The following is a 56657-nucleotide window of genomic DNA, read 5'->3' as shown; positions in this document are numbered from 1 at the left end:
ATATGAAACCCGCCGCGTCACCAACAGCGGCGCGGCCGTGGTGGAAGCCGCACCGGCCGCCGAAAACGGCCAGTCCGAGCAGTGCCTGGCCGCCCGCAAGAACATGGAACTGCTGGCCGGCAGCGCCCCGGTGATGCAGGACACCGATGGTGACGGCAAGCCGGATGCGACCCTGGACGATGCCCAGCGCGCCGCGCAGAAACAGCTGGCCGAATCGGCCGCCGCGGTCTATTGCAAGCCCGCCGCCAAGACCTGAGCCGGTTGGGCGGCACGCCCGGGAGCCACGGGCGCCCCCACCGGGGCGGAGAGACTGGCAAAATAGGCGATTCCGCCGTTTTGCGAAGCCTCTCCCATGCGTCTTTCCCGGTTCCACCTGCACACCACCAAGGAAACTCCCGCCGACGCCGAACTGGTCAGCCACCGGCTGATGCTGCGCGCGGGCATGATCCGCAAGCTGGCCTCGGGCCTGTACACCTGGTCGCCGCTGGGCCTGCGCGTGCTGCGCAAGGTCGAGGCGGTGGTGCGCGAGGAGATGGACCGCGCCGGCGCGGTGGAACTGCAGCTGCCGACGATCCAGCCCAAGGAGCTGTGGGAGGAGACCGGGCGCTGGGAGAAGTTCGGCGGCCAGCTGCTGAAAATCAAGGACCGCAAGGAGCAGGAGTACTGCTACAGCCCGACCGCCGAGGAAGCCATCACCGACTTCGCGCGCCAGGAGCTGTCCAGCTACAAGCAGCTGCCGGTCAACTTCTACCAGATCCAGACCAAGTTCCGTGACGAGATCCGCCCGCGCTTCGGCGTGATGCGCGCGCGCGAGTTCCTGATGAAGGATGCCTATTCCTTCCATCTGGACGACGCCAGCCTGGTGGCCGAATACGAAAACATGAAGGCTGCCTACACCCGCATCTTCACCCGCCTGGGCCTGGAGTTCCGCGCGGTGCAGGCCGATTCGGGCGCGATCGGTGGTGATGCCTCGCAGGAATTCCACGTGATCGCCGACTCCGGCGAGGACGCGCTGGTGTTCTCCACCGGTTCGGACTATGCGGCCAATGTGGAGGCGGCGATCGCCGCCGATCCAGCCCCGCGTGCGGCCGCCAGCGAGCAGCTGCGCAAGATCGACACCCCGACCCACAGGACCTGCGAGGAGGTGGCCGCACTGATGGACATCGCCCTGCAGCGCACGGTCAAGTCGGTGGCGCTCATGACCGGCGACGGCCAGTTCGTGCTGGCGCTGGTGCGTGGCGACCACGAGGTCAACGAGATCAAACTGGCCAAGGTCGAAGGCCTGGCCGATTACCGCATGGCCAGCGAAGCGGAGATTGCCGAGTATCTGGGCAGCGAGCCGGGCTTCCTCGGCCCGCTGAATCCGCGCAAATCCCTGCGCGTGATTGCCGACCGTGAAGTGGCGGCGATGGCCGATTTTGTCGTCGGTGCCAATGAAACCGGCTTCCATATCGCCGGCGTCAACTGGGGCCGTGACCTGGCCGAACCGGAAGTGGCCGATATCCGCAACGTGGTGGCCGGTGACCGCGCCCGTGACGGCGGCGAGCTGAAAATCGCCCGCGGCATCGAAGTCGGCCACGTGTTCCAGCTCGGCCGCAAATATGCCCAGGCGCTCAAAGCCACCGTACTCGACGTCAATGGCAAGGCCACGGTGATGGCGATGGGTTGTTACGGTATCGGCGTCTCGCGCATCGTCGCTGCGGCGATCGAGCAGAACCATGACGAGGCGGGCATTATCTGGCCGGCGGCGATGGCGCCGTGGCAGGCGGTGGTATGCATGATCAATCCGAAGCAGGATCCGGCCGTGGTCGCCGCCGCCGAAGCGCTGCTGGCCGAGCTGCAGGCCGCCGGCGTCGACGCCGCGCTGGATGACCGTGGCCTGCGCCCGGGTGCGATGTTCGCCGATATGGAACTGATCGGTATCCCGCACCGCATCGTGGTTTCCGAGCGCGGCCTGGCCGCCGGCACCTATGAGTACCGGGCCCGCTCGGCCAGTGAAGCGGAGAATCTGGACAAGACCGCACTGCTGGCGAAAATCGCCTTCTGATTGAAAAGGGCCGGAACAGATTCCGGCCCTTTTCATTTGGACTTAACCTCCGGGCATATATTTGATTTGTCATCACCACAGCCGCCCCGTTATGCTTTGGCACGCTGCCACGGAATGGCTCCGCCTTATCACCCATTATCCGGAGTAGTTATTCGATGAGTATCGATCTGTCCCACCTGTCGGCCAAAGAGCTGGCCGTCCTGATCCGCGACGCACAAAAGCGCAAGACCCTGGTCGCCAAGCGCCAGCCGATCGCCAAGGCCCGCGCCGCGGTTATCGCCGCCGCCAAGAAGGCCGGCTACACCATCGAGGAACTGTTCGGTACCGGCGCCCCGGCTGTGAAAGCCACGCGTGCCACCAAGACCACCAAGAGCGCTGCCAAAACCGGCCGCAAACTGCCCAAGGTGGCACCGAAGTACCGTAATCCGGCCAATGCCGAGCAGACCTGGACCGGTCGCGGCAAGCAGCCGCGCTGGCTGGCCGAATACACCGCACAGGGCCGCAAGGTCGAGGATTTCCTGATCCAGCAGTAAGCCGGAGCGGTTGTCCTGATAGACGAACGCCGGCATCTGCCGGCGTTTTTTTTCCGCCGTCGCTCCGCCGGTCAGAGATTATTGCGCGCCGGAATCAGCAGATTGCCGAACAGCAGCCCTGCCACCAGCGCCATCACCACATTGACCACGGTCAGCATCGCCGATTCACCGGCATTCACGTTCTGCTGCTGCACCAGACTCAATACCCCGCGCAGACTGGTACTGCCGGGAACCAGCATGATGATGCCCGGCAGGCGGACGATCGCGCCGGGGCGGTGGGCCAGACGCCCGAACAGATTGCCCGCAGCAGTCAAGGCCATCGCCGCCAGAAAAACCCCCGCCGGCGCGCCCCACACCTGGCCGCCATAACGCGATATCGCATAACCGGCCACCGAGGCGGCCATTACCCACGGATAATCACGGCCACTGGCGCGGAACAGCATCGCAAACGCGAACGAGGCCACCAGTACCGACCCCCATTCCACCCAGTCCGATTGCGGACGCGAGGCGCGGATTTCCGGCTCCAGTCCGATGAAATGGGCGATGGTCACCGCGATCATCGCGCCCACGGTGAGCTTCATGATCGTGGTCAGCGCCCCGGCAAACCGCGCCGTGCCCGAGACCCAGTGCTGGCTGGCCAGTTCATTGACCGCATTGGTCAGCGCCATACCCGGCAGCAATACCACCAGCGACGCGATGATCACCGTGTTCAGATTCAGCGGCCCGATAAAGGTGGCCACCAGTACCGCAACAAATCCAGCCAGCAACGCCGCCAGCGCATCAGCCGCTTCGCGCGAGGCGGTACGCCGATCGGTATAGAACAGCATCAGGCCGATCAGCAGGCCGGTCACCCCGGCGGTGGCGATATCCAGCCACGGCAACCGCCACAATCCGGCCACCCCCGCCGATCCGAGCGCGAACGACATCAGCATCTGGATCTTGCCGCGCAACCCCGGATCCTTGTCCAGTTGGCGCAGCGCGGTATGGCCCTGGGCGATACTCATCTGCCCGCCGGCCACCGCATCGGCGATCTGGTCGGCCATGGCCAGTTTATGCAGATCGTTGTCGCCGGGCCCCAGCCGGATCACCCGGGTGATATCGCTGGAACCGATTGCCCGGGTCGGATCACTGAAACTGAGGATCAGACCGGTCGGGTTGGACCACGGCTCGCAATCCAGATCCAGCCGCTGCGCCAGCGCGACCACCGCCGCCTCCAGCCGTTGCGCGGTGGTGCCGTAGCTGTGCAGACGTCCGGCGATCTCCGCAACGAAGGCCACACGCTGGGCATAGGTGGCCCGGTTGGAGACAGCGACGATAGGTTCGGCAGACATGGCCGCTAGTATCACCCGTAAGCGCCATTCATACTCATCCTTGTACACGCAGGGACAAGGTATGCTCGGCAGCGGATGCCACCCATGAAAGATCACCCACCACCCCACTACCTGCTCGATCCGGACATCGAGGGCCAGCTCCGCTTGTCGGGCAGCTGGACGCTCGCCACCGCGTTGCGGGCGACCGAGCTGCTGGGGCAAATCACCGCACCGGTGCGCAGCGTCGACGCACGCGCGGTCGACGGCCTGGATTCGGCCGGGGTATTGCTGCTGCTGCGCTACGCGCACCAGGCCGGTCTCCCCGACGAGGCGCTGCGGTTCCGGGATGAACACAAGGCGCTGGTGTGCACGATCGAGGAAGTGGCCGACGAGCGTCCCAAGCCGCCGCGCGACTACGGCATCATCGCCGCGCTGGAGCGGCTGGGCCGTTCGGTCCACGCCATCGGCCTCAACATCGTGGTGCTGGTCAACTTCCTCGGCGAGAACCTGGTCAAGCTCGGCCGTCTGCTGCGCCAGCCACGGCGTCTGCGCCTGACCGCCACCGTCAGCCACATGGAAGATGTCGGACTGGACGCGGTGCCGCTGGTGGCGCTGCTGTCCTACCTGGTGGGCGCGGTGATCGCCTTCCTCGGTTCGACCATCCTGCGCGACTTCGGCGCGGAGATTTTCGTGGTGGAACTGGTTTCCATCGCGTTCCTGCGCGAATTCGCGGTGCTGCTGACCGCGATCGTCCTGGCCGGGCGCACGGCCAGCGCCTTCACCGCGCAGATCGGCGCAATGAAGGCGCGCGAGGAGATCGACGCGATCCAGACCCTCGGGCTGGATCCGATCGATCTGCTGGTGCTGCCGCGGGTGATCGCCCTGCTGGTGATGCTCCCGCTGCTGACCTTCGTGGCGATGCTCGCCGGACTGGCCGGCGGCGTCACCGTGGGCGCGTTCGACCTGGATATCCCGCCACAGATGTACCTGGCACGCATGCATGACACGATCGAAGTGCGACACATGCTGGTGGGCCTGTCCAAAGCGCCGGTGTTTGCGCTGATCATCGCGCTGATCGGCTGCCTGGAAGGCCTGAAAGTGGAAGGCACCGCACAATCGGTCGGTGAGCGCACCACCTCCAGCGTGGTGCAGACCATTTCGCTGGTGATCATCCTCGACGCATTGGCCGCGCTGTGGTTCATGCACATGGACTGGTAATGATGGCCATCGCCTCGAAGAATGGTGCGCACACCCCCGACCTGGCCATCCGCGTATGCGGGCTGGTCAACCGTTTCGGCAGCCAGACCGTGCACGAGGGGCTGGATCTGGAAGTCCGCCGCGGCGAGATCCTGGGTATCGTCGGCGGCTCGGGCACCGGCAAATCGGTGCTGATGCGCTCCATCCTGGGGCTGCGCACACCCGATGCCGGACAGATCGAGGTGCTGGGGGTGAACGCCCGCTCGGGTGATCCCGCCGACCGGCTGCGGATCGAGCGCAATACCGGCGTGTTGTTCCAGGATGGCGCCCTGTTCTCCTCGCTCACCGTCGGCGAGAACGTCCAGGTGCCGCTCAAGGAGCATCACCCCGAACTGAGCGAACGCTGGCATTACGAGCTGGCGCTGCTGAAGGTGAAACTGGCCGGTCTGCCGGCCGATGCGATCAACAAGCTGCCCTCGCAGCTGTCCGGCGGCATGCGCAAGCGTGCCGGCCTGGCCCGCGCGTTGGCGCTGGACCCGCCCTTGCTGTTTCTGGATGAACCCACCGCCGGGCTCGACCCGATCGGCGCGGCCGCCTTCGACCGGCTGATCAAGACTCTGCAGGAAGCGCTGGGCCTGACCGTGTTCCTGATCACACACGATCTGGACACGCTTTACGCTATCTGTGACCGCGTGGCGGTGCTGGCCGACCAGAAGGTGATCGCCAACGCGCCGCTGCCCGAAATCGAACAGCTGGATCATCCGTGGATCCGCGAATACTTCCACGGCCCCCGCGCCCGCGCCGCGCGCGGACAACTGCCCGAGCACGCCTGATATGGAAACCAAAGCCAATTACGTCCTGATCGGCGCCTTCACCCTGATCATCTCGATCGCGCTGCTGTTCTTCGGTCTATGGGCGGCCAAGTACTCCTCCGACCGCACCTGGCAGCAATATCGGGTGGTGTTCGATGAGGCCGTCACCGGCCTGTCGGTCGGCAGCCCGGTGCAATACAACGGCATCGCCGTGGGCTCGATCACCGAGCTTTCACTCGCCCCCGAGGATCCGCGCAAGGTGATCGCGCGCCTGCGCCTGAACTCCACCACACCGGTGAAAACCGACACCCGCGCCAAGCTCGCCATCACCAGCCTGACCGGGCCGGCGATCATCCAGCTCAGTGGCGGCACGCCACAGGCAGCGGCGCTGACGGCCGCCAGCAACGAACCGATTCCGACCATCGCCACGGCGCCCTCGGCACTGCAGAACATCACCGATGTGGCCAATCGCGTGGTCGAGCGCATGGACCAGCTGCTCAGCGATGAGAACGTGGGCAAGATCACCACCACGCTGGCCCACCTGGAAACCATCAGCGGCGGTTTGGCCGACCGCGACGAAGGCACCCGGGCGCTGCTGCTGGAAGCACGCGATGCTGCGCGCAACCTCAATGTGACCCTGGGGACGGCCAATGGGGCGATCCAGCATCTGGACCAGAACGTGCTGCGGCAGCTGCCGGCCTCACTGGAAAAACTCGATACCAGCCTGTCCAAGCTCGACTCGGCCGCCGGCAACGCCGATGCGATCCTCGGCGAGAACCGCGCGGCCATCAACAGCTTCGCCAACGATGGACTGGCCCAGCTGGGCCCGACCCTGACCGAACTGCGCGGACTGATCCGCGACCTGCGCCGGGTCAGTGACCGGCTGGAGAACAACCCGGCGCGCTACCTGCTCGGTCGCGATGCCCCGAAGGAATTCGAACCGAAATGAAGCTCTCCTTTTCAATCCGACTGATCGCGCCGTGGTGCGCGCTGGCACTGGCCGGTTGCTCGGTGCTGGCCGGCGGCGACCGCCAATCCACCACCATCTATGCACCGCAGGTGCGCGTGCAGGCCGATCCGGCCTGGCCCAGCGTTGACTGGCAGCTGGCCATCGCCAAGCCCAGCGCCGCGCGCCTGGTCGACAGCCCGCGCATCAATGTGCGGCCGACGCCGGGCGAACTGGAGGTCTACAAGGGGGCGACCTGGTCGCAACCGGCCACCGACATTCTCGAAGACACCCTGTTGCGCGGTTTCGAGGATTCCGGACGGATCGACGCGGTGGCGCGCATTGCGGCCGGCATCCGCTCCGACTACAAGCTCACCACCGACCTGCGCCGCTTCGAAGCCGATTACCGCGGCGGCGACACCCCGGCGGCGACCATCGAGCTCAATGCCAAGCTGATCCACAGCATCGACCAGCGCGTGGTCGCCTCGCGCACGTTCCTGGTTGCCGAACCGGCCGCCTCCGCCGAGCTGCCCAGCGTGGCGCGCGCCTTTGAAACCGCGCTGGACAAGACGGCTGGCGATCTGATCGGCTGGACGCTGGTCAGCGGCCAGCAGGACGCCGCGGCGCTGCCCGCTCAAGGATCTGGCGGAAAGTAAGGTTGATGCGCTCGCCAGTCGGGCGCCGCGTCTTCGGCAGTGCATGCTGGTAGAAGCGCTGGGTATCGCCGGCCATCACCAGCAGATCCCCGTGGCCGAGCAGGAACTCCCGCTTGCAGGAATGGTCATCGCGCCGGCGCAGCAGAAAGCGCCGCGGCGCTCCCAGGCTCAGCGAGGCGATCAACGGCCGCTCGCCCAGCTCCGGCTCGTCGTCGCTGTGCCAGCCCATGCTGTCACCACCATTGCGGTATCGGTTGAGCAGCACGCTGTTGAATCGACTCTGGCAAGCCTGCTGCAACCTTTCACGCAGCGGCAGCAACGACTCCAACCACGGATGCGGCACGAAATCCGCGCCGGAATAACGATAGAACGCGCCTGCATCGCCCATCCAGCAGCTCAACCGCGGCGAATCCACCCAGCGCCCGAACATGCGCAGGCGATGGACTTCCCACGGTGCCGCTTCGCGCAGCGTTTGTAGCAAAAGATCAGCCTCGACGGGCGACAACCAGTCGTGCAGGTAGCGGACCTCGGCATCAGTGAATTCGCACGGGAGCAACATCACCGAACGCTAGCACAGCCAACAGGTTTGCCGGGGAAGCTACAACATCGCAAAATGCCAACCGCATATGTTTATTGGAGCCCGGATGACCTCTTCTCTTCATTACCTGCAGGTCACTGGCTCGTGAACAACAATCACCTACGACAGAAGCTCTATCCGTTGCTGCGGACGCTGTTTCGTGCGCTTCCCCTCACTGATGGGCAACGCGATCGCCTGCGAACACGCCTGATGAGCCGTCACGAGGCTTGGATACCGCCACCAGCACGGGGACGTGACGACGCCCCACCCGACGCAAGCCGCCCGGGAGCCCGCCTATACTGGCGAGCCGACGACGCGGCTATTGGTCATGTGCCCTATGAAAAGGTGCCCTTGTCCTCCCGCCTACCCGCAACGCTGGTGGCCTTCTATCTTCCCCAGTTCCATACCTTTCCGGAAAACGACGCTTGGTGGGGGAAAGGATTTACCGAGTGGCGCAATGTCACCCGGGCGCTGCCGCAGTTTGAAGGCCACATCCAGCCACGCCTGCCCGCCGACCTTGGCTTCTACGACCTCGGTCAGCCACAGATCATGCGTGATCAGGCGCGCCTGGCCGCCGAGTACGGTATCGGCGCCTTCTGCTTCTACTTTTACTGGTTCAGCGGCCGCACGCTGATGGAAGCGCCGCTACGCCAGTGGCTCGCCGATGACAGTATTGACCTGCCATTCTGTCTTTGTTGGGCAAACGAAAACTGGGCAAGACGCTGGGATGGGCGAGATGAGGACGTCCTGATCGGACAGCAACATAGTGCTGAGGACGATCTGGCCTTCATCGCCCATATCAGCCCCTACCTGCGTGATCGCCGGGCGTTAAAAGTTGATGGCAAACCCATACTGCTGGTGTACCGGCCTAACCTGCTGCCTGATGCCCATGCGACGGGGAAACGATGGCGGAAGTGGTGCCGGGAGAATCATATCGGCGAGATTCACTTGGCCTATGTTCAAGGCTTCGAACGCCCCAACCCCCGCGACATCGGCTTTGACGCAGCAGTCGAATTTCCGCCCAACATGAGCAATCCCCGCTCACTTTCCGCCGACCAGTGGTTGATCAACCCGGAGTTCAATGGGGATGTCCGTGACTGGCGCGAACTCGCCAAGGAAATCGCTACTAGACCGCTTCCAGATTACAAGCTTTACCCAGGCGTCAACCCGGGCTGGGACAACGAGGCCCGCCGCTCCGGGCGAGGGAGGGTCTATCTACATGCATCGCCGCGCGGCTATCGCGATTGGCTGAGCACTACGATTCATAGTCGGCTTGCTGCAGTCCCGCAAACGGACCGTCTGGTGTTCATCAACGCGTGGAACGAGTGGGCCGAGGGCGCTGTGCTTGAGCCAGACGCCCGCCTGGGGCATGCGTGGCTGGCTGCAACCCGTCAGGCGCTTAACCCTCAGCCTCAACTGATCCATAGACCATGCATCGTTATACATGCGTGGTATATGGACGTGCTTGACGAACTGCTGGACATCGTTGAATCCAGCACGCTGCAGGCACGCATCGTAATAACCACCACGCATCAACATGATGCCGACGTGCGCCAGCTTGTTGCCCAACATCAACTTGGCGACAAGGTCGAAGTATTAGCATTCGTCAATCGGGGGCGTGACGTTCTTCCATTCCTACATGTTGCCAATCGTCTGCTCGACGAAGGCGAGGAAGTAGTGCTGAAGCTGCACACGAAGCGTTCAGTCCACCGTTCCAACGGCGATCAATGGCGCAGGGAGATGGTGGATCTGCTAATTGGAGATCAAGCAAGTCAAACCATATTGGCCTATATGCAGGCACACCCTGATATCGGCATGATCGTACCTGCCGGGCACCTGCTTCCAGTCGCACAGTTCCTAGGCGGCAATGCCCCCCACCTTGAAACGCTACAGGTCCGCTTAGGGCTGGATGGTGATATCAAAGACGATTTCTTTGCCTCTGGCAGCATGTTCTGGGCACGACTACAGGCATTGCGCCCGTTACTGGACGCACACCTTTACGAAGCTGCATTCGAACCTGAAAAAGGGCAGATTGACGGCACGCTCGCACATGCCATCGAGCGGATAAGTGGTGCGGTAATTCATGCCGCCGGTTTCCAGATCATCGAGACATCCGCAATATCCGGCTGCTCACACCCCAATACAGCACTTGGCCAAGGCTATGCTTATGCGCGTCGCCAGTAAAACTCTGTTGATAAGACTGCGGACCGAAAATTCGGTCCGCAGAACCTACCTCAAACGCACTGGAACGGCACGCCGGTCTTTTCCTTCAGCTCGTCATCGCTGACACCCGGTGCGGCTTCCACCAGCACCAGGCCGTTGTCGGTAATGTCGAACACGGCCAGATCGGTGATGATGCGATCAACCACCCCCACGCCTGTCAGCGGCAGCGTGCAGTCGGCCAGGATCTTGTGTTCACCGTTCTTGGCGGTGTGCTCCATCAGCACCACCACGCGCTGCACGCCGGCCACCAGATCCATCGCGCCGCCCATGCCCTTGACCATCTTGCCGGGCACCATCCAGTTGGCCAGGTCGCCCTTGTCGGTGACCTGCATCGCGCCGAGGATGGCCAGGTTGATGTGACCGCCGCGGATCATCGCGAACGAATCATGGCTGCCGAAGTAGCTGGCACCGGCACGCGCGGTGACGGTCTGCTTGCCGGCATTGATCAGGTCGGCATCCACTTCGGCTTCGGTCGGGAACGGGCCGATGCCAAGCAGGCCGTTCTCGGACTGCAGCCATACGTCCATGCCTTCGGGGATATGGTTGGCAACCAGGGTCGGCAGGCCGATACCCAGGTTCACATAGGCGCCATCGGTCAGCTCGCGCGCGGCGCGCTGTGCCATTTCGTCACGGGTCCAGGCCATTTCAGTTCCCCTCCTGACGCACGGTGCGCTGCTCGATGCGCTTTTCCGGCGTTGCGTTCAATACGATACGATCGACGTAGATCCCCGGCAGGTGCACCTGGTCCGGATCGATGGCGCCGACCGGCACGATCTCCTCCACCTCGACCACGCAGACCTTGCCGGCCATCGCGCAGGCCGGATTGAAGTTGCGCGCGGTCTTGCGGAACAGCAGGTTGCCGGCTTCGTCGGCCTTCCACGCCTTGACCAGCGACACGTCGGCCTTGAGCGCGGTCTCCAGCACATAGTGTTTGCCGTCGATCTCGCGGGTTTCCTTGCCTTCGGCCACCACAGTGCCGTAGCCGGTGGCAGTGAAGAAGGCGGGGATGCCCGCCCCGCCGGCGCGCAGGCGCTCGGCCAGGGTGCCCTGCGGGTTGAACTCCAGCTCCAGTTCACCGGCCAGGTACTGGCGCTCGAACTCCTTGTTCTCGCCCACATAGGACGAAATCATCTTCCTGATCTGGCGGGTTTCCAGCAGCTGGCCCAAGCCGAAGCCATCGACGCCGGCATTGTTGGAAATCGCCGTCAGCCCCTTGACCCCACTGTCGCGCAGCGCGGCGATCAGGGCCTCGGGAATGCCGCACAGGCCGAAGCCGCCGACCGCCAGCGTCTGCCCGTCGGCCACGATGCCGGCCAGCGCCTCGGCAGCCGAGGCGTACAGCTTGCCGCGTTTGCCGGTCGGGGTAGAGAGATCGCTCATCGCATCACGCCCACAATAACCAAGGATGCACGCATTCTAGCGGCGTTCCCGGATCAGCCGCCTTGGACCTTCGTCCAGCCCGCAGACAGCCAGTTCCGCGGCGGGCGACTAAACTAGGCTCCTCTATTCCAGCAGGATGCATGCATGCCTCTCCCCGCCTTCAAGGCCTACGACATCCGCGGCCGCGTGCCGGAAGAACTCAATCAAGACATCGCCCGGAAAGTCGGCAAGGCGCTGGCGGCCCAGCTCGGGGAAGGCGCGGTGGTTCTCGGGCATGACGTGCGCCTGACCAGTCCGGCGTTGCAGGACGCACTGGCCGCCGGTCTGCGTGGCGAGGGCCGGGAGGTGGTCGATATCGGCCTGTGCGGTACCGAGGAGGTCTACTTCCAGACCGATCATCTCGGTGCGGCCGGTGGGGTGATGGTCACCGCCAGCCACAATCCGATGGACTACAACGGGATGAAGCTGGTGAAGGAGAGCGCGCGTCCGATCAGCTCCGATACCGGGCTTTTCGCGATCTCCGATGCCGTCGCCACCGATACGTCCGAGGCGCAAACGCCGCATGGCGGTCTGCGCACCGAACATGACAAGAGCGCCTACATCCAGCACCTGCTCGGCTATGTGGACGCCGCCGCACTCAAGCCGCTGAAGCTGGTGGTCAATGCCGGCAACGGCGGCGCCGGCGCCGTCATCGATCTGCTGGCACCGCACCTGCCGCTGGACTTCGTGCGCATCTGCCACGAGCCCGATGGCAGCTTCCCCAATGGCATCCCCAACCCGCTGCTGCCGGAGAACCGTGCGCTCACCGCACAGGCAGTGCGCGAACACGGTGCCGACTTCGGCATCGCCTGGGACGGCGACTTCGACCGCTGCTTCTTCTTCGACCACAACGGCCGCTTCATCGAGGGCTATTACCTGGTCGGCCTGCTGGCCCAGGCCATCCTCGCCCGCAACCCGGGCGGCAAGATCATCCACGATCCGCGCCTGACCTGGAACACGGTGGAAATGGTCGAAGCCGCCGGCGGCGTGCCGGTGCTGTGCAAGAGCGGCCACGCCTTCATCAAGGAGAAGATGCGTGCCGAGAACGCCGTCTACGGCGGCGAGATGAGCGCCCATCACTACTTCCGCGAATTCGCCTATGCCGACTCGGGCATGATCCCCTGGCTGCTGATCGCCGCGCTGGTTTCCAGCAGTGGCCAATCGCTGGCCGAACTGGTGGAAGACCGCATGGCGCGCTTCCCCTGCAGTGGCGAGATCAACTTCAAGGTCGCCGATGCGAAGGCGGCGGTGGCGCGGGTGATGGCGCATTTCGCCGCGCAGTTGCCGATGCTGGACCACACCGACGGTATCAGTGCCGATTTCGGTGACTGGCGCTTCAACCTGCGCAGTTCCAATACCGAACCGCTGCTGCGCCTGAACGTGGAAACCCGCGGTGACGCTACGCTGCTGGCACAGCGTACCCGCGAGATTTCCGACCTGATCTCCGCCTGAGGCCCCCCATGAATCCGATCCTGCCCATCATCCTCTCCGGTGGTTCCGGCACGCGTCTGTGGCCGCTGTCGCGTGAGGCCTACCCGAAGCAGTTCCTGCCGCTGACCGGCGAGCGCACCATGCTGCAGTCCACCTGGCTGCGCGTGGCCGACATCGCCGCGCAGGCGCCCATCGTGGTGGCCAACGAAGCGCACCGTTTTGTTGCCGCCGAGCAACTGCAGCAGGTTGGTACCGCGCCGTCGGCGATCCTGCTGGAACCGGCCGGCCGCAACACCGCCCCGGCCATCGCCGCCGCCGCGCTGGAGGCCCGCCGCAACGGTGAAGATCCCCTGCTGCTGGTGCTGCCCTCGGATCACCTGATCAATGACATTCCCCGCTTCCACCAGGCCATCGCCCAGGCCGCCAGCCTCGCCGGACAGGGCAAGCTGGTGACCTTCGGGATCCAGCCGACCGCGCCGGAGACCGGCTACGGCTACATCAAGGCAGTGGCCGGTGAGGGTCCGCGCGCGATCGAGCGCTTTGTCGAGAAGCCCGATCTGCAGACGGCGCAGGGTTACGTCGCCTCGGGCGAGTACTACTGGAACAGTGGCATGTTCCTATTCCGCGCGTCCCGTTATCTGGAGGAGCTCGAACGCCTGCAGCCGCAGATCCTGGCTGCATGCCGCACGTCGTGGGAGCGGGCCCGCCGCGACAGCGACTTCATCCGCCTGGATGCGGATGCCTTCCAGGCCAGCCCGTCGGACTCCATCGACTACGCGGTGATGGAAAAGACCGCCGATGCGGCGGTAGTGCCGCTGGATGCGGGCTGGAGCGATGTCGGCTCGTGGACCGCCCTGCGCGACGTGTCCGCGCAGGACGCCGACGGCAACGCCCATCGCGGCGATGTCATCGCCATCGATTGCCACAACACCTTCGCCTATGGCGACCGTCTGATCGCGATGGTCGGCCTGGAGGACGTGGTCGTGGTCGAAACCGATGACGCGGTGCTGGTCGGCAGATCCGACCGCATGCAGGAGGTCAAGGATGTGGTGGCCCGACTGAAGGCCGACGGTCGCAGCGAAGCCACCTGGCATCGCAAGGTCTACCGCCCCTGGGGGGCTTACGATTCCATCGACAACGGCGAGCGTTTCCAGGTCAAGCGCATCACCGTCAAGCCCGGCGGCACGCTGAGCCTGCAGATGCACCACCACCGTGCCGAGCACTGGATCGTGGTCAGCGGTACCGCCGAGGTCACCCGCGGCGAGGAAGTGTTGCTGCTGACCGAGAACCAGAGCACCTATATCCCGCTGGGCGTGACCCACCGTCTGCGCAACCCCGGCAGGTTGCCGCTGGAGCTGATCGAAGTGCAGTCGGGCAGCTACCTGGGCGAAGACGATATCGTGCGCTTCGAGGACACCTACGGCCGCACCTGAGCCGCACCGATCGCCGCATATGAAAAGCCCCGGGAACTCCGGGGCTTTTCATTCCATCGATCAGCGCTGTGCGCGCAATTGACCGATCACCCGCTGCAGGCCTTCCCGCCATGGCGGCAACACGATGCCAAAGTCCTGCTGCAGTTTGGCATTGTCCAGTACCGACCAGGCCGGACGCTGGGCGGGTGTGGGATATTCCGCGCTGCTGATCGCGTGAACGTGCGGCGCCCTGGTCAGCAGCCCGGCAGACACCGCCTCGGCAAAAATCGCCTCGGCAAAGCCGTGCCAGCTAGTCTGCCCGGAGGCGGTCAGATGCCAGGTGCCGGACAGCTGCTCCGGATGCTGCAGTGCTTTGGCCGTAACCTCGGCAATCAGCACCGCCGGCGTCGGCGTTCCGATCTGGTCGGCGACCACGCGCAATTCCTCACGCTCGGCCCCCACCCGCAGCATCGTGCGCAGGAAATTGGCTCCGTGCGCGGCATACACCCAGGCGGTGCGGAAGATCAGATGGCGACCACCGGCGGCCCGTACGGCGTCCTCGCCATCGCGCTTGCTGGTGCCATACACGCCCAGCGGCGCGGTCGGCTCATCCTCGCGGTACGGCGCCGTGCCTTGGCCGTCGAACACGTAGTCGGTGGAGTAATGCACCAGCGGCACGCCATGAGCCGCGCACCAGCGTGCGATCACGCCCGGTGCCTGCGCGTTGGTGGCGAAGGCCGCCTCAACGTCCTGCTCGGCGCGGTCCACGGCGGTGTAGGCCGCCGCGTTGACCACCACCGAGGGTTGCAGGCGATCCAGCAGCGCCGGCAGGCTGTCCGGCTGGCCGAAGTCCGCCGTCTCGCAGGCCACGCCATCGGGCAGCAGGCCGCTGCGCGTGGTCGCGATCACCTGCCCAAGCGGCGCCAGCGCGCGCAGCAGCTCCTGGCCGACCTGGCCGTTGCCACCGAATACCAGCACCGTCATGGGGTGTAGACCGGCAAACGGTCTTCAGCGATGTCCTTCAGGAACGGTGCGCTTTCGTCCTTGGCCGACAGGGTCGGCGCACTGATCGGCCAATCCACCGCAATATCGGCGTCATTCCAGCGCACGCCAGCATCGAAGTCCTTCAGGTAGACCTCGGTACACAGATAGCTGAACACCGCGCGCTCGGACAGCACCGCAAAGCCATGGGCGAAGCCTTCCGGAATCCAGAACTGGCGCTTGTTTTCGGCGCTGAGCATCACCGCCTCCCACTGGCCAAAGGTTGGCGAGCCGCGACGGATATCGACGGCCACGTCATAGACCTCGCCTTCCAGCACGCTGACCAGCTTGCCCTGCGGCCGCGGCCACTGGTAATGCAGGCCACGCAGCACACCCTTGGCGGAGGTGGACACGTTGCTCTGCACGAAGCGGGTCGGCAGGCCGTGCTGACCAAAGCGCTCGGCATTCCAGGTCTCGAAGAAAAAGCCACGCTCGTCACCGAACACCGCTGGCTCGATGACCACGCAACCTGGCAACTTCGTTTCAATCACTTTCACGGAACAACTCCACGCAAGGCGAGTTTGTGCAGGTACTGGCCGTAGCCATTCTTGATCAGGGGAGCCGCCAGAACTTCCAACTGCTCGGCGTTGATCCAGCCCTGGCCGAAGGCGATTTCCTCCGGACAGCAGACCTGCAGGCCTTGGCGGGTCTGGATGGTCTCGATGAAGTTGGACGCTTCCAACAGGGACTGGTGGGTGCCGGTATCGAGCCAGGCGTAACCGCGGCCCAGCGCTTCCAGGTGCAGGTTGCCCTCGGTCAGGTAGCGCTTGTTGAGATCGGTGATCTCCAGCTCGCCGCGCGGCGACGGCTTCAGCTCGGCGGCATAATCACTGGCGTTGCCGTCGTAGAAGTACAGGCCGGTCACGGCGTAGTTGGAGCGCGGGTTCTCCGGCTTCTCCACCAGGTCGATCACCTTGCCGCTGGTGTCAAACTCGGCCACGCCGTAGCGCTCCGGGTCGTTCACCCAGTAGCCGAACACGGTAGAGCCGTCCACGCGCTCGTCGGCACGCTTGAGCACCTCGCGCAGTCCATGGCCATGGAAGATGTTGTCCCCCAGCACCAGGCAGCTCGGCTTGCCGGCCACGAAGTCGCGGCCGATCAGGTAGGCCTGCGCCAGCCCGTCCGGACTGGGCTGCACGGCATACTGGATATCCATGCCCCACTGCGAACCGTCGCCCAGCAACTGCTGGAACAGCGCCTGCTCGTGCGGCGTGTTGATGATCAGCACTTCACGGATGCCCGCCAGCATCAGCACGCTGAGCGGGTAGTAGATCATCGGCTTGTCGTACACCGGCAGCAGCTGCTTGCTGACGCCCTTGGTGATCGGGTACAGCCGGGTGCCGGAGCCGCCGGCCAGGATGATGCCTTTACGTTGCGTCATTTCCAGAGTCCTTGCGTGAAGATATCGCGCCGCCCGTCAACTGCCCTCGAGGGCAGCGCAGCCACATCGCGACAACGGTCCGTCATCAGGCGGCGGTGCCGATGCGCTGCAGACGATAGCTGCCATCGAGCACGCCATTGACCCATTCCTGGTTGTCCAGATACCAGTCCACGGTGTAGGCGATGCCCTGCTCGAAGGTGTACTTGGGCTCCCAGCCCAACTCGTTCTTCAATTTGGAGGCATCAATCGCATAACGGCGGTCATGGCCCGGGCGGTCCGCGACGTAGGTGATCTGGCTGCTGCGCGGCTGGCCATCCGGACGCGGGCGGCGCTGGTCCAGCAGGGCACAGATGGCCTGCACGACTTCGATGTTCTGCTTTTCCGAGTTGCCGCCGACGTTGTAGGTCTCGCCCACGCAGCCTTTGGCCAGCACGGTGCGAATCGCTTCGCAATGGTCGGTCACGAACAGCCAGTCGCGCACCTGCTTGCCGTCGCCGTAGACCGGCAGCGGCTCACCGGCCAGCGCCTTGGCGATCACCAGCGGAATCAGCTTCTCTGGGAAGTGATACGGGCCGTAATTGTTGGAGCAGTTGGTGGTCAGCACCGGCAGCCCGTAGGTGTGGTGGAAAGCGCGCACCAGATGGTCCGAGGCCGCCTTGGACGCCGAGTACGGCGAGTTCGGCGCGTACGGCGTGGTTTCGGTGAACAGGCCCGTTTCGCCCAGCGTGCCGTACACCTCGTCGGTCGAGACATGCAGGAAGCGGAACGCCTGGCCCTTGTCGGCCGGCAGCGCCTTCCAGTAATCGCGCACGGCTTCAAGCAGCGCCAAGGTGCCAACCACATTGGTCTGAATGAACGCGCCTGGGCCATCGATGGAACGGTCCACGTGGCTTTCGGCAGCGAAGTTCAGCACTGCGTCGGGCTGGTGTTCGGCCAGCAGGCGTTCGACCAGAGCGCGATCACCGATGTCACCTTCCACGAAGACGTGGTTCGGGTTGCCGTCCAGACTGGAAAGGGTCTTCAGGTTGCCGGCGTAGGTCAGGGCATCGAGATTGACGACGCGCACGCCCTTGGCGACCGCCTCCAATACAAAGTTGCCGCCAATAAAACCGGCGCCACCGGTCACAAGCCAAGTAGGCACTAGCTGTTCTCCTTTCGTCATGTTTTATGTGGGGAGCGGCAGCTATGTGCTCCCTATCAGCAGCACAGCATATACAACACGAACCAAAGAGGAACGATTCAGCGCATAAACGGAGCGCAATTGCCGTTCATGCGGCAGCAAACGCTCACACCCGGGGAGTCATCATCCATACCTTGATGTCAGCCGGCAGCACTCTCAACAAAGGACTTGCGGCCGCCAAAATTCCGGCCATCACTGTCGCCTTGGTCCTCGAAACGCTGCGGTCATAGCGGATTCGGGCGTACAGCCCTTTTGTGCTCAGAGAGGGAAGTGTCTTCACTTGAACCAACTCCAGCGCCGATCGCTCACCAATTGCCCGAATGCTGTCATCGTCAAGATAATGTACGTGCGGTGATGGGAACCCTTTCTGCCACATGCGCTCGAAACTCGCCGGAAGGCCGATCTTGCTCAGAAGCTTGGATATTCGATACAGGAAGCCGGTGCGAGCAGGGGCATTGATGACTACCCGCCCACCTGGAGAGAGGTGGCGCGCACATGCGCTCATTGCACTGGAAATGTCAGGTATATGCTCCATCACATCATTGAAAATGATGACATCGAAACACTCACCTGCACCCAGCACATCGGGGAAAAAGCCTTTTCTGACAGGCAAACCGCGCGCCAGAGCAGCGTCAGCGACCCTAGCGTCCGGCTCAATCCCCAACACGGTGAAGTCTGAGGCGGTTGCTTCTAGAAACCAGCCATGCGCACACCCCACGTCCAGCAATCGCGGACGACCACCGCCGGCAGACCGAAAAAATGCCGACAGCTCCGAGGCCAGCACCTGAAAGTTGGATTGCCTCAGGTCACTCAGCCCCTCTTCTCTCAATACCTCATCAAGAACCTCTCGATGACCATCGACATCGATATCCACCAGAAGCGTGCTGCCTTCGTATGTACAGGCCTCACATATTTTGTGCCATGAGTGCAGCCCTTCTCGCAAAGCACACAGGCAAGCCGGGCATTCTTCTGGTGCTCTATTCATTCAGAATCTCCAAGGGCTTTCAAATAGTCATGATGGATAACTCACGGGTACTCTTTTCGACCCAGCGGTAGCGCTCGCGCTGCTACTTTCGATGCTTTTACCGCATTTGCTACCCACCTGCAGCAACTGGAACACAGGCAACCATACGCATTAGCATGGCTGCGCAGCTACCGCTAGAATCCGAGCCAACCCTACCAAACCGGCCCTCGCCGGCCAGGCCCATCAGCAATCGAAGGACCCTGCAGCACATGAAAATCCTCGTCGCGTACAAGCGCGTGGTGGACTACAACGTCCGCATTCAGGTCAAGCCGGACGGTTCCGGCGTGGTCACCGACGGCGTCAAGCTCTCGCCGAACCCGTTCGATGAGATCGCCCTGGAAGAAGCCCTGCGCCTGCGCGACAAGGGCATCGCCACGGAAGTGGTGGTCGCAACCATCGCCCCGGCCGACGCCCAGGCGCACCTGCGCAACGGCCTGGCCATGGGCGCCAACCGCGCCATCCACGTGGTCACCGACCAAGCCATCCAGCCGCTCACGGCTGCCCGCACCCTGCTCAAGCTGGTGGAGAAGGAACAGCCGGATCTGGTCATCCTCGGCAAGCAGGCCATCGACGACGACGCCAACCAGACCGGCCAGATGCTGGCAACGCTGTGGGGCCGCCCGCAGGCGACCTTCGCCAGCAAGCTGGACATTGCTGACGGCAAGGCCACGGTCACCCGTGAAGTCGACGCCGGCCTGGAAACGCTGGAAGTCGACCTGCCGGCCGTCATCACCACCGACCTGCGCCTGAACGAGCCGCGCTTCATCAAGCTGCCGGACATCATGAAAGCCAAGGCCAAGCCGCTGGAAACCCTGCAGCTGGCCGACCTCGATGTTGAAGCCGCCGACACGTTCAAGACCACCCACTACGCCGCACCTGCCAAGCGCAGCAAGGGCGTGATGGTGAAGGATGCCGCCGAACTGGTGGCCGCACTCAAGCAGAAGGGGTTGCTGTAATGGCCAAGATTCTCGTCATCGCCGAACACCTGGATGGCAAGCTCAACAGCGCCGTCGCCAAGACTGTCTCGGCTGCGACCGCCGTGGGCGGCGACATAGACGTGCTGGTGCTGGCCGCCGACCCGGCCGCCGTTGCCGCCGAAGCGGCGCAGATCGCCGGCGTCAGCAAGGTACTCACCTTGGCCAACCCGGCCAATGAGCATGCCGTGGCCCAGGTGCAGGCCCCACAGATCGCCAAGGCCGCGGCCGGCTACAGCCATGTATTCGGTCCGTCGACCACCACCGGCAAGGATGTGATGCCAGCAGTGGCCGCCCTGCTCGGCGTCAACCAAGTCTCGGACCTGATGAGCGTCGAAGGTCCGCACACCTTCAAGCGCCCGATCTACGCCGGCAACGCCATCATCACCGTCGAGGTGCCTGCTGACCAGGTGGTCGTGGCCACCGTGCGCGCCGCCTCCTGGCCGGAAGCGGCCAAGGGCAACAGCGCGCCGGTCGAGGCGATCAGCGTCGACGTCGCCCTGCCCTCGCAAAGCCGCTTCATTGGCCTGGCCGCCGGCAAGAGCGACCGCCCGGATCTGCAGAGCGCAAAGCGCGTGGTCTCCGGCGGCCGCGGCGTGGGCTCGGAAGAGAACTTCAAGGTGATCTACCAGCTGGCCGATAAGCTCGGCGCCGCCGTCGGCGCCTCGCGCGCCGCGGTGGACGCCGGCTACGTGCCCAGCGACATGCAGGTGGGCCAGACCGGCAAGATCATCGCCCCGGAGCTCTACATCGCCGTGGGCATTTCCGGCGCCATCCAGCACCTGACCGGTATCAAGGATGCTGGCACCATCGTCGCCATCAACAAGGACGGCGATGCGCCGATCTTCGAGGTGGCCGACATCGGCTTGGTAGGGGATCTGTTCACAATCCTGCCAGAGCTGGAAGCAGCACTCTGACTGAGTCAGTCGGCGACCGGCACCAGATTCTTATGGACACACCCTGCCGGTCGCCCTGCCTTCCTCGCATGAATAATCGTCTGATACGCTTCCTTCTCTCTGGTGGCTCCGCAGCAGCGGCTGAGTATGCTGTCTTCCTTGGCCTGCACTCTCTACTGGGTACACAGAGCCTGCTGCTGACGCAGTCCGCCAGCTTTGCCTTCGGGTTCGTGGTTAGCTTCCTCCTGAACCGGCACTGGGTATTCCGCAGCGGCGGGACTTGGCGCGGTGAACTGACCAGGTACGCGACGCTCGCGGCGATCAATTTGGCACTGGGCAACATTGCCATCAGTCTGATGATCGGCCCGATGGATTTCCCCCCGTTGCTGGCCAAACTGCTGGTAATGGTAATGATTGCAGCATGGAACTACGTCGTTTTCACCAAGCTGGTGTTCAAGCAGCATCCTGCCTCCTGAGCGCCCCTCCTGCCAAGCAGTGCGGAGCCTCAGCTTTCTGAACTCCGCTTTCGGGAGCACGCGACGGCTTGCCCTAGAATAGACGTCCTCGGAGTTTGGACACTAGGTTAATTCGAATGGCAAAGAATTTGCGCACGTTGGGCCTCGGCACCCGCGCCATCCATGCCGGACAGCAGCCTGACCCTAGCACCGGCGCGATCATGACGCCGATCTATGCAACGTCAACCTACGTCCAGGAAAGCCCCGGAAAGCACAAGGGCTATGAGTACTCCCGCACCCGGAATCCAACGCGTGGGGCCTACGAGGCCTGTGTGGCCGATCTGGAAGGGGGCAAGGCCGGCTTTGCGTTCGCATCCGGCTTAGCTGCAGCTGCAACAGTGTTAGACATGCTGAATAGTGGCGACCATGTCATCGCCATGGACGACCTGTACGGCGGAACCTATCGTCTGTTTGAGCGGGTACGTCAGCGTTCGGCCGGTTTGAAATTCAGCTATGCCGACCTGAATGACTTGGATGCCGTGCACGCATCGCTGCAACCGAACACGCGCATGATCTGGGCGGAGACCCCGACCAACCCATTGCTGAAGGTCGTGGACCTTCAGAAGCTTGGTGCCTTCGCCCACAAGCATGGTCTGCTGCTGGTGGTGGACAATACTTTTTGCTCACCACTGGTACAGAGACCACTGGAGTATGGTGCCGACCTAGTGCTGCATTCGGCCACCAAATACCTCAACGGCCATTCAGACATCATCGGCGGCATCGTGGTCGCCGGCAACGACGAGCTGTCCGAGCAGATGGCATTCCTGCAAAACTCCATCGGAGCCGTAGCAGGCCCTTTCGATTCTTTCCTCGCAATGCGCGGGCTGAAGACATTGCACCTGCGCATGCGTGCACACAACGAGAGTGCGCTGGAGCTGGCTCGCTGGTTGGAGCGTGACAGCCGCATCGAAGATGTGATCTATCCCGGTTTGAAGAGCCATCCACAACATACTTTGGCCAAGCGTCAGATGGACGGATTCGGCGGCATTATTTCCGTGCGCATCAAGGGCGGCAAAGCCAAGGCCCGCCGTATGCTGGAGAAGTGCGAGTTGTTTGCTCTGGCTGAATCGCTCGGCGGCGTGGAAAGTCTGATCGAGCTGCCCGCAGTGATGACGCACGCCTCGATTCCTCCGACACAGCGCAAGCGCCTCGGCATCACCGACAATCTGGTCCGCCTTTCCGTCGGCACCGAAGATCTAGAGGATCTGCGGCACGAGCTTGACCAGGCCCTGGGCCGTTGAAATTTAGTATCTACGTTTTCCGTAAAACACGCCGGGTCTTGTCCCGGCCTCAGGACCTAGCCTTCCGGCCGGTCCGGTAACAATGAGAGCCCCCTGATGAAACAAGCTATTTCCGACCTCAGGCAAAGCCTGGTGTCCTGGCGCCTCTGGACGCTGCTCGGCTGGCTGGAAATCCGCCAGCGATACGCCCGCTCACGAGTCGGGCCATTCTGGCTGACCATCAGCATGGGCGTGATCATCGGCACCATAGGCATTGTCTACGGCACGCTGTTTGGGCAGAAGATGAGCGACTATTTACCCTACCTAGCAGCCAGCCTGGTGCTTTGGGGCCTGTTCGCAAGCATCGTCACCGAAGGCAGTACCGCCTATATCGCCAACGGTGCCTACATCCGCCAAGTCGCCACGTCCAGACTGATCTACATTTTGCAAGTGGCTTGGCGAAACGCTGTCATCTTCGGGCACAACGCGGCAATCATCGTGTTGCTGCTTGCCGTCTTCGGGGTCAAACGATGGGATACCCTGATCCTTTTCCTGCCAGGCCTGCTGCTGCTGATCATCAATGCGACATGGATGGGCATGATCACAGCACTGATCTCCGCGCGTTTCCGTGATTTCCCACAGATCGTCGCGTCGCTGGTGCAGATGGCGTTCTACATCACACCGATCATGTACAAAGCCGAGTTGTTGACCAAGTACTCCTTTATCACCAAATACAACCCGCTTCTGTATGTGCTGGACGTGGCTCGCCTACCCCTACTCGGCCAAGTACCGTCGACCCACACCTACATCATCACCATAGTGCTCGCCGTCGTCGGCTGGGTATCAGCACTTTGGCTCACTGGTCGTTACATCAAGCGCATCTCATACTGGATCTGAGCATCAGCATGGCATTCATTCAACTCGACAACGTGTTCTTGGACCTTCCGATCTTTGAGGTCCATGGACGTTCGCTGAAACGCCAGGTTATGCGCCTAGGGCGCAAGAACGCCATAGCCGAGGGCAACGATGGCGTAATCATCGTGCGTGCACTGAATGATGTGAGTGTTCGCTTTGAAAGCGGTGACCGCATAGGCTTGATAGGGCACAACGGCGCAGGAAAATCGACACTGCTGCGCACTTTGGCTGGCATCTACGCACCAACTCAGGGCAACATCTCCCACGAAGGCAAGATCGTGCCACTGCTCGATATAAGCCTAGGCATGGACGACAATTCCACCGGTATCCAGAACATCCGACTGCGTGGACTACTCTTAGGCATGGAGGATGCCGAGATCCGTGAGAAGACCGCCGAGATCGCCGAGTTCTGTGAACTTGGGGACTACCTAGATCTACCAATACGCACCTATTCCAGCGGCATGCGAGTTCGCTTGGCATTTGCGGTATCCACCGCGGTGGAAGCCGAGATTCTGCTGTTGGACGAAGTGATGGGTGTCGGCGATGCATCGTTCATGCATAAGGCACAGAAACGCCTACAGGATCTGCACAGCCGTGCCGAGATCGTTGTATTGGCCATGCATTCCAATTCAGAAATCAGGCGCGTCTGCAACAAGACCCTCTGGATGGACAACGGCCAAGTGAAAATGTTCGGCCCTACAGAGGAAGTAGTAAGCGCCTACGAGCAACACGTCGGAGGCTGACTCACCCACAAATCGTAATAGAACTTAGGAAGGTAGCAGGTCAACATGAAGGAAGAAGTACTCTCTGCTGTGGAAATTGCGTTTGAGAATGGAACTCCCGGAACGATCCACCTACACGAGATTGACGCGGAAGCCATCAGTGAGTTGGCCGCAAGAATCGCGCGAACCCACATCCGGGTGGACTGCCGTGATGCTGATCCTGCAGAGGCCAAGATACAGCTTCGGCCGCTGCAGCCTGGCGGCCAAGGCTTACTGATTCATTTCCAGCAGGAAAGCCTGCGACAGACCATTCACAGCTTGCTGAGACATTTGCAAGGCAATCCAACGACCGAGCAGGTGATTTTACTGCAACCTCTTGGCAATGCGGAAACTGCACTCTGGGCCAGCACTCTTCCTACTGTGCAAGGCAGTACGCAGACCAGCGTCCACATGCTCCTCGGATTGAACGACTGCCTCAGTCTAGACACCCAGCAGCGGTTGCAGCTGCCGGAAGAGCTTCGTCCTGTGTTGGCCGAAGCCAGCACTGCCGCAGCATCCGGCAATCGCTTAGCAGCTCTACTGTGGCGAGAACTCATGGTTTCACGACTGCGATCGGCGATCGCTGAGCAGGAACAAGGACAGCTGCTCCGCCGTCAAGACCTCCTGACCCAATCGCTAAATCGCAGCAATCTCAGCACACAATCCTCTGTAGGCGCCCTGCATCAGGCCAATTCGCGCATCCAGGATCTTCTCGAATCGCGTTCTTGGCGGCTGACATACCCGCTGCGTGTGGGCGGCCTGCTCGCCCGCCGCGTCAGAAATATGCTGCATCGACTCCGCGGACATCTGTCTACAGCACGTCGACTACTTGCCGAGCGGGGCACAATAGGATTGCTGCGTGAGCTATCACACATCGCTCGGCAGCCGCAGCGCGTGCTCCGCCTCTTGCGCCATCGTGACGCTGCAACAGCTTATAGGCCGCAGTACAAGCTCCCACCCGGCAATCCCGCTTTAACCGAGCTCACACTGCGAGTACTCATCATCGCCGACATGAATCTTGCACAATGCACGAAATATCGCGTATTGCAAAAGCAACAGATGGTCCAGGAACTGGGATTTGACTGCAGCATCACGCGCTGGGAAGACTTGGATTCTGCGCGAGACCTACTCAATACGCACACCGTAGCAATTTTCTATAGGGTTCCTGGCTTCGAGGTGCAGCTTAAATCCATCGAGCGCGCCAAAGAACTAGGTATGCACACCATCTGGGAAGTGGACGACCTGATCTTCGATAAGGCTCTCTATGAAACCAACAGCAACCTGAAAGATCTCGACCGGCATACCCGCGAGTCCATCCTCAACGGCGTGCCACTCTATCGCTCCGCCATGCTGGCCTGCGACTCCTGCATAGCATCCACGCAGACACTTGCTGATGCAATGCGCTCCTGTGGAGTTGTTGATGTCCACGTGGTGAACAATGCACTTGATGATCAGACCCTTGTGGTGGCTGAAGAGATCAATGCCAGTCCGCGTCACCACGACGGACTGGTACGTATCGCCTACGGATCGGGCTCCGCATCGCATGACTCAGATTTCCTCCAATGTGCCGATGCCCTACTTGAGATACTTCGCAGTAACTATCACGTTCGTCTGACCGTGATCGGAACGCTAAATCTGCCGTCGGGATTCAATATGGTTCAGAACCAGATTGAACGAATCCCTGCTTCCGATTACGCAACCTACCTGACTCGACTGGCGAAGTGCGATATCAGCATCGCGCCACTGGAATCAAGCACATTCAACGACGCCAAATCCAACATCAAGTATTTGGAAGCGGCAGTTATAAAGCTGCCATCGATCTGCTCGCCCACCAAGGAATTCCGCGACACCATCACCCACGGTGAAACAGGAATGTTGGCTGCAAATGCGACACAGTGGAAGCAATGCCTGCTCGCATTGATCAACGATTCCTCGCTGAGGGCACGCATTGCGTCCAAGGCCTACAGCTATGTTATGCGCCGATACACCCCCAGCGTCGTGGCACGGGAGCAAGTTCTGCCGCTATTGGCTCCACTGAATCGCTATAAAACTAGCGGCCCGCGCATTCTCGGCGTGAATATTTTCTTCGAGCCGCGTAGCTTTGGTGGTGCAACGATCGTTGCTGAGGAAGTCGCCCGACGTGTGAATGCAAGCGGCAAGGCACGTTATGCCGTAATGACATCACTACCTTGCACCGACGTTCCACCGTACAAAATCACTCGCTATCATTCTTCTGCTGGCGAGGTTTTTGCAATGGGCTTGCCGTTCGAAGCCGATCCGGCTTTCGATTTTGACAATCCATTCAGCCCGATCGCATTTCGCGAAATTTTGCGGGCCTGGCGCCCGGACGTCGTTCACCTGCATTCAATCCAGGGATTCGGCGTCCAGATTGCCGAAGCTTGCAAGGAAGCTGGTATCCCCTACGTGGTGACAGTGCACGATGCGTGGTGGATTTGTGCTCGTCAATTCATGATTACCGGGCAGGGAAAGTACTGCCACCAAAGCAAGGTCGACTTGAGCATCTGCTCACGCTGCGTCGCCAACCCAGCACTGAATCCGTATCGCCAGCATCGTCTTCGGCAGATCCTCTCAGAGGCCGCTCTGATAATGGCGCCGAGCACATTCTTCAGGGGTGTCTACGCCGACAATGGGTTCGATCCGTCGCGCATTGTGGTCAACAAGAACGGCGTAGTGCCACCATCGGCGCCCATTGAGCGCACACCGCCCAGCAAGCGTAAGCTGCGCTTCGGGTTCGTGGGCGGTGAGGGTCCAGCCAAGGGCAGTGAGCTAATCAAGGAAGTACTGGGTCAATTGCCGCACACCGAGTACGAGCTGCATGTCGTAGATGCCGCACTCAACTTGGGCAACCGCCACATCTTCGAGGAAACCTGGAAGATCCCCGGCACTCTGAAGATAGTCCCCGCATATACACAGGGGACCATAGATGAGTTCTTTTCCAGTATCGATGTACTACTGTTCCCAACCCAGTGCAAGGAAAGCTTCGGACTAACCATCCGCGAAGCGATGCTCCGGGATACATGGGTAGTGGCCACTGATGCTGGTGGGGCTGTTGAAGATATCATTTCAGGTGAGAACGGCGATGTGGTTCCACTGGTTAACGGCACCGCGATGTTCAAAGCTGCGCTCCAGCGCCTGCTTGATAATCCATCCCGGCTGGATGGCTACCGCAATCCATATCCAGAGATGATCCGTCTGTTCGAGCAGCAAGCTGAAGAATTGCTTGTCTATATGCATGACGTTATGAAACGACACCCGGCGCAACATCGGACAGTCGCCTGAGAATCCAAGGCCCCTAAGTCACTAGACTAGGGGCCTTTTCTCATCCTCCAAAGATCAGGGCGGAATCGGGCAACCCTCCAAGGGTTGATTGATACCGCCGTCAACCGATGCCAGCACCAGGCAGGATCCTTGCAGATCACCATCGGCTTGGCGCACTTCCCAGATGCTGATCCCGCCCCCCTGCCCGCGCGCGCGCACTTCGCCACCTACATAGGGCTTTCCATCTAGGACAATGGTTTTGTAGCCATTGTCTTCCAGTTCCGGTAAGTCGAACACCGCGGTGAAGGTATCGCCCTCGCGACTCCACAAGCGCACCTCAGCCTGCCCCTCATTGCGGCGCATGTATGTGCCCACCAGCAGCTTCAGTTCAACCAAGGGAGCAGGATTGGTCACCTGTGCAGCTGGTAGTTGCAGAGGTACCGAGCTCTCCGTTGTCAACACCGGACTGGGAACAAGTACCTGCGGTGGCGGCAACATCACCTCACCCTTCGTCACGAAGTAGCGCAGCGGCAGCACAGTCGACAAGGAAAATGCGGTTACAAGCGCCATCGCGAAGACGCTGGTACGGCCCACGTATGCCAATGGAGATGCCACTGGATGTGGATCCGCACCGATAGCGTAAGCCAAGGCCAACGCAGGAATAAGGAAATAACGACCCTGAACACCCTGAATAATAACCGAATCGCCGATAGTCCATTGAACCAGCAACGCGAGGAACGTCAGCAAAATGGTAGCGACCAGTACGACCACCAACCCCCAGCGCGCCACCCCCGTGCCCGGAAACTGATTCCATGCCACCGAGCAGGCAGCAGCGACCACAAGCAGCAACGCGCATAGAAGGTAGTGTGACGCCCCGAGCGGGGTATCCAGCCACCCAAGATTACCGAGGAAGGAATACGTGTAGTAGCTGGCAATGCCAGGACTGGTCAACGTGGCGTGGATAAGTTTGAGGAACGCCAGCGGGTCGAGCAGGTACTCGCTCAGACGCGCCATGTGGTCAATGTTACGTGCGCCTGGCGGATAAACCGTGGTCTTAATGCTGATCAAGGTCCAAGCGACAACCAACACGGCCAGAGCTGTAGCACCGATTGCCAAACGCCTATCCCGCCTGTACCAGGCGGCGATGAAGGGCAGCAGCAAGAACGGTAGCGCGTTTGCGCGACAGGCGGTGAATAAGCCCAACGCAATCAGCATGATAAACGCGGTAGATCGCCGCGTATCATCAGCGGCAACTATTCGCAAGAACGCAGATATTGCCAGCACCGCCAAGCCGGTGGCCATACCATCCAGCACAGCGAACCCAAGCAGGAAGCTGGTCATCGGCAGCATCACCAACGCCAGCACAAGCGGCGGTGGCGGGAACAATCTGAACGCCCAGTACAGCAGGCCAACACAGGCGAACAACGTCAACAACCGCGACAAGCGGTATGAGCGATCAACGGAAAGATCCGCAACCTTGCCTGTCCAAAGGCCAATGGCTTGCGGCGTATAGACCAATGGAAAATAGTAGCCGGTAGCTTGTTGCGGCACCCGGACGCTCTCTCCTTTCCATTTGACGCTTCGCGCCGCGGCCAGTTCACTGCTGGAAATCTTCACAGAAGCCTTACCGGCCATATTTGTGAAATGTTCCATGTATTGGAGCAGTCCAGCATCAACGTAACCACCCGAGGACTGCCCCTCCGAGGAGTCCAGCAAGATCTGCCCTTGGCCCAACATATAGGCCCGCTTGACGTGGTCGAACTCGTCAGGCGCCTGAAACGATGGCGTCAATGCCTGCCAGATCACTCCGAGCAATAAAAGCAGGAAGCATGCGCCTGCAGCGTATCCGGGCATCGGCTTGAAAGATTCGTCACTCACAATAGAAGCGCCAACGCGGCTCATCGCCCCACCTCCATACCCGTTACCGGAGCCCATCGCGGGTGGATCGCCTTGACTGGAGTCGCCCGCACGTCATGTCCAATGAACGCGAGTATGAGCTGGACGCCAACCAGTATCGGCATCGCAGCCAGCATCACCGTACCGCTGGAGGCCGGTGTTCCGGCGCTCACTGCCTGCAACCAACTAGCTCCCCCGAAGATGATACCAAACAGAAACAGCAGAGTACCTGTAGGCAGTTCGAATGACGCCAGCGACAAATCACGCAGGTAGTAATTGTAGAAAATACGTTTGAACGTATTACGTATGTTCTTGGTCAGAAACTCGCCAATCACCTGGCCCACACTTAAATTACTTACCTCATCCGCGTATCGTGCATGCATAGGAACATCCACGACCACTGCACGTAATGTGCCTAGCCGGAACAGCATGTCGGTTTCAAAGAAATAGCGCTGGCTGATTCGGTGCAACGGAAGGTGGCGTGCCACATCACGGTGGATGGCCGTATAACCATTGGTAGGATCAAACAGATCCCAATAACCCGAAGACAGCTTGGTCAACAGGGACAAGCCTGCGTTGCCGAACAGTCGAACTTTTGGCATTTGGCTGATCTGTTCAAGGTCAAAGAATCGATTGCCTTTGGTGTAGTCAGCCTCGCCAGCCAAAATAGGCGCAACGAAGCTGGGAATGAGCCGCGGATCCATTTGCCCATCACCGTCCACCTTCACAATGATGTCCACGCCGTCTTCGATGGCCGCTTGGTAGCCAGTCATCACGGCGCCGCCTACACCTTTATTCTCCGCGTGTCGCAATACCGTCACTCGCGGATCCCTACAGTGGAGCTCCACGAAATCGCCACTTCCTACAGGACAGCAGTCATCAACCACATAGATGCGACTGACTTCCTCGCCCATCTGGCCGATCACCCCCAGGATGTGCTGGGTCACCTTGTAACTGGGTATGACGGCTGCAATCGTGGCAGACATGAAATTCCTCAAAATGGAAGAGTGTGTGCAAACGGCTCAGAAATTTTCGCTCATGACCGCGTACCGCTACAGATCTAGAGCGGAGCCCGGTTCCTTAGCCAGTGATTTGCCGACGAGGCGAGTTATCCAACTTACTGAATCCGACGCCGCAGATAGTTCAGCAGGTCGATGCGGGTGATCAGACCGAGAAACACCTCGCCGTCGGTGATGATCGCCACCTGGCCGCGATCGAACACAGGCAGCAGCGCCTCAATCGGCGAGTTGACGTCCAGCCGGTCCAGCTTGCTGACCATCGCCACCGACACCGGATCACGGAACCGGACTTCGTCGCCGTACACGTGCAGCAGCACGTCGCTCTCGTCGATGATGCCAACCAGCTGGTTGCCTTCCATCACCGGCAGCTGCGACACGTCATACAGCTTCATGCGCTGGTAGGCGGTGGTCAGCAGGTCCTTCGGGCCCACCACCACGGTGTCACGCTGGCTGTACGGGCGCAGGATCAGGTCGCGCAGGTCGCCGTGCTGCGGGCGCTGCAGGAAGCCGTTGTCCAGCATCCAGTAGTCGTTGTACATCTTGGACAGATACTTGTTGCCGGTATCGCATACCAGCACCAGCACCTTCTTGGGCACGGTCTGCTCGCGGCAGTACTTCAGCGCGGCCGCCAGCAGGGTGCCGGTGGAGGAGCCACCGAGGATGCCCTCCTTGCCCAGCAGCTCGCGCGCGGTGTGGAAGCTTTCCGCATCGCTGATCGAGTACGCCTTCTTGACCCGGCTGAAATCGGCGATGTCCGGCAGGAAATCCTCACCGATGCCTTCCACCAGCCAGCTGCCGGATTTCTCGCTCAGCGTGCCTTCGTTGATGTACTGGGTCAGGATCGAGCCGACCGGGTCGGCCAGCACCAGCTCGGTCTTGGGCGAGAGCTTGGCAAAGGCGCGCGACAGGCCGGTCATGGTGCCGGAGCTGCCGCAGCCGAACACGATCGCATCCAGCTCGCCGCCCATCTGCGCGATGATTTCCGGGCCGGTACCGAACTCGTGCGCGGCCGGGTTGTCCGGGTTGCCAAACTGGTTGATGAAGTAGGCGCCCGGGGTCTGCTCGGCCACGGTCTTGGCCAGGTCCTGGTAGTACTCCGGATGGCCCTTGGCCACGTCCGAACGGGTCAGCACCACCTCGGCGCCCATCGCCTTCAGGTTGAAGATCTTCTCCCGGCTCATCTTGTCCGGAACGACCAGGATCAGCTTGTAGCCCTTCTGCTGGGCGACCAGCGCCAGGCCCAGGCCGGTGTTGCCGGCGGTGCCCTCGACCAGCGTCGCACCGGGCTTGAGATCACCACGTCTCTCGGCGGCCTCGATCATCGACAGACCGATGCGATCCTTGATCGACCCGCCCGGATTGGAACTCTCCAGCTTCAGGTACAGCTCGCACACGCCCGCATCCAGCCGCTGGGCCTTGATGATGGGCGTGTTGCCAATGAGTTCGAGGACGGAGGAATGGATGGGCATCGGAGGGTTTCGCATCGCGCCGCAACAGCGGCCGGACCGTCGATTATCCGATGGATGTGCCGGAAAGTCAGGCAACGGACGGTGCTTGCGTCATTTCCGGCGGAGTGACGCGGACGACAGCGGTTGACGAGTAGGCCGCCATCGCCCGCGACAGAAGCGGTATTGCGGGGGGAAGGTTCAGTTCAACGCACTTTCATAGATCCGCAGGAGCTTCTGCTTGGCCAGCAGTTTTTCCCGCTTCATCTGGCCCAACGTGACATCGTCGATGGGAAGCACACCCAGCCCGGCATCCATGCACTTCTTGTTCAACTTCTTGTGTTGCTGGTAGAGCTGCTTGAACTCGGGATCGGCTTTCATCAACGCATCGATTTTGCTCTGCGGCTGCCCTTCAAACATGACTACCTCCTTCAGCAGATACACAAACGCCCCGGCCTGACGGCACGGGGCGTTGCGGGATTGGAGTGCCAAGACGCACCTGGAGGGAACCACCCGTCAGCCCCCGGCTATCGTGCCGGCGGTTGCCCGGTACTGGTTCGCGCCCCTGTTGCATCGGCTCGGCCCTCCGCTGTCCGGACGGCGAAAGTACCGCCCGGACGATTGACCCTACGCCTGCGAAAAGGTTCCGGCAAGCGCTATTGGCAACTGCCGGATAAATGTCTGGAACACGGCGCAGTCAGCCACGGAAAACAAACCAAAACATAACAATCTCAGCCAGTTACCCGGCTCAGGGCGCCACGATCACCTCCACCGAACGCGCCCGGGTCGAAGCGGCTTTCTTGCCGGCCACCTGGATACGGTTGGCCGCAACCCCACCCGCCACCAGCGCATCCTTCAGCGCCTGCGCACGCCGCTGGCCGACGCCATTGGCACTGTCGTAGCCCTCGATCACCACCCGGCCCTTCTTGCCGATGTTCAGGTACTCGGCCAAGGCCTTGGCCTGGTTGCGCGCGCCGGCCGACAGCGCCGCCTGCCCTGCGGCAAAGGCATCGCCGGCCAGGGTGAATACTTCCCCGCGACTGTCGAACTTCGAGCCGGGCAGGCGTTGCCCGGAAACCAGTTCGGCCTCCTCGCGGGCCAGCTTGGCCGCGTTCTGCTGGGCGGCCGTCAGCCGCGCGGCCTGTTTGCCGGCCACACTGGTCAACGCGGTTTCGGCATCCTGGCGGGCCAGCGTCTCGGCTTCGGCCGCCAGCCGCATACGCTCGGCCTCTTCGGCCTGGATCTGCGCCTGGACGCGCAGGCGCTCGGCCTCCTGACGGGCACGGGCCGCTTCCCGACGGCTGGCTTCAATCAGCAATTCGGCACGGGTGCGCTCGAGCTGATCCACCTCGCGCCTCGCCACCGCCGCCCGGGCGCTGGCCTCGGCGATGGCGACCCGGCGCTCGGCCAGGTACCGGGCCGTATCCAGCTCCCTGCGCTTGGCCTTGGCCAGCGCGGCGATGGCCTGCTGCGCCTGCAGCTTCTCGAATGGCGCGACATCGGCAGTACGCATATCGGCCTGCAGCGCCACCAGCCGCTGGTTCAACAGCGCCACTGCCGGATCCTCGGCGGCCATGGCAGCCAACGGCAGGGCGAGCAGCCCGGCAACCAGCATGTTCCTGATACCCATCAGTGCCCCTCCCCGGTCGCCAACTGCTGTTGCAACTGCTGCACCTCGGCACGGCGCTGGGCCAGCTGGGCCTGTGCCACCGCCTCCTCGCTCAGGGCACGGGCCAAATCGGCATCGGCCGCCGCCCGCAGCGCCAGGACCGGGACCTGCTTGCGCTCGCGACGGTCGCCGGCGGCACGCTGCGCCTGTTCCAGTTGCTGGCGGGCCATGGCCATCGTGTCCGCGGCGTACTGGTCGGCATCGGCGCGGTCGGCGCGCTCCACCGCCTGCTGTGCGGCCAGCAGTTCGGCCGCGCCCGGATCCTGCGCGAAAGCACCGCTGGACAAGGCCAAACTGCAAACCACTGCATACAGGAAACGTCGTAATTGTGCGAAGCTAGGTTTCATTGGGGAGCCGTTGCCTGAGGGATTGTGCGCGGCCATTGTCGTCAAGCCTGCGGCGTGCTTGCAACGGCACGTCGCCGTTTGTTGGGGAAACATTGCGCATGGATATCGGCTATTTCCTGAAGCTGATGACCGAAAAGAACGCTTCGGACATGTTTTTGACCACCGGGGCGCCGGTCTATATCAAGATTGAAGGCAAGCTTTATCCACTGGGCAATACCGGCCTGCCACCGGGCATGGTCAAGAAGATCGCCTATTCGCTGATGGATGAGGGCCAGGTACCGCAGTTCGAGCGTGACCTGGAGCTCAATATGGCCATCGCGCTGGCCGATGCCGGCCGTTTCCGCGTCAACGTGTTCAAGCAGCGCGGCGAAGTGGGCATGGTGATCCGTGCGATCAAGAGCAAGATCCCCAGCATCGAGGAGCTGCACCTGCCGCAGGTGCTCAAGGATGTGATCATGACCCCGCGCGGACTGGTGCTGGTGGTCGGCTCGACCGGCTCGGGCAAGTCCACCTCGCTGGCCTCGATGATCGACCACCGCAACAGCACCTCGACCGGGCACATCCTCACCATCGAGGACCCGATCGAGTTCCTGCACAAGCACAAGATGTCCATCGTCAACCAGCGCGAAGTCGGCCTGGATACCCATGCCTTCCACAACGCACTGAAGAACGCGATGCGCGAGGCGCCGGACGTGATCCTGATCGGCGAGATCCTCGACGCCGAGACCATGGAGGCGGCCATCGCCTTCGCCGAGACCGGCCACCTGTGCCTAGCCACGCTGCACTCCAACAACGCCGACCAGACGATCGAGCGCATCCTCAACTTCTTCCCGGAAACCGCGCACAAGAACGTGCTGATGAACCTGTCGCTGAACCTGCGCGCGGTGGTTTCACAGCGTCTGGTCAAAGGCAAGGATGGGCGCCGCCGGCCGGCCACCGAGGTGCTGATCAACACCCCGATGATCCGCGACCTGCTGCGCCGCGGCGAGGTGCACGCGATCAAGCAGGCGATGGAAGAGTCGCTGGAAGAGGGCATGCAGAGCTTTGACCAGTGCCTGTTCCGGATGGCCAAGGACGGCATCATCGAGCAGGAGGAAGCACTACGTGCGGCCGACTCGCGCGACGGGCTGGCGTTGAAGTTCCGCCTGTCCGAGGGCGGCAGCGGCGAGCTCGACCCGTATGCGGATTTCTCCGCTCCCGCCACCGCACCGGCCATCACCCACGGTTTCTGAGCCCGGACGGCCGACCACGAAAAAGCCCCGCAGATGCGGGGCTTTTTACATTGCTGGACGCGGGACCGGGGCGGCCGCGGCAATCACGCCGCGTCGGGCTGGTTCTCCGGGCGGGCGCGGTCAAACGCCGGCAGCCCCAGGCAGGCCTGCTCGATCCGGACCAGGGTCGGATACGGCGCCAGATCCAGATGGAACCGGCGAGCGTTGTACAGCTGCGGTACCAGACAGCAGTCGGCCATGCCCGGGCTGTCGCCGTGACAGAAACGGCCGGTATCCTGCGATCCCACCAGCATGTCCTCCAGCGCCTGGAAGCCGGTCCGCATCCAGTGCAGGGTCCACAGGTCACGCTCGGCCTGCGGCACGTTCCACTCGCGATCGAAGAACTGCATCACCCGCAGGTTGTTGAGCGGATGGATATCGCAGGCCACCAGCTGCGCCAGCGCCCGCACGCGTGCGCGGCCGGCCGAGTCGTCCGGCAGCAGCGCCGGCTCGGGCCAGATCTCATCCAGGTACTCCAGGATCGCCAGCGACTGGGTCAGCACACGCTCGCCGTGGCGCAGCGCCGGCACCAGCTCCTGCGGATTGAGCGCGGCATAGTCGTCCGAATGCTGCTGGCCGCCATCGCGCACCAGGTGCACCGGCTCGATCGCGTATTCCCGCCCTTTCAGATTCAGGGCGATGCGCACGCGATAGGCCGCACTCGAGCGCCAATAGCTGTAGAGCTTCAGCTGTCCATCCATGTCCATGCCTCCATGTTCATGCCTCAACCATAGCCACCGGCGGCGGGGTTTGCCTCACCGCCGGTCTGATCCCTGCGCCGTTGGCCGGATCAGGGCGCCTGGGCCGGCTCGATGCGCTGCTCGATCGCGCCGAAAATGCTGTTGCCGGCACGGTCGAACATCTCGATGCGGACCACGTCGCCGAAGCTCATGAATGGCGTGGACGGCTTGCCGTCACGCAACGCCTCCACGGTGCGCTGCTCGGCAAAGCAGGAGGCCCCCAGCGAGGTGTCCTCGTTGGCGATGGTGCCCGAACCGACAATCGCGCCGGCCGACAGCGGGCGGGTCTTGGCGGCGTGGGCGACCAGCTGGGAAAAATCGAACTGCATGTCCACGCCGGCCTCCGGTGCGCCGAACCACTGGCCATTGATGTGGGTGACCAGCGGCAGGTGCACCTTGTTGCCCTGCCAGGCCTCCCCCAGCTCGTCGGGGGTGACGAACACCGGGCTCAGCGCCGAGCGCGGCTTGGACTGCAGGAAACCGAAACCCTTGGCCAATTCGCCCGGGATCAGGTTGCGCAAGGACACGTCGTTGACCAGCCCCACCAGCTGGATGTGGCCGGCCGCCTGCGCCGGGGTGACCGCCATCGGCACGTCATCGGTGATGACCACGATCTCGGCTTCCAGATCGATACCGTAGTCCTCGCTGACCACCTTGACCGCATCACGCGGGCCATAGAAACCGGCGCTGGTGGCCTGGTACATCAGCGGATCGGTGTAGAAGCTCTCCGGCACCTCGGCACCACGCGCCTTGCGCACCCGCGCCACGTGCGGCAGGTAGGCGCTGCCGTCGACGAATTCGTAGGCACGCGGCAGCGGTGCGGCCAGCGCCTCCATCTCCACCTCGAACGCCTCGGCCGCGTTGCCGTCGTTCAGCGCCTCGTACAGCGCGTTCAGGCGCGGCGCCAGGTTGGACCAGTCCTCCAGCGCCTGCTGCAAGGTGGCGGCAATACCGGTGGCCCGCACGGCGCGGGTCAGGTCACGCGAAACCACGATCAGGGTGCCGTCGCGGCCGCCTTCCTTCAGGGAACCAAGCTTCATGGGAACGTCCAGTCTGCAGAAGAAACAAGTTTCAAGTGTAATGAATTGGCCCGCATCCACACAGCCGTCCGTTTGAAAAGCTGAACGGGTGTTTTTGTACCGATCTCAACTATCCCTTAGACTATCGCGGTCTGCCAGCGGCCGTCCGTTTCCCTCAGGGACCGCCGGCGGTGCAGGACCAGCGGCCTTTTGGCCCGTCCGCCCGCCCGCCCCCACTCCGACGCCATTCGTCACGCATTCCAGCCAGCGCTTCGCGCTGGTTGCATCCAGATCTTGCAGCGCGGTTTACGGGAACGCTCCGAGATCAGCCGATCTTATCGATCAGCAACGCAGGTCCTTGCGGGCGTGCGTTATTTTCTTTGGAGTTCTCCATGTCGTTTGAAAATCTGGGCCTTGCGCCCTTCCTGCTGCGCGCGCTTTCCGAGCAGGGCTACGAAAACCCGACCCCGATCCAGGAGCAGGCCATTCCGCTGGCCCTGGAAGGTCACGATCTGCTGGCTGGCGCACAGACCGGTACCGGCAAGACCGCCGCGTTCGGCCTGCCGCTGCTGCAGCACCTAGGCACCGCGCCGCAGCCGGTCGGCAATGGTCCGCGCAAGCCGCGGGCGCTGGTGCTGGCCCCGACCCGCGAGCTGGCCACCCAGGTGCATGACAGCCTGCGCGGCTACAGCAAGTACCTGCGCATCCCCAGCGCCTGCATCTACGGTGGCGTCGGCATGGGCAACCAGCTGGACGTGCTGCGCCGTGGCGTGGACCTGCTGGTCGCCTGCCCGGGCCGCCTGATCGACCACCTGGAGCGTCGCAGCATCGACCTGTCCGGGATCGAGATCCTGGTGCTGGACGAGGCCGACCGCATGCTCGACATGGGCTTTTTGCCCTCGATCAAGCGCATCCTGGCCAAGCTGCCGCGCCAGAACCGCCAGACCCTGCTGTTCTCGGCCACGTTCGAGGAGAGCATCAAGCAGCTGGCGCTGGAGTTCATGCACAACCCGAAGCAGATCCAGGTCACGCCGAAGAACACCGTGGCCGAGACCATCACCCACCGCGTGCATCCGGTTGATGGCAGCCGCAAGCGCGAGCTGCTGCTGCACCTGCTGGCCGAAGATTCCCGCGTACAGACGCTGGTGTTCGGCCGCACCAAGCACGGCTGCGACAAGCTGGCCCAGTTCCTGGAGAAATCCGGCATCAAGACCGCCGCGATCCATGGCAACAAGAGCCAGGGCCAGCGCCTGCGTGCCCTGAGCGACTTCAAGGCCGGTCGCGTGACCGTGCTGGTGGCCACCGATATCGCCGCCCGTGGCATCGACATCAACGAGCTGCCCAAGGTCATCAACTACGACCTGCCGATGGTCCCGGAAGACTACGTGCACCGCATCGGCCGTACCGGCCGCAACGGCTCCACCGGTGAGGCGATCTCGCTGGTGGCGCAGGACGAGGCCAAGCTGCTGCGTCAGATCGTGCGCATGCTCGGTCGCGATATGGACATCACCGATGTGCCGGGTTTCGTGCCGCAGACCCCGATCCGCTGGGGCAACAGCGCGCCAGGCAAGGCCGAGCAGCCCGGTGGCCAGAAGGCGCCGCGACGTGGCAACGGCGGCCATGCCGCGCGGCGCCCGACCGGCGACAGCCCGCGGGCGGGCCATGTCAACCACGGCGGTCCGCGCAAGCCGGCCAATGGCCAGCGCGTCGCGGCCGGACGCAGTGGCCCGCGTGATGGTCAGCCGCGCCGCCAGGGTGGCGGTGGCGGTCAGCGCCGTCCCAGCGCCTGATCCGCAGGCAGCCCCCAGCGAAAGGCCGGCATCTGCCGGCCTTTCGCTTTACCGAGATCCCCCCAAGCCGGCCTCCCCGCCGGCCCCAGCGATACAATCGAGCCATGGATATTTTCAAGGTTTTCACCCTCGAGGCCGCCCACCGGCTGCCCAACGTCCCGACCGGCCACAAGTGCTCGCGCCTGCACGGCCATTCGTTCCGCGTTGAACTCAAGGTCAGCGGCGAACCGGGCGAGGACACCGGCTGGATCATGGATTTCAGCGATCTGAAAGCCGCCTTCCAGCCGCTGTACGACCAGCTCGACCACCACTACCTCAATGACATTCCCGGCCTGGAAAACCCGACCAGCGAGCGTCTGGCGATGTGGATCTGGGACCGCCTGAAGCCGGCGCTGCCGCTGCTGAGCGAAGTGACCGTGCACGAGACCTGCACCTCCGGCTGCAGCTACCGCGGCCCCTGAGGGACGCCGGCCGACGACCGGACGAAGACCGCCAGATTGCGCAGGCGCCCCGCGTTTTTCAGCAGGCCGGCCACCTACCTGCAACCACTACGGGCCGCCGCCAGCCGGCAGATATGGACGGAGTCTGCACCCCGGCGATATGCGCAGGGAACCAGCGCCCGAGCCCTTCGAACGCACCGCCACGCGGGCACCCGGATTCCCTGAACCTGCGAGCCCGCAGGCTCACCCCAACGCGGGCCACCTCGTCCGCCCCCGGGGATGCCGGCCGGGTATCCATTGGGGCAACGCAATGGCAGCGGCCGCCGCCCGTGAGCGCCCGCCGTCACCAAGCCGCCGAACATATTCCAGCCACAGCGTTGTCGCCGCTGGCACAATCGGTGCCCCCGCAGGCGCTAGACTCATACGATGTTCAATACCTCCTCCCTCACCGGCAGCAAGCCGGAACAGTACGCCCAGCTGCTGGCCCAGGCCCGTGCACTGGTGCACGGCGAACGCGACCGCATCGCCAATGCCGCCAATCTGTCAGCCCTGATCTACCACGCGCTGCCGCAGCTGAACTGGGCGGGTTTCTATTTCTACGATGGCACCGAACTGGTGGTCGGGCCCTTCCAGGGCTTGCCGGCCTGCGTGCGCATTCCCCTGCACAAGGGCGTCTGCGGCGCGGCGGCGAGCAGCCGCCAGACCCAGCGCATCGATGATGTGGATGCGTTCCCCGGCCATATCGCCTGCGATTCGGCCTCGCGTTCGGAACTGGTGGTGCCGTTGCTGCATAACGGCCAGCTGGTCGGCGTACTGGATATCGACAGCCCGGTCACCGCGCGCTTCGATGCCGAGGACCAGCACGGCCTGGAAGCCATCGCCCAGGTCTTCGTCGAGTCGTTGGCGTGAGTACCACCAAGCTGCGCAACATCGGCCCGAAAAGCGCCGCATGGCTGCGTCAGGTGGGATTGCGCAGCCAGCAGGACCTGGTCGCCGCCGGTCCGGTGGCGGCGTTCATGAAAGTGCGCCGCGCCGGCTTCAAGCCCAGCCTGAATCTGCTGTATTCGCTGGAAGGCGCGCTGGTCGACTGTCATTGGCAGGACGTGCCCGAAGCCCGCCGTCAGCAGCTGGTCGCCGAATACGAAGCGGCCCTGGCCGAGTTGCCGGCCGCGCGCGGCACTCAGGCCGCCGGGCCGGTGCACGAAACCCGCCTGCCCCCCGCGGAGCCGGCGGAAGCCGAATCGGACCGCACCGCAGAAATCCGTTTCGGCGAAAACTGACGTCTCACGCCCAGAACGGCAGCGCGCTGCCCGGCCACAGCACCAGCGCCAGCAACAGCAGGGTTTCGACCACCTCGACACTGGCGCCCAGACAGTCGCCGGAAATACCGCCCAGCGCGCGCCGCCAGTACCAGGCGACCAGCGGCACCAGCAGCAACGCCAGCAGCAGCGGCCACGCACAGACCCCGGTCAGCGCCGCCAGCAACAGCGCCCACAGCCACATCGCCACCGGCCGCAGCTGCCAGGAAAAACGTTCCCACATGCCATCGCCATGCAGCGACGGAATCCGCTGGCTCCACCACAAGGTGCCCCAGCGCGCCCACACCGGCACCAGCACGATGCCGAACCAGGCGGGGCTGGCCGCCAGTTCGGTCAACAGCACGAACTTGAGCAGCAGCTGCATGACCAGCGTGACCACGCCGAACACGCCCATGTGCGGATCCTTGAGCACCTCCAGAAAACGCTGCGGGTTGCGATGCGCCGCGCCGAACGCGTCGGCCACATCGCCCAGCCCGTCCAGATGCAGCGCGCCGGTCACCCACACCCACAGCAACAGGGTCAGCGCGCCGGCCAGCCACGGCCGCTCGCCCAGCGCATACAGCGGCAGCGCCAGCAGCACGCCGATAAGCGCACCCACCAGCGGGTAGTACACGGCCGAACGGCTCAGGTCCTCCTGGCGGAAGTCCTTGACCTGCGGCGTCGGCAGCCGGGTCAGGAACTGGATGGCCAGGATCAGCCGGCGCGCGCTCATGGCTGGCGCAGCTCCAGCAGCTCGCCCCACAGCCGGCAGTCCTCGCCGCGCTCCACCCGCAACCGCACGCGGGTGCCGTAGTCGATACGCAGCGCCCACAGCAGCGACAACGGCATGCCGCAGATGCGCGAGATCGCCAGCCGCAACACGCCGGCATGACTGACCACCAGCACCGGCCGGCCATCGCCGTCGTCCTCGTCCATCAACCGCTGCAACTGCAGTTCCACGCGCGCCTGGAACTGCTGCCACGACTCGCCATTGGGTGGCATCACCTCGTGCGGCTCTTCATACAGGCCGGCCAGTTGCTCGGCCGGCAGCTCATCGAAATGACGACCGTCCCAGTCGCCGAAGTCGAGCTCGGCCCAGTCCGGATGGATCTCGCAGAACTGGTCGGTGCCGGCCAGCAGCGCGTGCGCGGTATCCAGCGCGCGGCGGCGCGGCGAGGCGATCACCCGGCTCCAGTCCAGGCCGGCATGGCAGCGATGCAACGCCTCCATCGCGCCGTCGACCAGCGGCGGGTCGGTGCGGCCGTCCAGATAGCCCTGGCGCCCGGTGGACGCGTGCCGCATCAGATCCAGGATCATCGGCGGCCGTCACGATCGGCCACGGCCGCTTCTTCAAACGTGGCCATCTGGTTGTGCAGCGCGCAGGCCATGCGCACCAGCGGCAAGGCCAGCGCCGCGCCGGAGCCTTCGCCCAGACGCAGATCCAGTTGCAGCAGCGGCTGCGCCTGCAGCAGCTCGAGCAGGCGGACATGCCCGCGCTCAGCCGACTGGTGCGAGAACAGCAGCCACGGCCGTACCCCGGGATTGATGCGCACCGCGGCCAACGCGGCGGCCGAGACGATGAAGCCATCCACCAGCACCGGCACGCCGCGCTGTGCGGCGGCGATCATCGCCGCGCTCATCGCCGCGATCTCCAGCCCGCCGACGCGGCGCAGCGCTTCCCAGCCCGGTGATGCCGCGGCGTTGATCGCCTCGCCATGCAGGGCCAGCGCGCGGGCGATGATGTTCTTCTTCTGCACCATGCGCACCGCGTCCAGCCCGGTGCCGATGCCGACCAGCTCCTCCAGCGGCAACGGCCCCAGCACCGCGGCCAGAGCACTGGCGGAGGTGGTATTGCCGATGCCCATTTCCCCCAGCACCAGCAGGTCCGCGCCGCCGGCGCAGACAGGGTCCACCGCGCGCCGACCGGCGTCGAAAGTGGCGCGCAATTCGGCTTCCGACATCGCCTCGGCGGTGCTGAAATCCGCGGTGCCGTGACGGGCCTTGTCGGTGACGACTCCGGCGATCGGGGCGGTCGCGCGGCTGCCCACATCCCACACATGCAGCGGCAGGCCCAGCTCACGCGCCAGCACCGCGACAGCCGCGCCCCCGGCAGCGAAGTTGTGCAGCATCTGCACCGTGACTTCGGCCGGATAGGCCGAGACCCCGCGCGCGGCAACCCCGTGGTCGCCGGCGAACACGATCACCGGCACCTGCGCGGCCTGCGGCCGGTCAGCGGCCTGCAGCGCGGCCAGTTCGATGGCCAGCGTCTCCAGCCGGCCCAGTGCGCCCTCGGGCTTGGTCAGCTGCCGCTGGCGGGCGATGGCACGTTGGCGGTGTTCCTGCGAAGGCTGCCCACAGGCCTGCCCGAACCACGTTTCTGTCACGACTGTTCCGATACTGCGATGCAATCGCGCATTTTAACCGCCCGGGCGCAGTTGCCGGCCTTTTGCGCAAGCCTGGCGGTGATCGCATAGAATGCGCGCACTTTCGGGTGACCGGCCGGCCTTGCCGGACGGTTGAAACGGGAAGCCGGTGCCGCGCCCTGCTGGAATTCCAGCCGTCCGCCATTCCGGCACTGCCCCCGCAACGGTAAGCAGGACAAGACCAGGCAACACCGCCACTGTGCATGGCACGGGAAGGCGCCTGGTCGGAAGCAGCCTCGGCTGCCTCGCCTGCGAGTCCGGAGACCGGCCCGGAAGCCGACTGGTTGCGATGCGGAGGGCATGGCGGCGGCTGTAGCGCCGTGTGCGCGACCTCCGTCTTCTTCCCTCTTCTGGCAGCCTTCCCCATCCGCCTGCGCGGGAGCGCGCAGGTCCAGGAGCTTCCATGAAACTGTCTTACCACACCCTTTCCCTCGCCCTTGCCTTGGCCTTGCCGGGCGTTGCCGCCGCGCAGAACGCACCGACCGAGCCGGCTCCGACCCGACTCGATGACATCACCGTCACCGCCACCCGTACCCCGGTCTCGATCGAGAACAGCGTGGTGCCGGTGCAGGTGATCGACCGCGTGCAGATCGACCGCAGCCAGGCCAGCTCGCTGCTGGAACTGCTGCGCGGCCGCGCCGGCCTGGATTTCGCCAACCAGGGCGGCGCCGGCAAGATCACCTCGCTGTTCCTGCGTGGCAGCAACTCCAACCAGGTGCTGGTGCTGGTGGACGGTGTGCGCATCGGTTCGGCCACCAACGGCATGCCGACCCTGCAGGACCTGCCGGTCGACCAGATCGAGCGCGTGGAGATCGTGCGCGGCCCGCGTTCGAGCCTGTACGGCTCCGAAGCCATTGGCGGCGTGATCCAGATCTTCACCCGCGCCGCCGGCCAGGGCCTGCAGCAGAATCTGGCGCTCACCGCCGGCAGCCACAACCTGCGCCAGGCCAGTGCCGGCTTCAGCAACCGCGGCGAACGCGGCTGGATCTCCGCCCAGGGCGGCTACCAGAGCACCGACGGCATCAACGCCTGCCGCGGCACCGCCGCCGGCTGGGGCGCGGGCTGCTATGCCGATGAGCCGGACCGTGACGGCTACCGCAACACCTCGATCAACGTGCGCGGCGGTTATGCGCTGAGCGAGGCATTGAGCCTGGAAGGCCACATGCTGAACTCGGACAGCTTCAACGAGTACGACGGCAGCATCTTCGGCGGCAACGAAGCCGACAACCGCCAGCAGGTCTACGGGGGCAAGCTGGCATGGGCGCCCTCGGACAGCTTCCGTCTGAGCGCGCAGCTCGGCCGCAGCAACGACCAGGCCGACAGCTACTTCGCGGCCGGCGGCGCGCGCACCCTGGCCAGCGTGTTCAACACCCGTCGCGACACCGCCGCCGTGCAAGGCGACATCAAGTTCGGCGAAGGCCAGCAGATCAGCGCCGGTGCCGATTGGCAGCAGGACCAGATTGAAAGCACCACCGCGTTCGATGTGGACAACCGCGACAACACCGGCGTGTTCGTCGAATACCAGGGCGGCTTTGGCGCGCACTCGCTGCAGGCCAGCGTGCGCAACGACGACAACGAGCAGTTCGGCAACCACACCACCGGCAGCCTGGGTTACGGCTTTGCCTTCGGTCATGGTTTCCGCCTGACCGCCAGCGCCGGCACCGGCTTCAAGGCACCGACCTTCAACGACCTGTACTACCCGGGCTTCAGCAACCCGGACCTGAAGCCGGAAGAATCCAAGAGCCTGAACCTCGGCATCGCCCAGTACGCCGACACCTGGAACTGGACCTTCAACGCCTACGAAACCCGCATCGACCAGCTGATCGGCTATGACAGCAACTTCGATCTGGTCAACGTGGCCGAAGCCCGCATCCGCGGCGCCGAGCTGACCGGCTACCTGTCGCTGGCCGGTTTCGACCTCAACGCCCAGGCCAGCTTCACCGACCCGCGCGACCACACCGCCGGCGCGGCCACCTACGACAACCTGCTGGCCCGCCGCGCGCGCACCAGCGGCCGCCTGGACGTGGACAAGAGCTTCGGCCCGCTGCGCCTGGGCGTGACCGCGGCCGGCAGCGGCCACCGCTTCGACAACGCCGCCAACAGCGTGCGTCTGGCCGGCTACGGCACCGTCGATGTCCGAGTGGAATACGCAATCAACGCCGAGTGGAGCCTGCAGGCCAAGGCCGCCAACGTGTTCGACCGCGACTATGAAACCGTGGCCTGGTACAACCAGCCCGGCCGCGAGTACCAGCTGACCCTGCGCTACAACAGCAAGAACTGAGGCGGAGCACTCCGCTGATACGACGATGCCCCGGTGTTCGCACCGGGGCATTTTTGTTGCAGCGACTGCCCCGAAAACCCGGTGCCGCGAAGCAGCCGCTCAGACGAGGGGCAACAGCTCGCGCAGATCGTCGATCACCGCCAGTGCGCCGGCCGCATCCAGGTCCAGATCCCGCGGGTAGCCGTAGCGCACCAGCACCACCGGCATGTGCGCGTGGTTGGCCGCGCCCAGATCGGTGGCCGAATCGCCCACCATCAGGCACGTACCGGCCGGCTGCCCCAGCAATGCGGCGGCGTGCAACAGCGGCTCGGCCGCAGGCTTGCGCTGCGGCAGGCTGTCGCCGCCGACGATATGGTTGAAGAACTCCGCGATCCGCAGATGTGCCAGCAGCGGCGGCACCAACGCCGCCGGCTTGTTGGTGCAGATCGCCATCGGCAGGGCGCGTGCGCGCAGCGCCTGCAGCGTTTCCGGCACGCCGGCATACAGGCGCGGGCTGCGCAGCAGGCAGGCGTGGTAGTGGCGCATGAAGGCCGGCATCACTGTTTCCAGTGGGCGGTCGCTGCCGGCGTGCTTCAGTGCGGTGGCCACCAGATTGCGCACGCCTTCGCCGATCCAGCTGCGCACCCGCGCCTCAGGCACGCGCGCCAGCGCCAGCTCCTCCAGACAGCGGTTGACCGCCTCGGCGATATCGCCGGCGCTGTCCACCAGGGTTCCGTCCAGATCGAAAATCACCGCTGACGTGGCCACGTTGTTGACACTCCTCACGCAGAAAACCGTCGATTGTAGCGGCGCCCCGATACAGTGCCTGACGTGCTCAGTCCAGCGCTGGGGTGCGGAACAGATCGCCCTGCAGCAGCACCTCGGCACGATCACGGAAGCCGGACAGGCCCACCCCCACCAGCCGGTAGCGCGTGTCCGGCGGCAGCTGCACCCGCTGGCACAGCGCCAGGGCGATATCGCGCAGCTCCTCCACCGAGCCAGGCGGAGAGTCCGGGGTGAAGCTGCGGGTAAGAATGCGGAACTGCGCGGTCTTGAGCTTGAGCACCACCGTATGGGCGATCCGCTCGGTGCGTCCGGTGGCGCGCCAGGTGCGCTCGGCCAGCTGGGTGATCAGCTCGTCGAACTGGCCCAGCGGCAGATCCTCGGCAAACGTGTCCTCCGAGGAGATGGACTGCACCGGCTGGTCCGGTTCCACCGGGCGCTCATCGATCCCACGCGCCCGCTTGTACAGTCGGGCGCCGAAACTGCCGAACAGCGCCTGCAGCTGCTCCAGTGGCAGTCCGCGCAGATCACCGACGGTGGCGATCCCCAGCGCCGCCAGCCGGCCTTCCATCACCTTGCCCACGCCCGGCACGCGGTTGACCGGCAACGGCGTCAGGAACTGCTCCACCCTGGACGGCGGCACCACGAACTGGCCATCGGGCTTGCGCCAGTCCGAGGCGATCTTGGCCAGGAACTTGTTCGGGGCGATGCCGGCCGAGGCGGTCAGCACGGTCGTCTCGCGGATCTGCGCGCGGATCAGGCGGGCGATGTCGGTGGCGATGCCGCCGCAGCTGGGCGAGGCGGTCACATCCAGATAGGCCTCGTCCAGCGACAGCGGTTCCACCAGCGGCGTGTGCTGCAGGAAGATCGCGCGGATCTGCCGCGACACCGCCTTGTAACGGGCGAAGTCCGGCGGCACGAACACCGCGTCCGGGCACAGCCGTTCGGCCCGCAACGCCGGCATCGCCGAGCGCACCCCGAAGGTGCGCGCCTCGTAGGAGGCCGCACAGACCACCGACCGGGGCCCCTTCCACGCCACCACCACCGGCCGCCCGCGCAATCCGGGGTCATCGCGCTGCTCCACCGACGCATAGAAGGCGTCCATGTCCACATGGATGATCTTGCGAAGCTGGGCCACGACAACAGTCCGGAACGGTCGCCAACATGATAGCTGCTGTCGCTAAATGCACACTTGTCCTCACAATTGTGCATTTTAAAACGACTCGCAACAGCCCTCGAACGGCTGCTAACTGCGCCGAACATACGCAACCGTCCAGTTAAAACATTTGATTGAACGCTGCTGCTGCCGCATGCTCGGCGACTCGCTCCTGGCTTTGGATTACCCCGGATGACCCGTCTGCATACGTTCTCGCGTGACCAGCTGCTGGCCAGCGCGCGCGGCGAACTCTTCGGCCCCAACAAGGGCCGCCTGCCCAACGACCCGATGCTGATGTTCGACCGCATCACCGACATCCGCGAGGACGGTGGCGCCCATGGCAAGGGCCTGATCCGCGCCGAGCTGGATATCCGCCCGGACCTGTGGTTCTTCGGTTGCCACTTCATCGGTGATCCGGTGATGCCCGGCTGCCTGGGACTGGACGCCATGTGGCAGCTGACCGGCTTCTACCTGACCTGGCTGGGCGCCGAAGGCCGCGGCCGTGCGCTGGGCTGTGGCGAGGTCAAATTCACCGGCCAGGTGCTGCCCAGCGCCAAGCTGGTGCAGTACGAAATCGATGTCTCCCGCGTGATCAACCGCAAACTGGTGATGGCCCAGACCGATGCCCGCATGCTGGTGGACGGGCGCGAGATCTACACCGCCAAGGACCTGAAGGTCGGCCTGTTCACCTCGACGGAGAGCTTCTGATGCGTCGCGTCGTCATTACCGGCATGGGCATCACCTCCTGCCTGGGCAACGATCTGGACACCGTCTCCAGCGCCCTGCGCGAAGGCCGCCCCGGCATCGTCGCCCTGCCCGACCACGCCGAAGCCGGGCTGCGCAGCCAGGTGGGCGGCAAGGTCGACATCGACCTGACCGCGCAGGTGGACCGCAAGCTCAAGCGCTTCATGAGCGATGCGGCCGCCTACAGCTACCTGGCCATGCGCGATGCCATCGCCGATGCCGGCCTGGACGAGGCGACGGTCAGCAACGTGCGTACCGGCGTGATCGCCGGCTCCGGTGGCGGCTCCAGCGAATGGCAGGTGGAAGCGGCCGATCTGCTGCGCAACCGCGGCGTGCGCAAAGTCGGCCCGTACATGGTGCCGCGCACGATGTGCTCGACCGTGTCGGCCAACCTGGCCACCGCGTTCAGCATCAAGGGCCTGAGCTATTCGCTATCGGCCGCCTGCGCCACCTCGGCCCATTGCATTGGCGCGGCGGCGGACCTGATCCGCCACGGCGCCCAGGACGTGATGTTTGCCGGTGGCGGCGAGGACCTGCACTGGTCGATGAGCGTGATGTTCGACGCCATGGGCGCGCTGTCCACCGGTTTCAACGAAACCCCGGCCACCGCCTCGCGTCCGTATGACGCCAACCGCGACGGCTTCGTCATCGCCGGTGGCGGCGGCATGCTGGTGCTGGAAGACTATGACCACGCCATCGCCCGTGGCGCGAAGATCTACGCCGAGCTGGTCGGTTACGGCGTGACCTCCGACGGCGCCGACATGGTCGCGCCGTCCGGTGAAGGCGCGGTGCGCTGCATGAAGATGGCGATGGCAGGCCTGGACCGTCCGATCGACTATCTGAACACCCATGGCACCTCCACCCCGCTGGGCGATGTGACCGAGCTGGGTGCGGTGCGCGAGGTGTTCGGCGAGTCGGTACCGCCCCTGTCCTCGACCAAGGCGCTGTCGGGCCACTCGCTGGGCGCGGCCAGCGTGCACGAGGCGATCTACTGCCTGCTGATGATGCGCGACGGCTTCATGGCCGGCTCGGCCAACATCGAAACCCTGGACGAGCGCGTGGAAGGTTTCCCGATCCTGCGCCAGACCCGGGACGCGACGCTGGATACGGTGATGTCCAACAGTTTCGGCTTCGGCGGTACCAACGCCACGCTGATCTTCGGCCGGGTGTGAAGCCGCTGAGGTATTGATGCCAAAAAAACAGCCGCGAAAGCGGCTGTTTTTTTATGTGGTTGCGGAGAAATGAAATCCCGTCGGCGGGTTGCACGCTGCACTGACCGGTGCCGCCGGCGCTCAACCACCGGGGCGCGCGGTCTCGATCACCACCCCCAGCTCCTTGCCGGCCTCTGCCAACCGGACCCGTTTGCCGTCACTGCGCGCGATCAGGTAATCGGCCGCGACCCAGCCGCTCTTGCCGCCCGCCCGCACGTTGCACCACTGCAGGTCATCCAGGCAGCGCTGCACCTCCACCGTCGTGCCCACCGGCAGCACCGCCAGCCGTTCGGCACGCGCGTCCGGCGCGCTGCGCAGGTTCAGGCCGTTGCTGACCTGGGCGGCCGGTTCGTTGATGCGTGGCTGGAACCAGAGCACGACACCAATGATGGCGGCACATGCAGCGATGCGGGTAACAAGCCGGGGCATGGCGTCGATACGGAAGAAGTCCGGTGGCACAGCTTGCCGCGCAACGCCGCCGCTGACCAGCCGGTTGCGGCGCGCGGACCGGCCGCGCGCAGGGTGGGATTCAGGCAGCCATGCCGTTGTGCCGCAGCAGCGCATCGATGCTCGGTGCACGGCCCCGGAACGCCTGGAAGTTCTCCGCGGCACTGCGACTGCCGCCGCGCGCCAGCACCTCGGCGCGGAACCGGGCACCGGTATCGGCCAGTTGCCCCGGCGCCTCCTCGAAAGCGGCGTAGGCGTCGGCGCTGAGCACCTCGGCCCATTTGTAGCTGTAGTAGCCGGCCGCGTAGCCGCCCGCGAAGATGTGGCTGAACTGGTGCGGGAAGCGGTTCCAGGCCGGCGGGAAGTTCACCGCCACCGCCTGGCGCACCCGTTCGAGCAGCTGCAGCACGCTGTCATCGGCCGGATCGAAGCCGCTGTGCAGCTGCATGTCGAACAGCGCAAACTCCAGCTGGCGCACGGTGAACATGCCGCTCTGGTAGTTCCGCGCCGCCAGCATCTTCTCGAACAGCGCCCGCGGCAGCGGCTGGCCGCTGTCCACATGCGCGCTCATCGCCTGCACGTGCTCCCACTCCCAGCAGAAGTTCTCCATGAACTGGCTGGGCAGTTCCACCGCATCCCACTCCACGCCATTGATGCCGGCCACGCCCAGCTCCCCCACCTGGGTCAGCAACTGGTGCAGGCCATGCCCCATCTCGTGGAACAGCGTGGTCACTTCGTTGTGGCTCAGCGTCGCCGGCTTGCCCGCAGCGCCGCGGCCGAAATTGCACACCAGATACACCAGCGGCGTCTGCACGCCGGCGGCGGTGTGGCGGCGGTTGCGGCAATCGTCCATCCACGCCCCGCCGCGCTTGCCCTCACGCGCATACAGGTCCAGATAGAACTGGCCGACCAACGTGCCATCGGCATCCACCAGCCGGTAGAAACGCACATCCTCATGCCACACCGGCGCGGTGTCGGGCTGCACCGTCAGCCCGTACAGACGCTGGATCACATCGAACAGGCCGTCCAGCACCGCCGGCTCGGTGAAGTACTGCTTCACCTCCTGCTCGGAATAGCTGTAGCGGGCCTGCTTGAGCTTCTCCGAGACGTAGCTCAGGTCCCAGGCCTCCAGCGCGGCCAGGCCCAACTCGTCCCGGGCGAAGGCGTCCAGTTCGGCGCGGTCACGCTGCGCATAGGGCTTGGCACGATCGGCCAGATCCTGCAGGAACGCCTGCACCTGCGCCGGGCTCTCGGCCATCTTGGTGGCCAACGAATAGGCCGCGTAGCTGTCAAACCCCAGCAGCGCCGCCAGCTCCGTGCGCAGGACGAGGATGCGGTCGATGTGGCCGCTGTTGTCCAGCGCCGGATCGCCCAGTTCGGAGGCGCGCACCGCGTTGGCGCGATACAGCTGCTCGCGCAGCGCGCGGTTGTCGGCATAGGCCTGCACCGGCAGGTAGCACGGCATCTGCAAGGAGAGCTTGAAGCCGGATCTGCCCTCCTTCTGCGCCGCCGCGCGGCAGGCGGCGACCACCTCGGCCGGCAACCCGGCCAGCTCGTTTTCGTCTTCCACGTACAGCGCGAAGGCGTCGGTGGCATCGAGCACGTTCTGCGAGAACTTCGCCGACAGTGCCGACAGCTCTTCCTGGATCGCACTGAAGCGCGCCTTGCCGGCCTCGTCCAGTTCCGCCCCGCCCAGGCGGAAATCACGCAAGGCGTTGTCCAGCACCTTGTGCCGCGCAGCGTCGTAGCCGGCGGCCTCCGGGGTGGCCGCCAGCGCCTTGTATTGCGCGAACAGCGCCAGGTTCTGGCCCAGCGCGCTGCCGAAGCGGGTGATCTTGGGCAGGTTGGCGTTGTAGGCCTCGCGCAGTTCCGGCGTATTCACCACCGCCTGCAGGTGGCTGACCTGGCCCCAGGCGCGGTACAGGCGCTCGGTGGCATCGTCCAGCGGCACCACGAACGCCTCCCAGCTCAGCGGCGAAACGGTTTCCGCCGCCTTCACCGCTGCTTCGGCCTGGGCCAGCAGTGCATCGATGGCCGGGCCGACGTGCTCCGGACGGATATCATCGAAACGCGGCAGGCCGGAAAAATCGAGTAGCGGGTTGGTCATCGGGAGCTCCGTCAATACATGCCCGGCCACTGCCGGGATCACCCGTTATATGGCGACGGTTCCAGCCACGCACAAGGCAATGGCGGCAAGGGCTGCCCGGCCACCGCCGCGGCGATCAGCGCATCGGCCTGCTCCACCTCGATGCCCTGCGCGTGGTACCAGTCCGGGTTGTAGTAGCTGTGGGCGTAGCGCTCGCCCGCGTCGCACAGGATGGTGACGATCGACCCCTCGCGGCCGGCCGCACGCATCTGCTGGGCCGCATACAGCACGCCGATGAAGTTGGTGCCGGTGGAACCGCCGACACGGCGCCCCAGCGTCGCGCTGACATGGCGCATGGCCGCCAGGCTCAGCGCATCGGGCACCTTCACCATCGCATCGACGCAGGTCGGGATGAAGCTCGACTCCACCCGCGGCCGGCCGATGCCCTCCACCCGCGAGCCGCCCGCACAGGTCAGTTCACGCCATGGCTTGCCTTCCAGCGCGGCGCAATAGCCGTCGTAGAAGATCGACACTTCCGGGTCCGCGCACAGGATCCGGGTGTCATGCCGGCGATAGCTGACATAACGCCCCAGGGTCGCGGCGGTGCCGCCGGTGCCGGGGCTGCAGACGATCCACTCGGGTACCGGATGCGGCTCTTCGGCCATCTGCTTGAAGATCGACTCGGCGATGTTGTTGTTGGCACGCCAGTCGGTGGCCCGCTCGGCGTAGGTGAACTGGTCCATGAAGTGGCCACCGGTCTCGCGCGCCAACCGCTCGGATTCGCAATTCAGGTCGCAGGCACGCTGCACCAGATGGCAACGGCCGCCGTGGAATTCGATCGCGGCGATTTTTTCCGGCGAGGTGCTGGCCGGCATCACCGCGATGAATGGCAGCCCCAGCAGACGCGCGAAGTACGCCTCGGACACGGCGGTGGAACCGCTGGACGCCTCGATCACAGGACAACCCTCGCGCAACCAGCCATTGGCCAGCGCGTACAGGAACAGCGAGCGCGCCAGACGGTGCTTCAGGCTGCCGGTGGGGTGGCTGGATTCATCCTTCAGATAGACCTCGATCCCGGGAAAACCGGGCAGGTCCATCGGAATCAGGTGGGTATCGGCCGAACGGTTGTAGTCGGCTTCAATCTTGCGGATGGCCGCTGCCACCCAATGACGCTGGGACATGGATCGCCACTTCAATGAAAGCTGAAGCCGATTCTACTTCGCCCCCACCCTTCGCGCCGGGAGCTGCGGGCCGCCAACGCCGAGTGCTATGGTTACGCCCTTGTTTCAAGCGCCGGTTCCCGTGCTCCGCATCCTGCTGCCCCTGCTGCTTTGCCTTTCCCTGATCGCCAGCGCGACCGGGTCGGTATGGGCTGCGACGGCGATGGCGATGCCGGCCACGACGATGGCCATGGATGCAGACCACGCCTGCTGTCACGATGAAGGCGGCATGCACGCGGACACCACGGCGCCGCAACCGATGGAACTGTGCGGCGATGGCAAGCACTGCGACTGCATGCAGCACTGCAACATGCTGCCGACGCAGGCCCTGCCGCCTCTCAGTGGTGTTCCGCAAACCGCGCAGCCATCAGCATCCACACAGGCGCGCGACGACGCGGCCCCTGCCCAGCTCAACCGCCCTCCCATCGCCTGACCCCGGCGCCTTGGCGCCCCAGCGGACACCTGCGTCATGGCAACGCCGTGACGTCTTTCTTGATCTGTTCAGGCCATGCGGCCGCGCGTTGATGCGTGGCGGTGTGAGCGGGAGTTGCCTATGTCCTCCGATTTTCTTTCCGATCCGCGCCCGGCCTTGTCGCGGCGCCGCTTCGTGCAGGGCCTGGCCCTGGGCGGTGTGGTCGCCGGCGCCGGGCTGGGTCGCATCCCCGATGCGTTCGCCGGCGCCCCCGCGGCCATGGCCGTGCCCCCCGTGGAGCTGCGCGGCACCCGGTTGAGCCTGGCCATTGGCCGTTCGGCGGTGAATTTCACCGGCCGCAGCCGTGGCGCGATCACCGTCAACGGCTCGCTGCCGGCGCCGATCCTGCGCCTGCGCGAAGGCGACACCGTCGATATCCGTGTGGCCAACACGCTCACCGACGATGTGACCTCCATCCACTGGCACGGCATCCTGCTGCCGGCCAACATGGACGGCGTGCCCGGGCTGAGCTTCAACGGCATCGCCCCCGGTGAGGCCTTCCAGTACCGCTTCCAGCTCAGGCAGTCCGGCACCTACTGGTACCACAGCCATTCGCTGTTCCAGGAACAGGCCGGGCTATATGGCGCGTTGATCGTCGATCCGCTGGCGCCGCCGCCATATCACTACGACCGCGAGCATGTGGTGCTGCTGTCGGACTGGACCGATATGGATCCGGCCGCACTGCACCGGCGCATGAAGAAAATGGCCATGCACGACAACACCTACCAGCGCACGGTCGGTGATTTCCTGCGTGACGCCCGCCGCGACGGCCTGCGTGACACCCTGGCCGACCGCGGCATGTGGGGGCGGATGCGGATGACACCCTCGGACATCTCCGACATCAACGCCCACACCTACACCTACCTGATGAACGGCACCGCGCCGGCCGGCAACTGGACCGGGTTGTTCCGCAGCGGCGAGAAGGTGCTGCTGCGCTTCATCAACGGCTCGGCGATGACCTATTTCGACGTGCGCATTCCCGGGCTGAAAATGACCGTGGTCGCCGCCGATGGCCAGTACATCCATCCGGTGAGCGTGGACGAGTTCCGCATCGCGGTGGCCGAGACGTTCGATGTGATCGTCGAGCCCAGCGGGCAGGATGCGTTCACGATTTTTGCCCAGGACATGGGCCGCACCGGCTATGCCTGTGGCACGCTGGCCGCGCGGCCGGGTCTGCAGGCACCGATCCCCGCGATTGACCCACGGCCACTGCTGACCATGAGCGATATGGGCCATGACATGGGCGATCACGGCGGACACGCCGGCATGGAGGGTGGCTGCGGCGCCAACATGGGCATGAAGGGCATGGAAGGCGGCTGCGGTGCGGCGATGGGCCACGGCGGTCATGGTGCGGATGACAAGGCGCCGAAGCACAAGCCCAGCGAAGCCGGCAATCCACTGGTGGACATGCAGACCTCGGCTACCGAACCGAAGCTGGACGATCCGGGCATCGGCCTGCGCGACAACGGCCGCAAGGTGCTGACCTACGGCGCGATGCACTCGCTGTTCGCCGATCCCGATGGGCGTGAACCGGGCCGCGAGATCGAGCTGCACCTGACCGGACACATGGAGAAGTTCGCCTGGAACTTCGACGGCATCCCATTCGGCGGCGCCGAGCCGATCCGCCTGAAATACGGCGAGCGCATGCGCATCGTGCTGGTCAACGACACGATGATGACGCACCCGATCCACCTGCACGGCGTATGGAGCGACCTGGAAAACGCCGAGGGCCAGTTCCAGCTGCGCAAGCACACCATCGACATGCCGCCGGGCACCCGCCGCAGCTACCGCGTCCGCGCCGACGCACTGGGCCGCTGGGCCTTCCACTGCCACCTGCTGTACCACATGGAAGCGGGCATGATGCGTGAAGTGAGGATCGAGGCATGAAGACACTTCCCCACTCCCTGCTGTTCCTCGCCCTGGCCACCAGCGGCAACGCGTTCGCCCAGGATCCGCATGCCGGGCATGGCAAACCGCAGGCCAAGGCCAGCGCGCACGATGCGCATGCCGGGCACGCGATGCCGCCAGTGGCAAAGGACGACCCACATGCCAGCCACGGCCTGTCGGCGATGGATCACAGCGCGCATGGCGCCGATCCGCACACCGGGCACGCGATGCCGCCTGCGGCAAAGAACGATCCACATGCCGGCCACGACATGTCGGCGATGGATCACAGCGCGCATGGCGCCGATCCGCACGCAGGGCACGCGATGCCGCCTGCGGCAAAGGACGACCCGCATGCCGGCCACAACATGTCGGCGATGGATCACAGCGCGCATGGCGCCGATCCGCACGCAGGACATGCGATGCCGCCCAAAGCCGCCAGCGATACCCCGCGTGAACCGGTCCCGGCGCTGACGCCGGACGATTTCACCGCGGCGTTTCCGGTAATGAAGCCGCACGCGATGGAACACGCCCCCGCCTTCAACAGCCTGGTGGTATTCGACCAGCTGGAAGCCTGGGACAACGCCCATGGCGGGGGCCAGGCGTGGGGCATCGATGCCTGGTTTGGAGGTGACATCAACCGGCTGTGGCTGCGCAGCGAAGGTCACCGCAGTGACAACGCGCTGGGCGACTGGTCGGTCGATGCGCTGTACGGCCGGGCGGTCTCGCCGTGGTGGGATGCGGTGGCCGGCGTTCGCCATGACAACCACCGGCACGCAGCGGACCTGACCCGCGCCGGCTTCGGCTTCCAGGGCATGGCGCCGTACAAGTTCGAGATGTCGGCGATGGCCTATCTGGGCGGCAGCCGCAAAGCCGAGCTGGTGGTTGAAGCCGAGTACGACGTGCTGCTGACCAACCGGCTGATCCTGCAACCGGTGCTCGAGGCCAGCCTGGTTGCCGATGACGATCCGCGGCGCGGCGTGGGCCAGGGCTTGAGCAGCTTGGAGGCGGGCCTGCGCCTGCGTTACGAGTTCAGCCGCCGCTTCGCCCCGTATGTGGGGTTCGTCCACGAACGCGTCTTCGGCAACACCGCCGACCTGCATCGCGATGCCGGCGAAGACGTCAGCGAGTCGCGCTGGGTCGCCGGCGTGCGCTTCTGGTTCTGAGGTCGGGGGCGGGCCTGCCTCCCCGGCCCCGCCCGCGCCCCAGCCACCAGCTAACTCGACATGGTACCAACCGTATTACGCAGCACGTCCGGACAGCGCGGGGTGGCCGCCAGGCAGCAGAA

Annotated in this window: 52 protein-coding genes, 1 pseudogene and 1 riboswitch (1 of these 54 running past the window's edge); of the genes and pseudogenes, 28 read left to right on the top strand and 25 right to left on the bottom strand. The window is 64.2% G+C overall.

Features of this window, described 5'->3' with window-relative positions:
- From ACVOMH_RS13955 to ACVOMH_RS13945, 3 genes and pseudogenes are all read left to right on the top strand, one after another.
- Positions 1–256: the 3' portion of a DUF4124 domain-containing protein gene (locus ACVOMH_RS13955; protein WP_054657511.1), read on the top strand. Its footprint begins 134 nt before the window's first position; the window shows 256 of its 390 coding nt (coding positions 135–390); the start codon falls outside the window, past its left edge; the stop codon is at positions 254–256.
- Between the two features lie 96 nt (positions 257–352).
- A complete protein-coding gene (locus tag ACVOMH_RS13950) occupies positions 353–2047 on the top strand; it encodes a proline--tRNA ligase (RefSeq protein WP_481552350.1) in 1695 nt (564 codons plus the stop codon).
- A 155-nt stretch (positions 2048–2202) separates the two neighbouring features.
- Positions 2203–2577: pseudogene (locus tag ACVOMH_RS13945) on the top strand (H-NS histone family protein); the annotation flags it as partial.
- 74 nt (positions 2578–2651) lie between these two features.
- On the opposite strand, the gene ACVOMH_RS13940 reads toward ACVOMH_RS13945, so the two are convergent.
- Positions 2652–3911: a threonine/serine exporter family protein gene (locus ACVOMH_RS13940; protein ID WP_054657506.1), complete on the bottom strand. Its 1260-nt coding sequence runs from the start codon at positions 3909–3911 to the stop codon at positions 2652–2654.
- 84 nt (positions 3912–3995) lie between these two features.
- On the opposite strand from ACVOMH_RS13940, the gene ACVOMH_RS13935 reads away from it, so the two are divergent.
- Genes ACVOMH_RS13935 through ACVOMH_RS13920 form a run of 4 tightly spaced genes read left to right on the top strand, consistent with a single transcriptional unit; the run spans position 3996 to position 7501 of the window.
- Complete coding sequence (locus tag ACVOMH_RS13935) at positions 3996–5108, top strand: ABC transporter permease (RefSeq protein ID WP_481552349.1); 1113 nt, start codon at positions 3996–3998, stop codon at positions 5106–5108.
- Positions 5108–5920: an ABC transporter ATP-binding protein gene (locus tag ACVOMH_RS13930; RefSeq protein ID WP_054657502.1), complete on the top strand. Its 813-nt coding sequence runs from the start codon at positions 5108–5110 to the stop codon at positions 5918–5920. The genes ACVOMH_RS13935 and ACVOMH_RS13930 overlap by 1 nt, the downstream gene beginning before the upstream one ends.
- Position 5921: 1 nt before the next feature.
- Positions 5922–6848 (top strand): MlaD family protein, encoded by a 927-nt coding sequence (locus ACVOMH_RS13925; protein WP_054657500.1) that lies wholly within the window; start codon positions 5922–5924, stop codon positions 6846–6848.
- Entirely contained in the window at positions 6845–7501 is a 657-nt protein-coding gene (locus tag ACVOMH_RS13920; RefSeq protein ID WP_481552348.1) for an ABC-type transport auxiliary lipoprotein family protein, read from the top strand. The genes ACVOMH_RS13925 and ACVOMH_RS13920 overlap by 4 nt, the downstream gene beginning before the upstream one ends.
- On the opposite strand, the gene ACVOMH_RS13915 is transcribed toward ACVOMH_RS13920, so the two are convergent.
- On the bottom strand, positions 7446–8060 hold the full coding sequence (locus ACVOMH_RS13915) for an alpha-ketoglutarate-dependent dioxygenase AlkB family protein (protein WP_481552347.1): 615 nt from the start codon (positions 8058–8060) through the stop codon (positions 7446–7448). The two genes, ACVOMH_RS13920 and ACVOMH_RS13915, sit on opposite strands and share 56 nt — an antisense overlap.
- Before the next feature lie 54 nt (positions 8061–8114).
- Here ACVOMH_RS13915 and ACVOMH_RS13910 point away from each other — a divergent pair, with 54 nt between their 5' ends.
- The gene (locus ACVOMH_RS13910) at positions 8115–10262 is read left to right on the top strand and encodes a glycoside hydrolase family 99-like domain-containing protein (protein ID WP_481552346.1); all 2148 of its coding nucleotides are present in this window, start codon (positions 8115–8117) and stop codon (positions 10260–10262) included.
- Positions 10263–10312: 50 nt separating this feature from the next.
- Here ACVOMH_RS13910 and ACVOMH_RS13905 read toward each other — a convergent pair whose 3' ends face one another.
- Both ACVOMH_RS13905 and ACVOMH_RS13900 read right to left on the bottom strand, forming a co-directional pair.
- Entirely contained in the window at positions 10313–10945 is a 633-nt protein-coding gene (locus ACVOMH_RS13905; RefSeq protein WP_481552345.1) for a CoA transferase subunit B, read from the bottom strand.
- A gap of 1 nt (position 10946) precedes the next feature.
- Positions 10947–11681: a CoA transferase subunit A gene (locus tag ACVOMH_RS13900; protein WP_057506110.1), complete on the bottom strand. Its 735-nt coding sequence runs from the start codon at positions 11679–11681 to the stop codon at positions 10947–10949.
- Between the two features lie 144 nt (positions 11682–11825).
- On the opposite strand from ACVOMH_RS13900, the gene ACVOMH_RS13895 reads away from it, so the two are divergent.
- Together ACVOMH_RS13895 and ACVOMH_RS13890 are read left to right on the top strand one after the other, a co-directional pair.
- Positions 11826–13172 (top strand): phosphohexomutase domain-containing protein, encoded by a 1347-nt coding sequence (locus ACVOMH_RS13895; protein ID WP_481552344.1) that lies wholly within the window; start codon positions 11826–11828, stop codon positions 13170–13172.
- Between the two features lie 8 nt (positions 13173–13180).
- Positions 13181–14584, top strand: coding sequence for a mannose-1-phosphate guanylyltransferase/mannose-6-phosphate isomerase (locus ACVOMH_RS13890; protein ID WP_481552343.1), 1404 nt, complete (start codon positions 13181–13183; stop codon positions 14582–14584).
- Between the two features lie 60 nt (positions 14585–14644).
- Here the strand turns inward: ACVOMH_RS13890 and rfbD are convergent, their stop codons facing one another.
- From rfbD to ACVOMH_RS13865, 5 genes are all read right to left on the bottom strand, one after another.
- Positions 14645–15547, bottom strand: coding sequence for a dTDP-4-dehydrorhamnose reductase (rfbD, locus tag ACVOMH_RS13885; RefSeq protein WP_481552342.1), 903 nt, complete (start codon positions 15545–15547; stop codon positions 14645–14647).
- Positions 15544–16101 carry a dTDP-4-dehydrorhamnose 3,5-epimerase gene (gene rfbC, locus ACVOMH_RS13880; protein ID WP_481552341.1) on the bottom strand — a complete coding sequence of 186 codons (558 nt, stop codon included), beginning with the start codon at positions 16099–16101 and terminating at the stop codon, positions 15544–15546. The genes rfbD and rfbC overlap by 4 nt, the downstream gene beginning before the upstream one ends.
- Positions 16098–16985, bottom strand: coding sequence for a glucose-1-phosphate thymidylyltransferase RfbA (gene rfbA / locus ACVOMH_RS13875; RefSeq protein WP_481552340.1), 888 nt, complete (start codon positions 16983–16985; stop codon positions 16098–16100). Before rfbA ends, rfbC begins: the two co-directional genes overlap by 4 nt.
- An 85-nt stretch (positions 16986–17070) precedes the next feature.
- Entirely contained in the window at positions 17071–18126 is a 1056-nt protein-coding gene (rfbB, locus tag ACVOMH_RS13870; RefSeq protein WP_481552339.1) for a dTDP-glucose 4,6-dehydratase, read from the bottom strand.
- Positions 18127–18271: 145 nt separating this feature from the next.
- Positions 18272–19039 (bottom strand): class I SAM-dependent methyltransferase, encoded by a 768-nt coding sequence (locus tag ACVOMH_RS13865; protein ID WP_481552338.1) that lies wholly within the window; start codon positions 19037–19039, stop codon positions 18272–18274.
- Between the two features lie 359 nt (positions 19040–19398).
- Between ACVOMH_RS13865 and ACVOMH_RS13860 the strand changes: the two genes are divergently transcribed.
- The 7 genes from ACVOMH_RS13860 (at position 19399) to ACVOMH_RS13830 (ending at position 27770) form a co-directional block, all read left to right on the top strand.
- On the top strand, positions 19399–20145 hold the full coding sequence (locus ACVOMH_RS13860; RefSeq protein WP_481552337.1) for an electron transfer flavoprotein subunit beta/FixA family protein: 747 nt from the start codon (positions 19399–19401) through the stop codon (positions 20143–20145).
- Entirely contained in the window at positions 20145–21080 is a 936-nt protein-coding gene (locus ACVOMH_RS13855; RefSeq protein ID WP_481552336.1) for an electron transfer flavoprotein subunit alpha/FixB family protein, read from the top strand. Before ACVOMH_RS13860 ends, ACVOMH_RS13855 begins: the two co-directional genes overlap by 1 nt.
- A gap of 68 nt (positions 21081–21148) precedes the next feature.
- On the top strand, positions 21149–21535 hold the full coding sequence (locus tag ACVOMH_RS13850; protein WP_481552335.1) for a GtrA family protein: 387 nt from the start codon (positions 21149–21151) through the stop codon (positions 21533–21535).
- Between the two features lie 116 nt (positions 21536–21651).
- The gene (locus tag ACVOMH_RS13845) at positions 21652–22815 is read left to right on the top strand and encodes a cystathionine gamma-synthase (RefSeq protein WP_481552334.1); all 1164 of its coding nucleotides are present in this window, start codon (positions 21652–21654) and stop codon (positions 22813–22815) included.
- 96 nt (positions 22816–22911) lie between these two features.
- A complete protein-coding gene (locus ACVOMH_RS13840) occupies positions 22912–23691 on the top strand; it encodes an ABC transporter permease (RefSeq protein ID WP_481552333.1) in 780 nt (259 codons plus the stop codon).
- A gap of 8 nt (positions 23692–23699) precedes the next feature.
- Complete coding sequence (locus ACVOMH_RS13835; protein WP_481552332.1) at positions 23700–24452, top strand: ABC transporter ATP-binding protein; 753 nt, start codon at positions 23700–23702, stop codon at positions 24450–24452.
- Between the two features lie 45 nt (positions 24453–24497).
- The gene (locus tag ACVOMH_RS13830; protein ID WP_481552331.1) at positions 24498–27770 is read left to right on the top strand and encodes a glycosyltransferase; all 3273 of its coding nucleotides are present in this window, start codon (positions 24498–24500) and stop codon (positions 27768–27770) included.
- Positions 27771–27824: 54 nt separating this feature from the next.
- On the opposite strand, the gene ACVOMH_RS13825 is transcribed toward ACVOMH_RS13830, so the two are convergent.
- From ACVOMH_RS13825 to ACVOMH_RS13800, 6 genes are all read right to left on the bottom strand, one after another.
- Positions 27825–29651, bottom strand: coding sequence for a DUF2142 domain-containing protein (locus ACVOMH_RS13825; protein WP_481552330.1), 1827 nt, complete (start codon positions 29649–29651; stop codon positions 27825–27827).
- A complete protein-coding gene (locus ACVOMH_RS13820; protein ID WP_481552329.1) occupies positions 29648–30631 on the bottom strand; it encodes a glycosyltransferase family 2 protein in 984 nt (327 codons plus the stop codon). The genes ACVOMH_RS13825 and ACVOMH_RS13820 overlap by 4 nt, the downstream gene beginning before the upstream one ends.
- 131 nt (positions 30632–30762) lie before the next feature.
- Positions 30763–32133 carry a pyridoxal-phosphate dependent enzyme gene (locus ACVOMH_RS13815; protein WP_481552328.1) on the bottom strand — a complete coding sequence of 457 codons (1371 nt, stop codon included), beginning with the start codon at positions 32131–32133 and terminating at the stop codon, positions 30763–30765.
- A 177-nt stretch (positions 32134–32310) separates the two neighbouring features.
- Positions 32311–32529: an HP1242/YdcH family protein gene (locus ACVOMH_RS13810; protein WP_054658314.1), complete on the bottom strand. Its 219-nt coding sequence runs from the start codon at positions 32527–32529 to the stop codon at positions 32311–32313.
- 328 nt (positions 32530–32857) lie between these two features.
- Positions 32858–33739: an OmpA family protein gene (locus tag ACVOMH_RS13805; RefSeq protein ID WP_057506368.1), complete on the bottom strand. Its 882-nt coding sequence runs from the start codon at positions 33737–33739 to the stop codon at positions 32858–32860.
- Positions 33739–34125, bottom strand: a complete 387-nt coding sequence (locus ACVOMH_RS13800; RefSeq protein ID WP_057506367.1) for a DUF4398 domain-containing protein — start codon at positions 34123–34125, stop codon at positions 33739–33741. Before ACVOMH_RS13800 ends, ACVOMH_RS13805 begins: the two co-directional genes overlap by 1 nt.
- A 98-nt stretch (positions 34126–34223) precedes the next feature.
- Between ACVOMH_RS13800 and ACVOMH_RS13795 the strand changes: the two genes are divergently transcribed.
- Positions 34224–35357: a PilT/PilU family type 4a pilus ATPase gene (locus tag ACVOMH_RS13795; RefSeq protein ID WP_054659925.1), complete on the top strand. Its 1134-nt coding sequence runs from the start codon at positions 34224–34226 to the stop codon at positions 35355–35357.
- Between the two features lie 83 nt (positions 35358–35440).
- Here ACVOMH_RS13795 and maiA read toward each other — a convergent pair whose 3' ends face one another.
- Complete coding sequence (gene maiA / locus ACVOMH_RS13790; RefSeq protein WP_481523266.1) at positions 35441–36097, bottom strand: maleylacetoacetate isomerase; 657 nt, start codon at positions 36095–36097, stop codon at positions 35441–35443.
- A gap of 89 nt (positions 36098–36186) precedes the next feature.
- Complete coding sequence (locus ACVOMH_RS13785; protein WP_057506366.1) at positions 36187–37176, bottom strand: fumarylacetoacetate hydrolase family protein; 990 nt, start codon at positions 37174–37176, stop codon at positions 36187–36189.
- Between the two features lie 371 nt (positions 37177–37547).
- Here ACVOMH_RS13785 and ACVOMH_RS13780 point away from each other — a divergent pair, with 371 nt between their 5' ends.
- The 4 genes from ACVOMH_RS13780 (at position 37548) to ACVOMH_RS13765 (ending at position 40665) form a co-directional block, all read left to right on the top strand.
- A complete protein-coding gene (locus ACVOMH_RS13780; RefSeq protein ID WP_057506375.1) occupies positions 37548–38945 on the top strand; it encodes a DEAD/DEAH box helicase in 1398 nt (465 codons plus the stop codon).
- Between the two features lie 104 nt (positions 38946–39049).
- Positions 39050–39406 (top strand): 6-carboxytetrahydropterin synthase QueD, encoded by a 357-nt coding sequence (gene queD, locus ACVOMH_RS13775; RefSeq protein WP_054660459.1) that lies wholly within the window; start codon positions 39050–39052, stop codon positions 39404–39406.
- Between the two features lie 405 nt (positions 39407–39811).
- Positions 39812–40294 carry a GAF domain-containing protein gene (locus ACVOMH_RS13770; protein WP_481552327.1) on the top strand — a complete coding sequence of 161 codons (483 nt, stop codon included), beginning with the start codon at positions 39812–39814 and terminating at the stop codon, positions 40292–40294.
- Complete coding sequence (locus ACVOMH_RS13765; RefSeq protein WP_481552326.1) at positions 40291–40665, top strand: TfoX/Sxy family protein; 375 nt, start codon at positions 40291–40293, stop codon at positions 40663–40665. The genes ACVOMH_RS13770 and ACVOMH_RS13765 overlap by 4 nt, the downstream gene beginning before the upstream one ends.
- Before the next feature lie 4 nt (positions 40666–40669).
- On the opposite strand, the gene cobS is transcribed toward ACVOMH_RS13765, so the two are convergent.
- From cobS to cobT, 3 genes are read right to left on the bottom strand one after another with little or no spacing between them, the layout of a single operon-like run.
- Positions 40670–41416, bottom strand: a complete 747-nt coding sequence (cobS, locus tag ACVOMH_RS13760) for an adenosylcobinamide-GDP ribazoletransferase (RefSeq protein WP_481552325.1) — start codon at positions 41414–41416, stop codon at positions 40670–40672.
- A complete protein-coding gene (locus ACVOMH_RS13755; protein ID WP_481552324.1) occupies positions 41413–42000 on the bottom strand; it encodes a histidine phosphatase family protein in 588 nt (195 codons plus the stop codon). The genes cobS and ACVOMH_RS13755 overlap by 4 nt, the downstream gene beginning before the upstream one ends.
- A complete protein-coding gene (gene cobT / locus ACVOMH_RS13750) occupies positions 41997–43067 on the bottom strand; it encodes a nicotinate-nucleotide--dimethylbenzimidazole phosphoribosyltransferase (RefSeq protein ID WP_481552323.1) in 1071 nt (356 codons plus the stop codon). Before cobT ends, ACVOMH_RS13755 begins: the two co-directional genes overlap by 4 nt.
- Before the next feature lie 88 nt (positions 43068–43155).
- Positions 43156–43393: riboswitch (cobalamin riboswitch) on the top strand.
- A gap of 116 nt (positions 43394–43509) precedes the next feature.
- Between cobT and btuB the strand changes: the two genes are divergently transcribed.
- Positions 43510–45387 (top strand): TonB-dependent vitamin B12 receptor, encoded by a 1878-nt coding sequence (gene btuB / locus ACVOMH_RS13745; protein WP_481552322.1) that lies wholly within the window; start codon positions 43510–43512, stop codon positions 45385–45387.
- A 99-nt stretch (positions 45388–45486) separates the two neighbouring features.
- Here the strand turns inward: btuB and gph are convergent, their stop codons facing one another.
- Positions 45487–46152 (bottom strand): phosphoglycolate phosphatase, encoded by a 666-nt coding sequence (gene gph / locus ACVOMH_RS13740; protein ID WP_481552321.1) that lies wholly within the window; start codon positions 46150–46152, stop codon positions 45487–45489.
- A 49-nt stretch (positions 46153–46201) separates the two neighbouring features.
- A complete protein-coding gene (gene dinB / locus ACVOMH_RS13735) occupies positions 46202–47287 on the bottom strand; it encodes a DNA polymerase IV (RefSeq protein ID WP_481552320.1) in 1086 nt (361 codons plus the stop codon).
- 210 nt (positions 47288–47497) lie between these two features.
- On the opposite strand from dinB, the gene fabA reads away from it, so the two are divergent.
- Positions 47498–48013, top strand: coding sequence for a 3-hydroxyacyl-[acyl-carrier-protein] dehydratase FabA (gene fabA / locus ACVOMH_RS13730; RefSeq protein WP_481523255.1), 516 nt, complete (start codon positions 47498–47500; stop codon positions 48011–48013).
- Positions 48013–49221 carry a beta-ketoacyl-ACP synthase I gene (fabB, locus tag ACVOMH_RS13725; protein WP_481523254.1) on the top strand — a complete coding sequence of 403 codons (1209 nt, stop codon included), beginning with the start codon at positions 48013–48015 and terminating at the stop codon, positions 49219–49221. The genes fabA and fabB overlap by 1 nt, the downstream gene beginning before the upstream one ends.
- Positions 49222–49341: 120 nt before the next feature.
- Here the strand turns inward: fabB and ACVOMH_RS13720 are convergent, their stop codons facing one another.
- From ACVOMH_RS13720 to ACVOMH_RS13710, 3 genes are all read right to left on the bottom strand, one after another.
- Positions 49342–49689 (bottom strand): SH3 domain-containing protein, encoded by a 348-nt coding sequence (locus tag ACVOMH_RS13720; RefSeq protein WP_083468512.1) that lies wholly within the window; start codon positions 49687–49689, stop codon positions 49342–49344.
- Positions 49690–49789: 100 nt separating this feature from the next.
- Entirely contained in the window at positions 49790–51814 is a 2025-nt protein-coding gene (locus ACVOMH_RS13715; RefSeq protein ID WP_481552319.1) for a M3 family metallopeptidase, read from the bottom strand.
- Between the two features lie 38 nt (positions 51815–51852).
- Positions 51853–52974 (bottom strand): PLP-dependent cysteine synthase family protein, encoded by a 1122-nt coding sequence (locus ACVOMH_RS13710; RefSeq protein WP_481552318.1) that lies wholly within the window; start codon positions 52972–52974, stop codon positions 51853–51855.
- A gap of 100 nt (positions 52975–53074) precedes the next feature.
- Between ACVOMH_RS13710 and ACVOMH_RS13705 the strand changes: the two genes are divergently transcribed.
- The 3 genes from ACVOMH_RS13705 (at position 53075) to ACVOMH_RS13695 (ending at position 56535) form a co-directional block, all read left to right on the top strand.
- Complete coding sequence (locus ACVOMH_RS13705) at positions 53075–53446, top strand: CopL family metal-binding regulatory protein (protein WP_158499987.1); 372 nt, start codon at positions 53075–53077, stop codon at positions 53444–53446.
- 120 nt (positions 53447–53566) lie between these two features.
- On the top strand, positions 53567–55372 hold the full coding sequence (locus ACVOMH_RS13700; RefSeq protein WP_481552317.1) for a copper resistance system multicopper oxidase: 1806 nt from the start codon (positions 53567–53569) through the stop codon (positions 55370–55372).
- A complete protein-coding gene (locus ACVOMH_RS13695) occupies positions 55369–56535 on the top strand; it encodes a copper resistance protein B (protein WP_481552316.1) in 1167 nt (388 codons plus the stop codon). The genes ACVOMH_RS13700 and ACVOMH_RS13695 overlap by 4 nt, the downstream gene beginning before the upstream one ends.
- Positions 56536–56657: the final 122 nt, after the last annotated feature.

It is taken from the genome of Stenotrophomonas sp. STEN013 (genome assembly GCF_056760355.1).
The sequence above is the reverse complement of the archived record's forward strand: the minus strand, read 5'-3'. Positions and strand labels throughout refer to the sequence as shown.

Bases quoted from the DNA above. Each gene is read 5' to 3' on its own strand.
- ACVOMH_RS13950 (WP_481552350.1), top strand. From the start codon at position 353: ATGCGTCTTTCCCGGTTCCACCTGCACACCACCAAGGAAACTCCCGCC.
- ACVOMH_RS13940 (WP_054657506.1), bottom strand. From the start codon at position 3,911: ATGTCTGCCGAACCTATCGTCGCTGTCTCCAACCGGGCCACCTATGCC.
- ACVOMH_RS13935 (WP_481552349.1), top strand. From the start codon at position 3,996: ATGAAAGATCACCCACCACCCCACTACCTGCTCGATCCGGACATCGAG.
- ACVOMH_RS13930 (WP_054657502.1), top strand. From the start codon at position 5,108: ATGATGGCCATCGCCTCGAAGAATGGTGCGCACACCCCCGACCTGGCC.
- ACVOMH_RS13925 (WP_054657500.1), top strand. From the start codon at position 5,922: ATGGAAACCAAAGCCAATTACGTCCTGATCGGCGCCTTCACCCTGATC.
- ACVOMH_RS13920 (WP_481552348.1), top strand. From the start codon at position 6,845: ATGAAGCTCTCCTTTTCAATCCGACTGATCGCGCCGTGGTGCGCGCTG.
- ACVOMH_RS13915 (WP_481552347.1), bottom strand. From the start codon at position 8,060: ATGTTGCTCCCGTGCGAATTCACTGATGCCGAGGTCCGCTACCTGCAC.
- ACVOMH_RS13910 (WP_481552346.1), top strand. From the start codon at position 8,115: ATGCCAACCGCATATGTTTATTGGAGCCCGGATGACCTCTTCTCTTCA.
- ACVOMH_RS13905 (WP_481552345.1), bottom strand. From the start codon at position 10,945: ATGGCCTGGACCCGTGACGAAATGGCACAGCGCGCCGCGCGCGAGCTG.
- ACVOMH_RS13900 (WP_057506110.1), bottom strand. From the start codon at position 11,681: ATGAGCGATCTCTCTACCCCGACCGGCAAACGCGGCAAGCTGTACGCC.
- ACVOMH_RS13895 (WP_481552344.1), top strand. From the start codon at position 11,826: ATGCCTCTCCCCGCCTTCAAGGCCTACGACATCCGCGGCCGCGTGCCG.
- ACVOMH_RS13890 (WP_481552343.1), top strand. From the start codon at position 13,181: ATGAATCCGATCCTGCCCATCATCCTCTCCGGTGGTTCCGGCACGCGT.
- rfbD (WP_481552342.1), bottom strand. From the start codon at position 15,547: ATGACGGTGCTGGTATTCGGTGGCAACGGCCAGGTCGGCCAGGAGCTG.
- rfbA (WP_481552340.1), bottom strand. From the start codon at position 16,985: ATGACGCAACGTAAAGGCATCATCCTGGCCGGCGGCTCCGGCACCCGG.
- ACVOMH_RS13860 (WP_481552337.1), top strand. From the start codon at position 19,399: ATGAAAATCCTCGTCGCGTACAAGCGCGTGGTGGACTACAACGTCCGC.
- ACVOMH_RS13855 (WP_481552336.1), top strand. From the start codon at position 20,145: ATGGCCAAGATTCTCGTCATCGCCGAACACCTGGATGGCAAGCTCAAC.
- ACVOMH_RS13850 (WP_481552335.1), top strand. From the start codon at position 21,149: ATGAATAATCGTCTGATACGCTTCCTTCTCTCTGGTGGCTCCGCAGCA.
- ACVOMH_RS13845 (WP_481552334.1), top strand. From the start codon at position 21,652: ATGGCAAAGAATTTGCGCACGTTGGGCCTCGGCACCCGCGCCATCCAT.
- ACVOMH_RS13840 (WP_481552333.1), top strand. From the start codon at position 22,912: ATGAAACAAGCTATTTCCGACCTCAGGCAAAGCCTGGTGTCCTGGCGC.
- ACVOMH_RS13835 (WP_481552332.1), top strand. From the start codon at position 23,700: ATGGCATTCATTCAACTCGACAACGTGTTCTTGGACCTTCCGATCTTT.
- ACVOMH_RS13830 (WP_481552331.1), top strand. From the start codon at position 24,498: ATGAAGGAAGAAGTACTCTCTGCTGTGGAAATTGCGTTTGAGAATGGA.
- ACVOMH_RS13825 (WP_481552330.1), bottom strand. From the start codon at position 29,651: ATGAGCCGCGTTGGCGCTTCTATTGTGAGTGACGAATCTTTCAAGCCG.
- ACVOMH_RS13820 (WP_481552329.1), bottom strand. From the start codon at position 30,631: ATGTCTGCCACGATTGCAGCCGTCATACCCAGTTACAAGGTGACCCAG.
- ACVOMH_RS13815 (WP_481552328.1), bottom strand. From the start codon at position 32,133: ATGCCCATCCATTCCTCCGTCCTCGAACTCATTGGCAACACGCCCATC.
- ACVOMH_RS13810 (WP_054658314.1), bottom strand. From the start codon at position 32,529: ATGTTTGAAGGGCAGCCGCAGAGCAAAATCGATGCGTTGATGAAAGCC.
- ACVOMH_RS13805 (WP_057506368.1), bottom strand. From the start codon at position 33,739: ATGGGTATCAGGAACATGCTGGTTGCCGGGCTGCTCGCCCTGCCGTTG.
- ACVOMH_RS13800 (WP_057506367.1), bottom strand. From the start codon at position 34,125: ATGAAACCTAGCTTCGCACAATTACGACGTTTCCTGTATGCAGTGGTT.
- ACVOMH_RS13795 (WP_054659925.1), top strand. From the start codon at position 34,224: ATGGATATCGGCTATTTCCTGAAGCTGATGACCGAAAAGAACGCTTCG.
- maiA (WP_481523266.1), bottom strand. From the start codon at position 36,097: ATGGATGGACAGCTGAAGCTCTACAGCTATTGGCGCTCGAGTGCGGCC.
- ACVOMH_RS13785 (WP_057506366.1), bottom strand. From the start codon at position 37,176: ATGAAGCTTGGTTCCCTGAAGGAAGGCGGCCGCGACGGCACCCTGATC.
- ACVOMH_RS13780 (WP_057506375.1), top strand. From the start codon at position 37,548: ATGTCGTTTGAAAATCTGGGCCTTGCGCCCTTCCTGCTGCGCGCGCTT.
- queD (WP_054660459.1), top strand. From the start codon at position 39,050: ATGGATATTTTCAAGGTTTTCACCCTCGAGGCCGCCCACCGGCTGCCC.
- ACVOMH_RS13770 (WP_481552327.1), top strand. From the start codon at position 39,812: ATGTTCAATACCTCCTCCCTCACCGGCAGCAAGCCGGAACAGTACGCC.
- cobS (WP_481552325.1), bottom strand. From the start codon at position 41,416: ATGAGCGCGCGCCGGCTGATCCTGGCCATCCAGTTCCTGACCCGGCTG.
- ACVOMH_RS13755 (WP_481552324.1), bottom strand. From the start codon at position 42,000: ATGATCCTGGATCTGATGCGGCACGCGTCCACCGGGCGCCAGGGCTAT.
- btuB (WP_481552322.1), top strand. From the start codon at position 43,510: ATGAAACTGTCTTACCACACCCTTTCCCTCGCCCTTGCCTTGGCCTTG.
- fabA (WP_481523255.1), top strand. From the start codon at position 47,498: ATGACCCGTCTGCATACGTTCTCGCGTGACCAGCTGCTGGCCAGCGCG.
- fabB (WP_481523254.1), top strand. From the start codon at position 48,013: ATGCGTCGCGTCGTCATTACCGGCATGGGCATCACCTCCTGCCTGGGC.
- ACVOMH_RS13720 (WP_083468512.1), bottom strand. From the start codon at position 49,689: ATGCCCCGGCTTGTTACCCGCATCGCTGCATGTGCCGCCATCATTGGT.
- ACVOMH_RS13715 (WP_481552319.1), bottom strand. From the start codon at position 51,814: ATGACCAACCCGCTACTCGATTTTTCCGGCCTGCCGCGTTTCGATGAT.
- ACVOMH_RS13710 (WP_481552318.1), bottom strand. From the start codon at position 52,974: ATGTCCCAGCGTCATTGGGTGGCAGCGGCCATCCGCAAGATTGAAGCC.
- ACVOMH_RS13700 (WP_481552317.1), top strand. From the start codon at position 53,567: ATGTCCTCCGATTTTCTTTCCGATCCGCGCCCGGCCTTGTCGCGGCGC.
- ACVOMH_RS13695 (WP_481552316.1), top strand. From the start codon at position 55,369: ATGAAGACACTTCCCCACTCCCTGCTGTTCCTCGCCCTGGCCACCAGC.